Annotated in this window: 56 protein-coding genes (2 of these 56 running past the window's edge); 23 read left to right on the forward strand and 33 right to left on the reverse strand. The window is 74.4% G+C overall.

The window, feature by feature from the left end; all coding sequences use genetic code 11:
• On the reverse strand, positions 1–16 hold the 5' end (the start) of the coding sequence (locus CKY47_RS07385; RefSeq protein ID WP_306744904.1) for a cytochrome P450. 1,304 nt of this gene lie to the left of the window's left edge; 16 of the gene's 1,320 nt are visible here — the first part of the coding sequence; its start codon is at positions 14–16; its stop codon lies beyond the left edge, outside the window.
• A 302-nt stretch (positions 17–318) separates the two neighbouring features.
• Between CKY47_RS07385 and CKY47_RS07390 the strand changes: the two genes are divergently transcribed.
• Positions 319–684, forward strand: a complete 366-nt coding sequence (locus CKY47_RS07390; protein ID WP_306744905.1) for a hypothetical protein — start codon at positions 319–321, stop codon at positions 682–684.
• Between the two features lie 106 nt (positions 685–790).
• On the opposite strand, the gene CKY47_RS07395 is transcribed toward CKY47_RS07390, so the two are convergent.
• Entirely contained in the window at positions 791–1,483 is a 693-nt protein-coding gene (locus tag CKY47_RS07395) for an ArsR/SmtB family transcription factor (RefSeq protein ID WP_306744907.1), read from the reverse strand.
• A gap of 86 nt (positions 1,484–1,569) precedes the next feature.
• Here CKY47_RS07395 and CKY47_RS07400 point away from each other — a divergent pair, with 86 nt between their 5' ends.
• Complete coding sequence (locus tag CKY47_RS07400) at positions 1,570–2,793, forward strand: MFS transporter (protein WP_306744908.1); 1,224 nt, start codon at positions 1,570–1,572, stop codon at positions 2,791–2,793.
• On the opposite strand, the gene CKY47_RS07405 is transcribed toward CKY47_RS07400, so the two are convergent.
• The 7 genes from CKY47_RS07405 to CKY47_RS07435 form a co-directional block, all read right to left on the reverse strand.
• On the reverse strand, positions 2,735–3,124 hold the full coding sequence (locus tag CKY47_RS07405; protein ID WP_306744909.1) for an STAS domain-containing protein: 390 nt from the start codon (positions 3,122–3,124) through the stop codon (positions 2,735–2,737). The two genes, CKY47_RS07400 and CKY47_RS07405, sit on opposite strands and share 59 nt — an antisense overlap.
• Positions 3,125–3,160: 36 nt before the next feature.
• The gene (locus CKY47_RS07410) at positions 3,161–4,378 is read right to left on the reverse strand and encodes a DUF4032 domain-containing protein (protein WP_306744910.1); all 1,218 of its coding nucleotides are present in this window, start codon (positions 4,376–4,378) and stop codon (positions 3,161–3,163) included.
• Positions 4,379–4,455: 77 nt separating this feature from the next.
• Positions 4,456–5,553, reverse strand: coding sequence for a calcium:cation antiporter (locus CKY47_RS07415; RefSeq protein WP_306744911.1), 1,098 nt, complete (start codon positions 5,551–5,553; stop codon positions 4,456–4,458).
• Positions 5,554–5,674: 121 nt separating this feature from the next.
• Positions 5,675–6,820: a hypothetical protein gene (locus CKY47_RS07420; protein WP_306744912.1), complete on the reverse strand. Its 1,146-nt coding sequence runs from the start codon at positions 6,818–6,820 to the stop codon at positions 5,675–5,677.
• On the reverse strand, positions 6,817–7,449 hold the full coding sequence (locus CKY47_RS07425; RefSeq protein ID WP_371320631.1) for an RNA polymerase sigma factor: 633 nt from the start codon (positions 7,447–7,449) through the stop codon (positions 6,817–6,819). Before CKY47_RS07425 ends, CKY47_RS07420 begins: the two co-directional genes overlap by 4 nt.
• Before the next feature lie 108 nt (positions 7,450–7,557).
• A complete protein-coding gene (locus CKY47_RS07430) occupies positions 7,558–8,526 on the reverse strand; it encodes a sigma-70 family RNA polymerase sigma factor (RefSeq protein ID WP_306744913.1) in 969 nt (322 codons plus the stop codon).
• 180 nt (positions 8,527–8,706) lie between these two features.
• Positions 8,707–9,414, reverse strand: a complete 708-nt coding sequence (locus CKY47_RS07435) for a Clp protease N-terminal domain-containing protein (RefSeq protein WP_306744914.1) — start codon at positions 9,412–9,414, stop codon at positions 8,707–8,709.
• Positions 9,415–9,571: 157 nt separating this feature from the next.
• Here CKY47_RS07435 and CKY47_RS07440 point away from each other — a divergent pair, with 157 nt between their 5' ends.
• The 7 genes from CKY47_RS07440 to CKY47_RS07470 all read left to right on the forward strand — a co-directional run bounded on the left by CKY47_RS07440 (position 9,572) and on the right by CKY47_RS07470 (position 15,016).
• Positions 9,572–10,075 (forward strand): SigE family RNA polymerase sigma factor, encoded by a 504-nt coding sequence (locus CKY47_RS07440; RefSeq protein ID WP_306744915.1) that lies wholly within the window; start codon positions 9,572–9,574, stop codon positions 10,073–10,075.
• On the forward strand, positions 10,072–11,133 hold the full coding sequence (locus CKY47_RS07445) for an LCP family protein (RefSeq protein WP_306744916.1): 1,062 nt from the start codon (positions 10,072–10,074) through the stop codon (positions 11,131–11,133). The genes CKY47_RS07440 and CKY47_RS07445 overlap by 4 nt, the downstream gene beginning before the upstream one ends.
• 64 nt (positions 11,134–11,197) lie before the next feature.
• Entirely contained in the window at positions 11,198–12,091 is an 894-nt protein-coding gene (locus CKY47_RS07450; RefSeq protein ID WP_306744917.1) for a Gfo/Idh/MocA family protein, read from the forward strand.
• A 103-nt stretch (positions 12,092–12,194) separates the two neighbouring features.
• Positions 12,195–12,653 (forward strand): P-loop NTPase family protein, encoded by a 459-nt coding sequence (locus tag CKY47_RS07455; RefSeq protein WP_306744918.1) that lies wholly within the window; start codon positions 12,195–12,197, stop codon positions 12,651–12,653.
• Between the two features lie 88 nt (positions 12,654–12,741).
• Positions 12,742–14,433, forward strand: coding sequence for a DEAD/DEAH box helicase (locus tag CKY47_RS07460; RefSeq protein ID WP_306744919.1), 1,692 nt, complete (start codon positions 12,742–12,744; stop codon positions 14,431–14,433).
• Between the two features lie 152 nt (positions 14,434–14,585).
• Positions 14,586–14,786, forward strand: coding sequence for a hypothetical protein (locus CKY47_RS07465; RefSeq protein ID WP_306744920.1), 201 nt, complete (start codon positions 14,586–14,588; stop codon positions 14,784–14,786).
• Positions 14,726–15,016 carry a hypothetical protein gene (locus CKY47_RS07470; RefSeq protein WP_306744921.1) on the forward strand — a complete coding sequence of 97 codons (291 nt, stop codon included), beginning with the start codon at positions 14,726–14,728 and terminating at the stop codon, positions 15,014–15,016. The genes CKY47_RS07465 and CKY47_RS07470 overlap by 61 nt, the downstream gene beginning before the upstream one ends.
• Here CKY47_RS07470 and CKY47_RS07475 read toward each other — a convergent pair.
• Positions 14,976–16,277, reverse strand: a complete 1,302-nt coding sequence (locus tag CKY47_RS07475) for a carboxylesterase family protein (RefSeq protein WP_306744922.1) — start codon at positions 16,275–16,277, stop codon at positions 14,976–14,978. The genes CKY47_RS07470 and CKY47_RS07475 overlap by 41 nt on opposite strands.
• Positions 16,278–16,296: 19 nt before the next feature.
• Between CKY47_RS07475 and CKY47_RS07480 the strand changes: the two genes are divergently transcribed.
• The 3 genes from CKY47_RS07480 (at position 16,297) to CKY47_RS07490 (ending at position 19,468) form a co-directional block, all read left to right on the forward strand.
• Positions 16,297–17,724, forward strand: coding sequence for a pyridoxal phosphate-dependent decarboxylase family protein (locus CKY47_RS07480; RefSeq protein ID WP_306744923.1), 1,428 nt, complete (start codon positions 16,297–16,299; stop codon positions 17,722–17,724).
• A 182-nt stretch (positions 17,725–17,906) separates the two neighbouring features.
• Entirely contained in the window at positions 17,907–18,887 is a 981-nt protein-coding gene (locus CKY47_RS07485; RefSeq protein ID WP_306744924.1) for a P1 family peptidase, read from the forward strand.
• A gap of 14 nt (positions 18,888–18,901) precedes the next feature.
• On the forward strand, positions 18,902–19,468 hold the full coding sequence (locus CKY47_RS07490) for a DUF4865 family protein (protein WP_306744925.1): 567 nt from the start codon (positions 18,902–18,904) through the stop codon (positions 19,466–19,468).
• Here CKY47_RS07490 and CKY47_RS07495 read toward each other — a convergent pair.
• From CKY47_RS07495 to CKY47_RS07515, 5 genes are all read right to left on the reverse strand, one after another.
• Positions 19,446–22,724, reverse strand: coding sequence for a tetratricopeptide repeat protein (locus CKY47_RS07495; protein WP_306744926.1), 3,279 nt, complete (start codon positions 22,722–22,724; stop codon positions 19,446–19,448). The genes CKY47_RS07490 and CKY47_RS07495 overlap by 23 nt on opposite strands.
• 107 nt (positions 22,725–22,831) lie before the next feature.
• Positions 22,832–24,163 (reverse strand): GGDEF domain-containing protein, encoded by a 1,332-nt coding sequence (locus CKY47_RS07500; protein WP_306744927.1) that lies wholly within the window; start codon positions 24,161–24,163, stop codon positions 22,832–22,834.
• Between the two features lie 492 nt (positions 24,164–24,655).
• Positions 24,656–25,849 carry an MFS transporter gene (locus CKY47_RS07505; RefSeq protein WP_306745008.1) on the reverse strand — a complete coding sequence of 398 codons (1,194 nt, stop codon included), beginning with the start codon at positions 25,847–25,849 and terminating at the stop codon, positions 24,656–24,658.
• Positions 25,850–26,011: 162 nt separating this feature from the next.
• The gene (locus CKY47_RS07510; protein WP_306744928.1) at positions 26,012–26,638 is read right to left on the reverse strand and encodes a DJ-1/PfpI family protein; all 627 of its coding nucleotides are present in this window, start codon (positions 26,636–26,638) and stop codon (positions 26,012–26,014) included.
• 16 nt (positions 26,639–26,654) lie between these two features.
• On the reverse strand, positions 26,655–27,611 hold the full coding sequence (locus CKY47_RS07515) for a GlxA family transcriptional regulator (RefSeq protein ID WP_306744929.1): 957 nt from the start codon (positions 27,609–27,611) through the stop codon (positions 26,655–26,657).
• Positions 27,612–27,698: 87 nt separating this feature from the next.
• Here CKY47_RS07515 and CKY47_RS07520 point away from each other — a divergent pair, with 87 nt between their 5' ends.
• The gene (locus CKY47_RS07520; protein ID WP_306745009.1) at positions 27,699–28,445 is read left to right on the forward strand and encodes an aminotransferase class IV; all 747 of its coding nucleotides are present in this window, start codon (positions 27,699–27,701) and stop codon (positions 28,443–28,445) included.
• Positions 28,446–28,473: 28 nt separating this feature from the next.
• Here CKY47_RS07520 and CKY47_RS07525 read toward each other — a convergent pair whose 3' ends face one another.
• Both CKY47_RS07525 and CKY47_RS07530 read right to left on the reverse strand, forming a co-directional pair.
• On the reverse strand, positions 28,474–28,923 hold the full coding sequence (locus tag CKY47_RS07525) for an Lrp/AsnC family transcriptional regulator (RefSeq protein ID WP_306744930.1): 450 nt from the start codon (positions 28,921–28,923) through the stop codon (positions 28,474–28,476).
• The gene (locus tag CKY47_RS07530; RefSeq protein ID WP_306744931.1) at positions 28,920–30,047 is read right to left on the reverse strand and encodes a M24 family metallopeptidase; all 1,128 of its coding nucleotides are present in this window, start codon (positions 30,045–30,047) and stop codon (positions 28,920–28,922) included. The genes CKY47_RS07525 and CKY47_RS07530 overlap by 4 nt, the downstream gene beginning before the upstream one ends.
• 112 nt (positions 30,048–30,159) lie before the next feature.
• On the opposite strand from CKY47_RS07530, the gene CKY47_RS07535 reads away from it, so the two are divergent.
• Positions 30,160–31,101, forward strand: coding sequence for a 5'-3' exonuclease (locus CKY47_RS07535; protein WP_306744932.1), 942 nt, complete (start codon positions 30,160–30,162; stop codon positions 31,099–31,101).
• A 34-nt stretch (positions 31,102–31,135) separates the two neighbouring features.
• Here CKY47_RS07535 and CKY47_RS07540 read toward each other — a convergent pair whose 3' ends face one another.
• From CKY47_RS07540 to CKY47_RS07550, 3 genes are all read right to left on the reverse strand, one after another.
• The gene (locus CKY47_RS07540) at positions 31,136–32,344 is read right to left on the reverse strand and encodes a GNAT family N-acetyltransferase (protein WP_306744933.1); all 1,209 of its coding nucleotides are present in this window, start codon (positions 32,342–32,344) and stop codon (positions 31,136–31,138) included.
• A gap of 112 nt (positions 32,345–32,456) precedes the next feature.
• Entirely contained in the window at positions 32,457–33,200 is a 744-nt protein-coding gene (locus CKY47_RS07545; RefSeq protein ID WP_306744934.1) for a DUF4333 domain-containing protein, read from the reverse strand.
• Positions 33,201–33,301: 101 nt separating this feature from the next.
• Positions 33,302–36,064 (reverse strand): DEAD/DEAH box helicase, encoded by a 2,763-nt coding sequence (locus CKY47_RS07550; protein ID WP_306744935.1) that lies wholly within the window; start codon positions 36,062–36,064, stop codon positions 33,302–33,304.
• Between the two features lie 127 nt (positions 36,065–36,191).
• On the opposite strand from CKY47_RS07550, the gene CKY47_RS07555 reads away from it, so the two are divergent.
• Entirely contained in the window at positions 36,192–36,674 is a 483-nt protein-coding gene (locus CKY47_RS07555; protein WP_306744936.1) for a hypothetical protein, read from the forward strand.
• Here CKY47_RS07555 and CKY47_RS07560 read toward each other — a convergent pair.
• The 7 genes from CKY47_RS07560 to pafA form a co-directional block, all read right to left on the reverse strand.
• Complete coding sequence (locus tag CKY47_RS07560) at positions 36,658–37,554, reverse strand: diacylglycerol/lipid kinase family protein (RefSeq protein ID WP_306744937.1); 897 nt, start codon at positions 37,552–37,554, stop codon at positions 36,658–36,660. The two genes, CKY47_RS07555 and CKY47_RS07560, sit on opposite strands and share 17 nt — an antisense overlap.
• A gap of 41 nt (positions 37,555–37,595) precedes the next feature.
• A complete protein-coding gene (gene tatC / locus CKY47_RS07565; RefSeq protein ID WP_306745010.1) occupies positions 37,596–38,510 on the reverse strand; it encodes a twin-arginine translocase subunit TatC in 915 nt (304 codons plus the stop codon).
• A 123-nt stretch (positions 38,511–38,633) separates the two neighbouring features.
• Entirely contained in the window at positions 38,634–38,921 is a 288-nt protein-coding gene (locus tag CKY47_RS07570) for a twin-arginine translocase TatA/TatE family subunit (RefSeq protein ID WP_306744938.1), read from the reverse strand.
• Positions 38,922–38,955: 34 nt separating this feature from the next.
• The gene (locus CKY47_RS07575) at positions 38,956–39,222 is read right to left on the reverse strand and encodes a bacteriophage holin (protein WP_306744939.1); all 267 of its coding nucleotides are present in this window, start codon (positions 39,220–39,222) and stop codon (positions 38,956–38,958) included.
• 18 nt (positions 39,223–39,240) lie between these two features.
• Positions 39,241–40,212: a helix-turn-helix transcriptional regulator gene (locus tag CKY47_RS07580; protein WP_306744940.1), complete on the reverse strand. Its 972-nt coding sequence runs from the start codon at positions 40,210–40,212 to the stop codon at positions 39,241–39,243.
• A complete protein-coding gene (locus CKY47_RS07585) occupies positions 40,209–41,198 on the reverse strand; it encodes a helix-turn-helix transcriptional regulator (RefSeq protein WP_306744941.1) in 990 nt (329 codons plus the stop codon). Before CKY47_RS07585 ends, CKY47_RS07580 begins: the two co-directional genes overlap by 4 nt.
• A gap of 530 nt (positions 41,199–41,728) precedes the next feature.
• Positions 41,729–43,087, reverse strand: coding sequence for a Pup--protein ligase (gene pafA, locus CKY47_RS07590; protein WP_306744942.1), 1,359 nt, complete (start codon positions 43,085–43,087; stop codon positions 41,729–41,731).
• A gap of 79 nt (positions 43,088–43,166) precedes the next feature.
• Here pafA and CKY47_RS07595 point away from each other — a divergent pair, with 79 nt between their 5' ends.
• The 6 genes from CKY47_RS07595 (at position 43,167) to CKY47_RS07620 (ending at position 49,690) form a co-directional block, all read left to right on the forward strand.
• Complete coding sequence (locus tag CKY47_RS07595) at positions 43,167–44,612, forward strand: bifunctional phosphatase PAP2/diacylglycerol kinase family protein (RefSeq protein WP_306744943.1); 1,446 nt, start codon at positions 43,167–43,169, stop codon at positions 44,610–44,612.
• Positions 44,613–44,667: 55 nt separating this feature from the next.
• The gene (locus tag CKY47_RS07600; protein WP_306744944.1) at positions 44,668–45,429 is read left to right on the forward strand and encodes an IclR family transcriptional regulator; all 762 of its coding nucleotides are present in this window, start codon (positions 44,668–44,670) and stop codon (positions 45,427–45,429) included.
• A 108-nt stretch (positions 45,430–45,537) separates the two neighbouring features.
• Positions 45,538–46,248: an MIP/aquaporin family protein gene (locus CKY47_RS07605; protein WP_306744945.1), complete on the forward strand. Its 711-nt coding sequence runs from the start codon at positions 45,538–45,540 to the stop codon at positions 46,246–46,248.
• 11 nt (positions 46,249–46,259) lie between these two features.
• A complete protein-coding gene (gene glpK / locus CKY47_RS07610) occupies positions 46,260–47,765 on the forward strand; it encodes a glycerol kinase GlpK (protein WP_306744946.1) in 1,506 nt (501 codons plus the stop codon).
• The gene (locus tag CKY47_RS07615) at positions 47,758–49,314 is read left to right on the forward strand and encodes a glycerol-3-phosphate dehydrogenase/oxidase (protein ID WP_306744947.1); all 1,557 of its coding nucleotides are present in this window, start codon (positions 47,758–47,760) and stop codon (positions 49,312–49,314) included. The genes glpK and CKY47_RS07615 overlap by 8 nt, the downstream gene beginning before the upstream one ends.
• Positions 49,315–49,525: 211 nt before the next feature.
• Complete coding sequence (locus CKY47_RS07620) at positions 49,526–49,690, forward strand: hypothetical protein (RefSeq protein ID WP_306744948.1); 165 nt, start codon at positions 49,526–49,528, stop codon at positions 49,688–49,690.
• Positions 49,691–49,744: 54 nt separating this feature from the next.
• Here CKY47_RS07620 and prcA read toward each other — a convergent pair whose 3' ends face one another.
• From prcA to CKY47_RS07645, 5 genes are all read right to left on the reverse strand, one after another.
• Positions 49,745–50,554: a proteasome subunit alpha gene (gene prcA / locus CKY47_RS07625; RefSeq protein ID WP_306744949.1), complete on the reverse strand. Its 810-nt coding sequence runs from the start codon at positions 50,552–50,554 to the stop codon at positions 49,745–49,747.
• Positions 50,555–50,610: 56 nt separating this feature from the next.
• Positions 50,611–51,456, reverse strand: a complete 846-nt coding sequence (prcB, locus tag CKY47_RS07630; RefSeq protein WP_306744950.1) for a proteasome subunit beta — start codon at positions 51,454–51,456, stop codon at positions 50,611–50,613.
• Between the two features lie 31 nt (positions 51,457–51,487).
• Positions 51,488–51,682 carry a ubiquitin-like protein Pup gene (locus CKY47_RS07635; protein WP_306744951.1) on the reverse strand — a complete coding sequence of 65 codons (195 nt, stop codon included), beginning with the start codon at positions 51,680–51,682 and terminating at the stop codon, positions 51,488–51,490.
• An 85-nt stretch (positions 51,683–51,767) separates the two neighbouring features.
• Complete coding sequence (gene dop / locus CKY47_RS07640; protein WP_306744952.1) at positions 51,768–53,261, reverse strand: depupylase/deamidase Dop; 1,494 nt, start codon at positions 53,259–53,261, stop codon at positions 51,768–51,770.
• Between the two features lie 53 nt (positions 53,262–53,314).
• The gene (locus CKY47_RS07645; protein WP_306744953.1) at positions 53,315–55,786 is read right to left on the reverse strand and encodes an FtsX-like permease family protein; all 2,472 of its coding nucleotides are present in this window, start codon (positions 55,784–55,786) and stop codon (positions 53,315–53,317) included.
• 104 nt (positions 55,787–55,890) lie between these two features.
• On the opposite strand from CKY47_RS07645, the gene CKY47_RS07650 reads away from it, so the two are divergent.
• Together CKY47_RS07650 and CKY47_RS07655 are read left to right on the forward strand one after the other, a co-directional pair.
• Positions 55,891–56,391: an NUDIX hydrolase gene (locus tag CKY47_RS07650; RefSeq protein ID WP_306744954.1), complete on the forward strand. Its 501-nt coding sequence runs from the start codon at positions 55,891–55,893 to the stop codon at positions 56,389–56,391.
• 8 nt (positions 56,392–56,399) lie between these two features.
• Positions 56,400–56,678, forward strand: a complete 279-nt coding sequence (locus CKY47_RS07655; protein WP_306744955.1) for a DUF6191 domain-containing protein — start codon at positions 56,400–56,402, stop codon at positions 56,676–56,678.
• On the opposite strand, the gene CKY47_RS07660 is transcribed toward CKY47_RS07655, so the two are convergent.
• Positions 56,650–57,406, reverse strand: partial view of an aldo/keto reductase gene (locus CKY47_RS07660; protein WP_306744956.1) — the 3' portion only. It continues 164 nt past the right edge of the window; the window shows 757 of its 921 coding nt (coding positions 165–921); the start codon falls outside the window, past its right edge; it ends in the stop codon at positions 56,650–56,652. The two genes, CKY47_RS07655 and CKY47_RS07660, sit on opposite strands and share 29 nt — an antisense overlap.

The following is a 57,406-nucleotide window of genomic DNA, read 5'->3' on the forward strand; positions in this document are numbered from 1 at the left end:
AGAGCTTCACGACCACCCCGCCACCTCATTTCTGGCACCGGTCAGTACCCGAACCTTAACGGGCAACGCGTCCGGCACGCGCCCCTCGGGCGGCGCGTGCCGGACGCGTCTTCCGCCCGTACCGGGCCTCGGCTGCGCAGTCAAACGCGACACGGTCACCCACCAGCTCACTCTTTCTCTTACGCATAGCGATAACCGCAGGTCAGGGCCCTGCGATGGTCCGGTGACACCATCACACGATGGGCCATCCGGCCGGTGGGGCCGGCCCGCCTGGGTGACGATCGGACCGCATGGCGTCAACACACCAGGAGGTCCTCCATGCGCAACACGATCCGGCTCATCGCCGCGTTCGCCCTGTCCATCCCCGTTCTGCTGGGTGCGGCCGGCCTCGCCTCGGCCGACGAAGCGTCGTACGAGCACCACGTGTCGGTGGCGACACCCGAGGGCGCCGGGTTCCACAGCGTCTGGTCGGGCACCGACGGCGAGACGGCGTACTTCTTCGAAGTCGAGGGGTGGGCCGGCGAGAACGGTGCGTACAGCAGCCAGACCGGTGCCGTGGCCGGCGGGCACGACCACGACGACGGCCACGGTTGGGGCGGTGGCGACGCCCACTACTGGGACCACTTCTCCTACGCGGGCGAGGAGGGCGCGTACCAGGAGAGCACCCACAGCAGCACGGGGTGACGCCCGCGCGTTGAGGTAGCGACCTCACAGGGCGGGCCGCCGCGCTCCCACGGGCGCGGCGGCCCACCCGTCCGCCGACCCGGTCGCGGAGCGCGGCTCCGGCGGGTCAGAAACCCGGCAGCAGGGCCGCGAGCCGGTCCGGCGCCGTGACCGCGAGGACGCGACTGCCGTCGGTGCGCGCGACGAGACCGCCGGCGACGAAGGCGTCGAGCACGGCCGCGCCCAGCGCGCCGCCCAGGTGGGGCAGCCGGTGGGTGCGGTCGAGGCAGGCGGTGGCGAGCTTGCGGCGGCCCGGGTCGAGGACGGCCAGGTCGACACCCAGCTCGGCGAACGCGGTGCGGTCGGGCCCGAGCGACAGCTCGTCGCCGCGCCCGTCCGGCGCGGTCAGCGCGCCGCGGTCCACGAGGGTCGCGAACACCGTCACGCCCAGCCGGCCGGCGGCGTGGTCGTAGCAGGTGTGGGCGACGTCGGCGGGTGACGGGGCGCGACCGGGCGCCGGGGTCGCGTGGGCGTAGCGGGCCAGGACGACCAGGACGTCGCCCAGGCCGGGCGCGGCCCGGTAGACGGCGTGCCGGCCGGTGTGCTCGACGGTGACCAGGTCGCGGGCCCGCAGCCGGGCCAGGTGGTTGCCCAGGCGGGGCGCGGTGACGCCGATCGCGTCGGCGAGCTGGCTCATCGTGTGCGGACCCTCGGCGGCGAGCAGCTGGAGCGCGGTCAGGCGCACCGGGTCGGCCAGTTCGGCGGCCAGGCCGGTGACCGCCGCGACCACGCCGTTCCCCCGGTCCACCCATCCCGCCACACCGCGCACGTTATCACTCTTCAGGTGGACGTGAACGATGACTGCGACCTACAGTCACCCTTCACGAACTGATGAAGGGTGGGGTCGTGGAGGTCGAGCTCTGGTTGCGCCGCCTGATGTGGGCCCGCGGCGTGTCGGCCGCGGGCGACGGGCTGTGGTTCACCACGTGGGCGCTGTACTTCACCCGCGTGGAGGGCCTGTCCCCCGTGCTGGTGGGCGTGGCGATGACCGCGGCGGGTGCGGGCGGCCTGGCCTCTGCGGTGCCGCTGGGCGCGCTGGCCGACCGGTTCGACGCGCGGCACGTGCTGGCCGCCACCACCGTCGTGCGCGGCCTGGCCATGGCGAGCTACCCGTTCGCCACCGACACGTGGGCGTTCGTGCTGGTCACCGTGGTGTTCGTGGCGCCGGCGAACGGCGGCGCCGCGGCCCGCACCGCCCTGGTCGCGGGGCTGGTGCCCGACGGCGACCGGCGGGTCGCCGCACTGGCCCGGCAACGGGTCGCGCAGCACGTCGGCTACGCGGTGGGCGCGGGTGCGGGCGCGCTCGTGCTGACCGTCGACGACCCGTCCGCCTACCGGGCGGCGATCCTGCTGAACGCGCTGACCTTCGCCGTGCCGACCGCCGTCGCCCTGGCCGCGCCGAAGCCCGCCCGCCCCGGCCGGCCCGGGGCACGGGAGCGCTCGCCGCTGCGCGACGGCCCCTACCTCGCCGTCACCGCCGCGACCGCCGTGCTGTCGCTGTGCTGGGCGATGCTCTCGACCGGGCTGCCGCTGTGGACGGCCCGATCCCTGCCGCTGTGGCTGAGCGGCGTGGTGGTCGTGATCGGCTCCGTCGGCATCGCCGCGCTCCAGGTGCCCGCGACCCGGCTGGCCACCACCACGTCCCGCGCGGCCCGCACCGCCGCCGCCTCGGGCGCGGTCCTGGCCGCCGCGTGCGTGCTGCTGGCGACGACCGACCTCGTCCCGAGGACGGCGGGCGTCGCGGTGGTGGTGCTCGCGGGCCTGCTGCACCTGGCCGGCGAGCTGGGGTACGTGGCGGCGGGGTGGCAGCTGTCGCTGTCGCTGATGCGCGAGGAGGCGCGGGGCGCCTACCAGGGGGTGACCGAGGCGGCGACCGCCACCGCGCAGATGGTCGGCCCGGCGTTCTTCACGCTGGGCCTGACCGCGCTCGGCGCCGGTGGGTGGCTGCTCGCCGCCGCGGTGTTCCTCACCGCGGGCGCGGCCGTCCCGCCGCTGGCCCGGCGCGCCGCGGCTACGCGGGGTTGCGCGGCGCCTTCGTCAGCGCTTCCTCCAGCGAGCTCACCACGGTGAGCACGCGGCTCAGGGCGGTCAGCCAGAGCAGGCGTGCCAGGCGGTGCTCCTCGGGCAGCACGACCACGAGTTCGAGACCTTCGTCACGGGCGCGGTTGTGCGCCTTGATCAGCGAGGACAAGCCTGCCGAGGCGACGAAACCGACCTCCTGGAGGTCCACCACGACCAGCAGGGCACCGCTCTCCTTCGCCTTGGCCACGCCCTCGTCCAGGGCCTTGTCCAGCGCTTCCGAGGTGCTCTGGTCGACGTCGCCGACGATCCCGACGACCACCGCCTGGTCCTCGGCCTGTGTTTCGACCCGCGTGCGCAGGCCCGCTTCCGGGGTTGTCACGACTCCACTCAACCACGTCCGCGCGGCGTCGGCGCGTCAGTCGTCCGGCTCGGCCGGCACCTCGACGTCCTGGTCGGGCAGCACGGTGGCCAGGTAGGACCGCAGCGCCGCGGTCGTGCCGACGTCGCGCCCGGCGTGCTCGGAGAGGTACCAGCGGTGCACGAGGACCTCGTGGAACAGCTCCGCCGGCGACAGCACGCCGAGCAGGTCGGGCGGCACCGCGGCGACGACCGGGTCGTAGACCTCGTTGCGCCACAGGTGGCCCGCGGTGGCGTCGGGCACCGGGTGGCCGTCGCGCTGCTCCAGGTAGGCGCGGAACGAGCGCAGGTCGTTGAGCAGCCGCAGGGCCTGGTTCTCCTGCGCCTCCAGGCCGGTGAGGCGGAACAGCTCGCGGCGGTGCTGGCCGATCTCGGCGACCCGGATGTCCACCCGCAGCCGCGCGCCCTTGTCCGACGTGGTCAGCTCGACCTCGTCGACGTCGAAGCCCAGGTCGTTGAGGCGGCGCAGGCGTTCGGCGACCCGGTAGCGCTGCTCGTCGAGGCGGAAGAACTCCTCGCGGGTCACCTCGTCCCACAGGGCCGCGTACCGCTCGGGCACGCTGTCGGCCACCCGGATCGGGTCGATGTCGGGGTGCAGCACGCCACCCGCCTGGAGGTCGAGCAGTTCGCCGCCGATGCGCTCGCGGGCCAGGTCCACGTCGTAGGCGCGCTGGCCGTTCGACAGGGCCGGGTGCCGTTCCGCGGTCTCGGCGTCGACGAGGTAGGCGGCGAGCTTGCCCGCGTCCAACCGGAACAGGGTGTTCGACAGCGAGCAGTCGCCCCAGAAGATGCCCGCCAGGTGCAGCCGCACCAGCAGTTCCACCAGCGTGCCGACCAACCGGTCGGCCGAGTGGTCGCCGCGCGGGCTGGAGAACAGGTACCGGTAGGACATCGAGTGCTCGAGGTAGCGCGTGACGAGGATCGCCTGCTGGTCCTCGGGCCGGTCGACGCACAGCCCGAGCACCGACACGGTCGGCAGCCCCTCCTGCTCGAACTCGCCCAGCAGCGCGTACTCGTGGCGCGCCAGCGGTTCGGCGATCTCCTTGAGCGCGTAGACCCGCCCCTCGCTGGCGACGAACCGCACGACGTGCCGCGAGATGCCCCGCTGCGGCACGGTCAGCAGCAGCTTCTCGTCCCACTCCTCCAGCGGTCGCGCCCAGGGCAGCGCCAACAACCCGCCCGCCTCGGTGGCGGGCGGGCGGAACAGGAATCGCATGGGACCTCCGCGGTCGTGCGCCGACGCCCGGACGGTACCCAAGGGGGTTCCGCCGGGACGCGTCGCCCGTGCGGTGGCTACGGCGTCACGGTCAGGAACAGGAAGGCGCTGAACACCACCAGGTGCACCGCTCCCTGGAGGACCGTGGCGCGGCCGGACACGACGGTGAGCGTGCCGACCGCGGCGGTGAGGGCGAGCAGCACCAGTTCCTTGCCGCCCAGGCCCAGGACCAGGGGGCCGCTCATCCAGATCGAGGCGATCGCGATGGCCGGGATGGTCAGCCCGATGCTGGCCATCGCGGAGCCCAGGGCGAGGTTCATGCTGACCTGGAGCCGGTCGCGCAGGGCGGCCCGCACGGCCGCCACCGTCTCCGGCATCAGCACCAGCAGCGCGATCAGCACGCCGACCAGGGACAGCGGCGCGCCGACCGCCTCCACGGCGGACTCCAGCGCCGGTGACGCGGCCTTCGCGAGGCCCACCACGGCGACCAGGCACAGCAGCAGCAGCCCCAGCGAGGTCAGCGTGGTGCGGCCGGACGGCGCGGCGGCGTGGTCGTCGTGGGCGGCGGTCTCCTCGTCGGGCAGGAAGTAGTCGCGGTGCCGCACGGTCTGCACGAACACGAACACCCCGTACAGCACCAGCGACATCACACCCGCGAACGCCAGCTGCGAACCGGAGAACGTCGGCCCGGCGGAGCTGGTGGTGAAGCCCGGCAGCACGAGGCTGAGCGTGATCAGCGCCAGCGTCACGGCGAACGCGCCACCGGAGGCGTAGGAGCGGAAGCGCTGCACCCGGTGCCGCAGCGAGCCCACCAGCAGCGCCAGGCCGACGATGCCGTTGCAGGTGATCATGACGGCGGCGAACACCGTGTCGCGGGCCAGGGTGGCCGCCTTGTCCCCGCCGGAGGACATGAGCGTGACGATCAGCGCGACCTCGATCACGGTGACCGCGACGGCGAGGATGAGCGTGCCGAACGGTTCACCGACGCGGTGCGCCACCACCTCGGCGTGGTGCACCGCGGCGACCACGCCGCCGCCCAGCCCCACGCACACCAGGACGAGCAGGACCGCGTTGAGGTCCCGCCCCCACGACGCGACCAGCGCGACGAGCCCGACGGCGGGCAGCACGATGCTCCACCCGGGCAGGGTGACGGTCCCCGCGTCCCCCGCGCTCACGCATCCGCCCCCGAGGTCGTCCCGTCACGTCCGCACACCGTCGGCCTCAAGCCGCGCCTCCGTCGTCTCCGCCGGTCAGGGTCACGATCAACCCTATGCCGGCGGAGTCGCGACGGCGTGCTCACGGAGAGTGGAGGACCTCACCGTCGAGGATCACGGCGCCCCGCCCGTCGAGGACCTCGACGCGCAGCCGGGTGACCCCCGGCACGAGGGCGACCTCCGGGCCCAGGCGGAGCACGAACGTGCCGTCCGCCACCACCGCCCGCACCGGTGCGCCGCCGTCGACCGACACGGTCATCCCGGCGGCGTCGACGGGCACCTGGCCGGCCAGGGTGTGCGGCCCGTCGAAGGTGTGGCCGTCGTAGTGGAAGCGGACCGGGAAGCCCAGCGCCTCCAGGGTGCGGGTCCGCGCGTGCGACACGCGTTCCACAGGCCAAGCGCGGCAGACGACCAGTCGGGTGGCGCTGCGCCCGAGGACGAGGCCGTCGACGTGCGCCCCGGGCCGGTAGGAGTCCGGGTCGACGACCGGGTCCGACGCGGTGGCCAGGCAGTCGCCCAGCAGGCGGCCCGCCTCGGACTCCCGGTCGGGCTCGGGACCGTCCGCCCGGTCGCGGACCACGGCGGCGGGGGCGCCGGCGCCGGGCAGCGGCACGCCGTCGACCGTGATCGCCGTGCCGGTCGGGTTGGTGTGCGTCATCGCGACGTAGAGGTGGTCGGCGACGTCGGCCTCGACGTCGTAGGAACCGTGCACCCCCGTGCCGGCGACCACCGGGGACGCGGCGTCGGTGGTGCCCGCGACGACGCCCTCCCGCGTGACCAGCAGGCCGTTCAGGTCGGACACGGTGGCCGTGGTGGCCGTGGTCTGGCAGAACAGGGGCTCACCCGCCGCGCGGGCCGCCACCACGTCGATCTCGGGGCGGTCCTCCCCCCACACCGGGGTCCAGCGCGAGCGGTCGGGGTAGGCGTCGGCCAGGTCTTCCGCCCGGAGCGCGGACCAGCAGCGGTCCAGTGCCGCCTCGACCCCCACCGCGCCGAGCGAGCCGCCGGGTGGTGGCGGCGGGGCCGCGGGTCGGAGGTCGGGCACGTCGCGCAGCACGACCACGGCGCCCACGACGAGCGCGGTCACGGCGGCGGCCGCGACGGCGGTCAGCGCGGACGGCGCGGTCCGGTGGCGGGGGCGGTCGATGCCGTCCTCGAAGTCCGCGCGCAGCCGCGCCCGCACCTCGGGCGGCAGCGGGCGGTGCTCGGGCAGGCCGGGGATGGTCACGGCTGGTCCTCCGTCATGTCCGGGCCGGGTGGTGGGGCACCGAGAGGTGGGGCGAGGTCCCGCAGCCGGGCGCGGGCGCGGGAGAGGTGGGCGCGCACGCTGACCTCGGCCAGGCCGAGCTGCGCGGCGGCGTCGGCGACCGGAAGGCCGCCGAGCAGGCACAGCTCCGCGGCCTTCCGCTGGGCGCGGGGCAGCCTCCGGACGGCCGCGACGACGCGGCGCAGCCGGTCCTGCTCGTCGACCCGGTGGGCGACGGCGTCGGCGTGGTCGGGTTCGTCGACGGGCGCGGAGACCCGCCGCAGCAGCCGCGTGCGGCGGGCCGACCCGCGGTGCGCGGTGCGCGCGACGTTGCCCGCCATGGTGAAGAGGAGTGGCCGCGCGCTCTCGCGCACCAGCTCGACCTGGGCGCGGGTGCGCCACGCGGTGAGGAACGTCGCCGACGTCACGTCCTGGGCCTGCTCCCACGACCCGGTCAGCCGGTAGGCGTGGTTCCAGACGGCCTCGACGTGCCGTTCGAACAGCACGCCGAACGACGCGCGGTCGCCGCGCCGCCACAGCTCGACGTCGTCGGGCTGCGGCGGCGGGTGGTCCGGTGGCGGGTGCGGCGGGTCAGTCGCGTCGGCGGTCACGACGGCGCCCGGGTCGGCATGGGTGCTCACGTGGATGAGGTGCCGGCACCCCGCCGATTGTTGCAGTGCCGGTCGTGCCGGTCGTGCCGGTCGTGCCGGCGGCCCCGATCAGCCCGCGAGGGCGAGCACGGCGCCGCTGCGCTGCGGGTCGCGCAGCAGCCGCAGCGACTCCTTCTCCAGCTGGCGGATGCGCTCCTTGGTCAGGCCCAGCTCGCGCGCCACCTCCTGGAGGGTGCACGGGCGGCCGTCGAGCAGGCCGTAGCGGCGGCTGATGATGCGCGCCTGCCGCTCGGGCAGGGTGCCCACCAGGGTGCGCAGCTCGGCGGTCAGCTCGGCCTGCTCGACGACGTCGTGCGCCTGCACGCCGTCGGCGTCCTCGATGAGGTCGGCCACGGACGTGGTGCCGTCCTCGCCCACCGGGGTCTCCAGGCTGATCGCGTCGCGGCTGGCGCGGCGCAGCTCCACCAGGCGGGTCACGGCGATGCCGGCGGCCTCGGCGACCTCCTCGACGCTCGGGTCGCGGTCGAGCTCGCCGCGCAGCCGGCGCTCGACCTTGGCCGCCTTGTTCAGCTCCTCGACCACGTGGACGGGCAGCCGCACGGTGCGCGTCTGCTCGGCCAGGCCGCGCTCGATGGCCTGCCTGATCCACCACACGGCGTAGGTGGAGAACTTGAAGCCCTTGGTGTAGTCGAACTTCTCGACCGCGCGGATGAGGCCGATGTTGCCCTCCTGCACGACGTCGAGGAACGGCAGGCCGCGCCGGGAGTGCTTCTTGGCGACCGCGACGACCAGGCGCAGGTTGGCCCGGACCATGAGGTCCTTGGCGCGCCGGCCCTCGTGGACGACGGTGCGCAGCAGGCGGCGGCGCTCGGGGTCGGGCTGCGCGGCCTCGCCGGCGTCGGCCGCGCGCAGCAGCTCGGCGGCGTACAGGCCGGCCTCGATGCCGCGGGAGAGCCGGACCTCCTCCTCGGCGGTCAGCAGGGCGGTCGCGCCGACCTCGCGCAGGTAGTGGCCCACCAGGTCCTCGTCCTGGGTCCACTCACGTCGGGACGGGGCGGTCTTGGTGGTCGACGGCACTGCGGTCTCCTTCACCTGGTCGCGCGAAGAGGGCGTGGACGGACGACCTGCGCAAGGAAGTGGAGGTTCGCCCTTGTGCCCCCGACGGGGCTACACCCTGTTCAACGAGACTCAAACGGTCAGTATTCCGACCGCCCGGTGGGGGTGGTCACGTTTCGTGACCACCCCCGGCCGCCTCGGTCAGCCGCGTTCGAGCCGTTCCAGGCGCTCGACCAGCGGCCGCAGCTCGCGCTGGACCACGGCGGTGACGACGGCGGTCGGGTCCGGCGCGGCGGCCGCGTTCGCGTGCAGGTGCGCGTAACCCGCCAGCGCGGCGGCCACGGCGTTGCGCGCGGCGCGCGGCTCGACGCCGAGGCCGCGCAGCACCTCCCCGCCCGCCCCGTCCGGCTCGGCCAGCACGCCCAGCAGCAGGTGCTCGCAGCCCACGTAGTTGTGACCGAGGGTGACCGCCTCGACGACGCTCAACTCCAGCGCCGCCGCAGCGTCGGCGCCGAACGAGGTCGGGACCGCCCCGCCGCCGGTCCCCGCGGGCAGCGCCGCCGCCACGCGGCCGGGTTCGACCTCCAGCACCTGGAGCACGCGCACCGCCAGGTTGCCGCCCTCGTCCAGCACACCGCCCAGCAGGTGCCCGGTGCCGACCTCCGCCGCACCCGCCGCGCGGGCGCGCTCGGTCGCCAGCCGCAGCACGGCGCGCACCCGGTCGGTGACGCGCGACGTGCGGGCGGCCAGTTCCAGCGAGTCCGGGTCGTCGAGGCGGACGGCCCGGACCGCCGCGATCCGCTTCACGGCCTGCTCCAGCGCGCGCTGGCAGACCGCCGACACCGGCACGCCCACGTCCTTGACCTGCTCGGCCAGCTCGTCCGGCAGGTACACGTTGATCTTCGGCACGACGCCTCCCCGTTGCGACACATTGATAACCCCATATGTACCCCCATATAGGGTTATAGGCAAGTGGTGACCGGTGTCACAGCCACGTCGTTCAACGCGGCGCGTCCTCCCGGGGGTTTCCCGACCGCAATCGACAACAGCGGCAGAAGGGGGCGACGTGCGGGACGACTACGACCGGTTCGTCACCGATCGTCTCGATCGGCTCTTGCGCTACGCCACGGCACTGACGTGCGACAAGTACCTGGCGCAGGACATCGTCCAGGACGTGCTGCTGCGGGCGCGGCAGAAGTGGGACCGGATCGGCGGGCTCGACGCCCCCTACCCGTACGTGAAGAGGATGGTGACCAACGACTACCTGTCGTGGCGCCGCCGCCGGGCCGCCCGCGAGGTGTCCGCGACCCACGCCGGCCTCGACGCGCTGGCCCCGGTGGTCGCCGACCCGGCGGACCGGCACGCCGAGCGGGACGCGATGCGCGCCCGCATCGCCGTGCTGCCGCGCAAGCAGCGCGCGGCGATCGTGCTGCGCTACTACGAGGACAGCTCCGACGCGGAGATCGCCAGGGTGCTCGGCTGCTCGGAGGGCACGGTGCGCAGCCACATCTCCCGCGCGCTGCGGAAGCTGAGGATCAACGGGACCACGCGCGCGGAGGTGCTGCGATGACCGACCAGGAATCCCTCATCCGCGAGGCCGTCGCGGCCGAGGCGGAGCAGCGGGTGGACCACCGCGAGGTGCTCGCCCGGCTGCACGCCGCACCCCGGCGGCGCCGCCCGTTCGCGCTGGTCGCGGTCGGCGCGCTCACCGCGGCGGCCGCCGTCGCCGCCGTCGCGATCCCGCTCGCCGTGGACCGCGCCGCCGCGCCGGTCGACCAGGGGCGGGTCACGCCGCCCACCGGGCAGACCGTCCTGCTGCTGGGCCTGGACGACGGCCCGGACGAGACCGCGCCGAGACCGGACGCCCTGGTGCTGGTCCGGCTCTCCCCGGACGGCTCGGTCAGCGCCGTGTCACTGCCGCGCGACACCCGGGTGTCCCTCCCCGGTGCCGCGCCGGCCCGGATCAACTCCCTCTACGGCGCGGCCCACGAGCGGGCGCGCCGGGAGGGGCGCGACCCCGACCTGGCGGGCACGGAGGCCACGGTCGCCGCCGTCGAGGAGCTGACCGGCGCCCGGGTCGACCACTGGGCGGCCCTCGGCATGGGGCGGTTCGCCGAGCTGAGCACCGCGGTCGGCGGGGTGGAGGTCTGCCTCGCCGCCGACACCCACGACGTCGAGACCGGCTTCGCGCTGCCCGCCGGCCGGCACGTCCTGGCGGGCGAGCAGGCCGCGCTGTACCTGCGCCAGCGGAAGGGGCAGTCGCTCACCGCGGGCGACCTGGACCGCGTGCAGCGGCACCAGGTGTTCCTGCGCGGCCTGCTGGACCGGGTGGGCGGCCCGGAGGTCGCCGGCGACCCGGCGGCGCTGGCCAGGGTGATGGCGGTGGCGCACGACGCCGTCCGCACGGACGAGGGCTGGGACGCGGTGGGCGCCGTGAAGCAGCTCGCCGCCGGTGGGACGCGGCGCTTCGCGACCCTCCCGGTCGACGCGGGCAGCCCCACCTCCGACGGCCTGCCCGCCGACCCGGCCAGGGTGCGCCCGTTCGTCGCGGACGCGTTGCGCGACCCGGTCGCGTCGGACGCCCCGGCCCTCCCCGGATCGACCGCGGCGCCCGCCTGCGTTCCCTAGGCGGTCCTCAGTGGACGGGTGGAGCGCCCCGAAAGGGGTTGCTCCCCCGTGCATACTCGGGGACGTGGAACGGACGCGGGTGGGGCTCGTCGGCGTCGGCACGATCGCGCGCACGCACCTGGCGGTGCTCGCCGAGCGGTCCGATGTGGACCTGCTGTTCACCGTGGACCCGGTGGCGGCCGCCCCCGGTCCCCGACCCCACTACCCGGACCTGCCGACCGCGCTGGCGTCGCACCGGCCCGACCTGGTCGTGATCGCCACCCCCGCGGACTCGCACGCCGACCTGGCCGCGCTGGTGCTGGCCGACACCGACGCCCGCGTGCTGGTGGAGAAGCCGCTGGTGCTCGACCCGGCGTCGCTGGACCGGTTGCGCGGCCGGGACTCGTCCCGGCTGTTCACCGCGCACCACTTCGCGTTCTCCCCCGAGGTGCGGTGGGCGGCGTCCCTGTCGTTCGGCCCGGTCACCGCGGTCACCTCGGCGTTCTGCGACCCGTACGTGCTCAAGGGCGAGCAGGCGTTCACCTCCTACGTCTCGCCGTGGGCGGACTCGGGCATCAACCAGCTGACCGTGCTGGCGCGGCTGGTCGAACCGGTCGCCGTGACGTCGCTGGCGCAGGAGGGGCTGCACGCGTGGGCCACGGTCGCCTACCGCTCCGGGGGCACGTCGGGCGAGGCGCGGCTGCGCGTCGACTGGCGCACCGGCGCGAGCAGCAAGTCCACCGCCCTGTCGTGCGGCGAGGTGGAGGTGTGGCTCGACCACACCGCGATGACCGGCTTCGCGTTCCGCGGCGGCGACCTGCTGGCGTCGTTCGGCACGGACGGCCGCACGCCGCGCAAGATCGCCCACTACCGGCCGCTGTACGACAGCCTGCTGTCCGCCACCCCGGACCCGGTGCTCGGCTTCGACGTCGCCGCCGCCCTGACCGGCCTGCACGCCTCGGCGCGGACGCCGTCGTGACGCCGCGGCGCATCGTCGTGCCCGGCGTGAGCGGCGCGGGCAAGAGCACGCTGTCGCGCCCCCCTGGTCGCGCCCCCTGGCCGCGCTCGTGGGCGGACCGCACGTGGAGCTGGACGCCACCGCGCACGGTCCCGGGTGGACGACACCGCCAGTCGAGGAGTTCCGGGCCCGGCTCGCCGCCGCCACCGCCGGACCCGCGTGGGTCGTCGACGGCAACCACGTCGACCGCACCGCCGAGGTGCTGTGGCACCGCGCCGACCTGCTGGTGTGGCTGGACCAACCGCTGCGCGTCGTCGTGCCGCGCCTGCTGCGCCGCAGCCTCGGCCGGATCGTGCGCCGCGCCGGGCTGTGGAACGGCAACCGCGAGGGCCTGAACGCCCTGGTGGGCCGCGATTCGGTGATCGCCTGGGCGATCAAGCAGCACCGGGGCCACCTGACCGCGCACCCGGCCCGGCCGGCCGGGCTGCCGCACCCGCGGCTGCGCTCGACCGCCGAGGCGGACCGCTGGCTGACCGCGTTCGGCGGGGCGGTCCGGCGCGGCCCCGGGCCGACTCCCCCGTGACGGCGCCGACCCGCCTAGCACCGCCGGAACGCCTGGCAGGCGGACCCCTCGCCGAGCGGTTCGCGGGCGATCAGCGAGACTTGACCCCATGAACGACGAACCCGACGACCGGATCAGCTTCACCGACCTCGGGTTGCGCCCCGAACTGCTCCGCGCCCTGTCGGGCCTGGGTTACGAGGAGCCGACCCCGATCCAGCGCGAGGCGATCCCTCCGCTCTCCGAGGGCCGCGACCTGCTCGGCCAGGCCGCGACCGGCACCGGCAAGACGGCGGCCTTCGCGCTGCCCGTGCTGGAGCGGATGGCCGCCGCCGGCGAGCGCACCGAACGCGCGCCGTTCGCGCTGGTGCTGGTGCCGACGCGCGAGCTGGCCGTACAGGTGTCGGAGGCGGTGCACCGGTACGGGCGCGACCTGGGGGCGCGCGTGCTGCCGATCTACGGCGGTCAGCCGATCGGGCGGCAGCTGCGGGTGCTGGAGCAGGGCGTGGACGTCGTGGTCGCCACGCCGGGCCGCGCCGTGGACCACCTCCAGCGCGGCACGCTGAAGTTGGAGAACCTGAAGGTCGTCGTGCTCGACGAGGCCGACGAGATGCTCGACATGGGCTTCGCCGAGGACCTGGACTCGATCCTGTCCGAGGCTCCGGCCGAGCGGCAGACCGTGCTGTTCTCCGCCACGATGCCCTCGCGCATCGACCGCCTGGCGCGCCAGCACCTCAAGGACCCGGTGCGCATCACGATCAGCCGCGAGCAGCCGGAGCCGGGCGAGGCGCCGAAGGTCCGGCAGAGCGCCTACGTCGTGCCGCGCGCGCACAAGCCCGCGGCCCTGGGCCGCATCCTCGACGTGGAGTCCCCGACCGCGGCGATCGTGTTCTGCCGCACCCGCGACGAGGTCGACCAGCTCACCGAGACCCTCAACGGCCGCGGCTACCGGGCGGAGTCGCTGCACGGCGGCATCAGCCAGGAGCAGCGCGACCGGGTGATGGCGCGGCTGCGCAACGGCACCGCGGACCTGCTGGTGGCCACCGACGTCGCCGCGCGCGGCCTGGACGTGGAGCAGCTCACGCACGTCGTGAACTACAACGTGCCCTCCGCGCCGGAGTCCTACGTGCACCGCATCGGCCGGGTCGGCCGGGCGGGCCGCGAGGGCGTGGCGATCACGCTGGCCGAGCCGCGCGAGCACGGCATGCTCAAGACCATCGAGCGCGTCACCAAGCAGCGCATCCAGGTCGAGAAGGTGCCGACGGTCGCGGACCTGCGCACCCGCCGGCTGGAGCTGACCCGCGCCGCGCTGCACGAGAGCCTGCTGGAGGACGACCTGGAGGGCTTCCGGGTCGTGGTCGAGACGCTGGCCGACGAGTTCGACGTGATGGAGGTGGCGCTCGCGGCGGTGAAGCTGGCGCACGAGGCCAGCGGCGCGGCGGCCGACGAGGAGGAGATCCCGGAGTACGTGCCGCGCAGCGGTGGCGACCGGCGCGGTCGCGACGGCGCGCCGGCCGGCGAGCGGCGCGACCGCAGGCCCCCGCGCCGGCCGACGGCGGGCATGACGCGCCTGTTCGTCGGCGCGGGGCGCAGCTCGGGCATCCGGCCGCAGGACCTGGTGGGCGCCATCGCGGGCGAGGCGAAGCTCAACGGCCGCGAGATCGGCGCGATCGAGATCGCCGACCGGTTCTCCCTGGTGGAGGTGCCGGAGACGGCGGCGCAGCAGGTCATCGCGTCACTGCGGGGCGCCACCATCAAGGGCCGCAAGGTCACCGTGCGCCGGGAGCGCGACGACCCCAGGTGATCGCCCCGGACCTGGGCGGCGCCCGCCGACCTGGGCGCCGCGTCGGTGGCGGTCACCGCGCACCGCGGCGCCCCGGGGAGGACGTGCGGGCGGCCTCGGACCGCTGCCCGCGTCCTACCGGTGGCGGCTGCGCGCGGTGGTCGGGTGGCCGGGTGGCCGGGCTCGACGTGGCCTCGGCCGCGTGGCGGCGCGACGGCGACCGGCTGTGCTTCGCCGACGGCCCGGACGGCGAGCGGCGCTGGCTGCTGCTCGACCGGTTCCGGCACGACGAGTGCCCGGTGGTGGCGGCGCTGTGGCGGCGCACGCCGGCGTGCTGCTGGACAACGGCGTGCACGCCTACGGCCCGCACGTGATCGCCGAGCGCAACGCGACGTTCGAGGTGGCCGGGTACGCGCCCGGCGGTGACGGGGCGGCCGACGGCGACCTCGTCACCACCGACCTGGCCGGCTGGCCGGCGTCCGGCGCCCCCTGCCCCGAACCCCTGCCCCGAGCCCTCCCGTCCCCGGCCCGCCGCCACGCGAAGCCGTTGCCGCGCAACGGGGTCACGGTGCACGTCGCGGCGGGCGGGCGCCGGTCCCGGTGACGGCGTGGTCGATCGGCCGGTCGAGGTCGACACCGCGCCACGGCGCGCGCAGCGGCTCGACCGGCTCGCCCCACCACCGCACGCCGCGCCAACCGGGGTCGCCGGTGGCGCAGAAGTCGACCCAGGCCCGCAGCATGCGCCGGGACAGCGCGCGCTCGTCGTCGCCCGGCGGTCCACCGATGAGGAAGTCGGCGCCGTCGAGGTTGCCGAAGCAGAACGGCACGTCGGCGGTGTGCCCGCCGGGTGACCGGGTGAACCGCGCCAGGTGCGCGCGGCCGTGCGCCTCGGCGAGGCGGGTGGTGGGTTCGGCGAACACGAAGTCGCCCGCCAGTCGCACGGCCGCCTCGTCGGGGTGGCGCTCCCGGTAGGCCGCGACGACGTGCGCGGGGACGCCCCAGTCACGGCCGAGGGTGTCGACGTCCGGTGGGCGGAACGCGCCGACCGCCTCGAACAGCCGGTACTCGGCGGAGGTGTGGCAGAACAGGGCGTCCACGCGCGGGTCGAGCGGGGGCAGGCGGTCGGCGACCGGCCCGAACAGGACGGGGTCGTGGCCGAGCGCGCCGGTCTGCACGCGGGCCAGCGCGTCGGCGGAGGTCACGGCGCTCTCCGGGGTGGTGGGGTCGATCCACTCGGCGACACGCCGCGCGAAGTCCTCGGTGCACACGCGGTTGGGCACGCTGTGCGCGATGACGCGCCGCACGGGTTCGGCGGCGGCGAGGAACAGCGCGGAGGCCGCGCCCGCGGACTGGCCGGCGACGGTGATGGCGTCCGGGTCCCCGCCGAACACGGCGATGGTGTCGCGGACCCGGCGCAGCGCGGCCCGCTGGTCGAGCAGGCCGCGGTTGGCCGGCGCGCCGGGCACGTGGCCGAAGCCCTCGAACCCGAGCCGGTAGTTGCAGGTCACCACGACCAGGCCGGCGCGGGCCAGCGCCGCGCCGTCGTAGTCGGGTTGGGCGGACGACCCGAACGCGTAAGCCCCGCCGTGCAGGTAGAACAGCACCGGGGCGCCCTCGGCGTCCCGCCGCGCCCACACGTTGAAGCTGAGCACGGCCTCGTCGCCGGGTCGCCACACCGGCGCGCCCGGCAGTTCGGCCGACTGCGGCGCGACCGGCCCGTACCGCACGCAGTCGCCGCGGTGCTCGACCGGCACGGGCGCACCGAACCGCCGCGCCCCGAAGGGCGGTTCCGCGTACTGGATGCCGAGGAACGCGTCCACTTCCGCATCGATCTCGATACCGCGGAACCGCCCACGCCGTGTCATCGGCGACTAGCCTGCCACGATGGGCGATCCGCTGAACGCCGGGGACGACGCGGCCGAGGCGCTGGGCATGGTGGCGCGCGCCGCCCGCCCCTACCTCGACGCGCTCCCCCACCTGCCGGTGCGCGACGCGGCGCACGCCCACCTGCTCGAAGAACTCGACGGCCCGTTGCCCGAGTCCGGCGACGGCACCATGACCGCGGTCGCCGACCTGCTGCGCATCGGCACCCGGGCGGCCACGCACTCGTCCGGCCCCCGGTACTTCCACTTCGTCGTGGGCGGTTCCACCCCGGCCGCCCAGGCGGCGGACTGGGTGACGTCCCTCCTGGACCAGGCCGCCGGCCTGTGGCCCAACTCGCCGTTCGCCGCCCGGGCCGAGGCCGTCGTGCTGCGCTGGCTCAAGGAGCTGCTCGGCCTGCCGCCCACCCACGGCGGGGTGCTCACGCCCAGCGCGACGTTCGCCAACCTCACCGGCCTGGCGTGCGCCCGGTTCTGGTGGGCGCGGCGGCACGGCGTGGACGTCACCGCCGAGGGGCTCGTCGGCCTGCCGGGGATGCCGGTGTTCTCCAGCGGCTACGTGCACGCGAGCAGCCGCAAGGCGTTGCAGGTGCTGGGCCTGGGTCGGGACACCGTGCGCACGTTCACCCGCGACGACGCGGGCCGGCTGGACGTGGACGCCTTGGACCGCGAGCTGGCCGCATCGGGACCGGCGGTGCTGATCGGCAACGCGGGCGAGGTCAACGGCGGCGACTTCGACCCGATCGACGAGATGGCGGACCTGGCCGAGCGGCACGGCGCGTGGCTGCACGTGGACGGTGCGTTCGGCCTGTTCGCCGCCGTGTCCCCGCTCACCGCGCCCCTGGTGCGCGGCGTGGAGCGCGCCGACTCGGTGGCGGCGGACGGCCACAAGTGGCTCAACGTCCCCTACGAGAGCGGGTTCGCGTTCGTGCGCGACCCCTTGCTGCTCGGGCACGCCTTCGGCACCTGGAACGCCCCCTACCTGCCCGAGCCGGACGAGGAGCGCGTCAACTACAACAACCTCGGTCCCGAGTCGTCCCGGCGGGCCCGTGCCCTGCCCATCTGGGCCACGCTGCGCGCCTACGGCCGCGAGGGCCACCGGGTGATGGTCGAACGGCACCGCTCCCTGGCCCTGCGGCTGGGCCGCCGCATCGCCGAGTCCCCGGACCTGGAGCTCCTGGCCCCGGTCACCCTGTTCGTCGTCTGCTTCCGCTACCGCCCGGCCGGTGTCGCGCCGGACACCCTCGACGACCTCAACCGCCGCCTCGGCGAGGAGATCGTCGAGGACGCGCGCGTCTACGCGGGCACCACCGTCTACCGGGGCGTGGTGGCGCTGCGCCCGGCCATCGTGAACTGGCGGACCACCGAGGAGGACGTGGACCTGCTGGCCTCGGTGGTCCGCGAACTGGGCGCCCGCCTCCACACCCCCTGACCGAGCCCCCCAACCCCGAGAGTCCAACCCCAGGCCCCGAGAGTCCAACGCTCGGGACCTGTGAGTTCTACGTTCGGGACCGCGTGGCCCGCACCCACGAAACCCTGGACGTAGAACTCGATGAACCTGGACGTCGGACTCTCGGCACCCGGGGGTTGGACTCTCGGGATTAGGGTTGGGGGGTGCGGAATGCGATCACCGACGTGCCGGGGGTGTTGGTCGGGCACGTCACGCTGGTCGGGGGCGGGGCGCTGACCGGGACCACGGTGGTGGCCTTCCCGCGCGGCGCGCTGGTGTCGGTGGACGTGCGCGGCGGCGCGCCGGCCACGCGGGACACCGCCGCGCTCGACCCGCGGCACGGCGGGCGCCGCGTGCGCGGGGTCGTGCTGACCGGCGGCAGCGCCTACGGGTTGGCCGCGGCCGACGGGGCGGCGGGCGTGCTCGGCGGGTTCGTGCCCGCCGCCGCGCTGTTCGACCTGGGCCGGGGCGGGGACTTCACCGCACGGCCGGGCGCCGCCGAGGGGGCCGAGGCCGCCCGGATCGCCGGCCCGGACGTGCCGCAGGGCAACGTCGGCGCGGGCACCGGGGCGCTCAACGCGGCGCTCAAGGGCGGCCTGGGCACCGCGTCGGTGTCCCTGGGCGGCGGGATCGTGGTGGGCGCGGTGGCGGCGTTGAACGCGGTCGGCCCGTCGGTGGACCCGACCACCGGTCTGCCGTTCGCGCACGCGCTCGGCCTGCCCGGCGAGTTCCCCGCCCCCGGCGGCGACGACCCGGCCGCCGTCACCCGGGTCGAGGACCGCGCGGCGCCGTTCAACACGGTGATCGGGGTGGTGGCCACCAACGCCCGGTTCCCGCACCCCTACGCGCTGGCGTCGGCGGCGCAGGACGGCCTGGCGCTGGCGGTGCGGCCCTCGCACGGCCTGACCGACGGCGACACCGTGTTCGCCGCCCGCACCGGCGACGACGGCACCCGGGACGACGGCACCGGGGAAGTCGAGCCGCGCCGGGTGCTCGACGCCGCACGCGAGGTGTTCGCCCGCGCCCTCGTGCACGGCCTGCTCAACGCCGAATCCGTGACCACCGCGTGGGGCGCGCTGCCCGCCTACCGGGAGCTGTACCCGCGCACCGCCGCCCGCTACCGGGCCGGACACCGGGGGAACTGACACCAGTGCACGCCATGCAGTACGAGATCACCCTGCCCGCCGACTACGACATGGGCGTCATCCGCCACCGCGTCGCCACGCGCGGTTCGGCGCTGGACGACTTCCCGGGCCTGGGGCTGAAGGCGTACTGCGTGCGCGAGCGCGGCGTGGACGGCTCGCCGGTCAACCAGTACGCGCCGTTCTACCTGTGGCGCACCGCCGAGGGCATGAACAGCTTCCTGTGGGGTCCGGGCTTCGCGGGCATCCGCGCCGACTTCGGCCGCCCCGTGGTGCGCAACTGGGTGGGCCTGGCGTTCCACCGGGGCCCGGCCGGCGACGTCGCGCACCTCACCCGCCGCACCGTCGGCATGCCCCCGGACGCCACCCCGGACGACCTGGTGGACGAGGCGCTGGCCGAGTCGGCGGCACTCGCCGGCCACCCCGGCGTGCACGCGAGCGCGGTCGCGGTCAACCCGGACCGGTGGGAGCTGCTGCACGTCGTGCTGTGGAGCGGCGAACCCGACGCGGAGGGCACGCGCTACCGCGTGCACCACCTGTCCAGCCCCGAGGTCGACGGGCTCAGCGCGGGCCGCCACTGGTAGGCCGGGGCGCGCGGACGCGCTCGGCGAACGGCACCGACACGTAGGCGACCAGGTCGAGCACCCCACCGCTGCTGCGGTCCAGCTCCCGCGCCAGGCGCAGCACATCGCGCTCCACCCGGCCCATCAGCCACGCCAGCAGCACGACGACGACGTCGGCGAGCAGGCCGACCTGGAACGGCATGTCCTCGCGCCGGCCCGCGGTGACGGCGCTGGCGAAGTCGGTCATGCCGCGCTCGGTCAGCTCGAACGGCCCGGTCTCGATCGCCCGCTTCATCGAGTCGACGACCAGCGGCACGAGCGAGGCCCACACCTCGCGGGGCGCGACCTCGCAGACCAGGCCGCCGCACAGCGCGGTCGTCCACAGCGCCTCCGGGTCGCCCGCGCGCACCGCGCCCACGGCCAGGTGGGGCAGCAGCTCGGCGCCGCGCTCCCACGCGCCGGTGGCCACGAGTTTCTCCACGGCGTGCCGGTAGTGCTCCAGGGCCTTGGCGTGCTCGCCGCGCGCGGTGAGCAGCCCGCCGAGGTCGTCGTGGAAGGACGCCACCTCGGCCGCCGCGCCGAGCTGCTCGGCCCGCGCCAGGCCCACGGCGGCGTAGTGCTGCGCGGTCTCCAGCTCGCCCCGGTCGCGGTGGCAGCCGCCGAGCAGCCGCAGCGCCACCAGCTCCTGCCGGCCGTCCTGCCCGGCGCGGAACAGCTCCAGCGCCCGCACACCCGCCTCGACGGCGGCGTCCGCGGACCCGGCGGCGCGGTGCCGCGCGCACTCGTCGAGCGCGAACGCGGCCTGCCGCGCCCGGTCGCCCAGCTCCGCGGCGAGGTCGTGCCCCTCCACGGCGTAGCGCATGCCGGTGTCGGGGTCGTGGCCGCCGATGCCGGCCAGCACGGTGACCGACTCCAGCAGGCCGGCGCGGTCGCCGTGCACGCGGTGCTCGTCGTGCGCGGTCACCGCGGCCTCCCTCGCCTCGTCGGTTCTGCCTTCGAGCATCAGCAGCCTCGCCATCCGCAGCAGGACGTCCGCTCGGTCGCGGCACGCGTCGCCCAACGCCACACAGTGTTCGAAATCCTCGACCGCCGCCGCGTATTCCCCGCGCGCCTCGGCGCGGGACCCGGTCACCCGGTACCGGGTGGCCCAGCGGGCCTCGACCTCGTCCTCGGGCAGGTCGAGGGCGGGCAGCACGGCGTCGACGCGCTCCAGCAGCGCCTCGGCCCGCGCGTCGTCCTCCTCCAGCGCCAACTCGGCGAGCAGCACGTCGGCGTAGGACGGGGTGCCGGTGGCGCCGCCCGCCTCGGCGACCTCGCGCAGCGCGCGGATCTCGCGGCACAGCAGGCGCGCGAGGTCCGCGGGGGTCTGCTCGGCCGCGAGGGCGGCGAGCAGCTCGCAGCCGGTGAGGGCGGCCTCGGCGTCGGTGGTGGACCGGTCGCGCCACACGTCGAGCCGCCCGTTGACGGTGCCCGCGTACAGGTAGGACCGCTCGATGCCGCCGGGCGTGCCGGTGTTGACGATGGCGTGGGCGGCGGGCGACTCCTCGGCGGTCAGCCGCCGCACCACGGTGCGGGCGAAGCCGGCGGCCAGCCCGGCCGGGATGGTCCACAGGGTGCCGATGTAGCCGCGCGCGCCGGCGCGGGTGAACTCGCGGGCCAGGTCGGTCCAGGGGCGGCACGAGTTGTTGAACACGATCGGCCGGTGCCGCAGGGTCAGCGGGACGTCCCGCTCGGGCAGCTCCCGCCCGCCCAGCACGACCACGTCGTCGGCGTCGTGGCTGTTGAAGAACAGCAGCTCCACGGGCAGCCGGTCGACCAGGACGCGCAGCAGGTCGAGCGGCACGTCCTCACCGGACCGCACGATCGGGTGCGTGTGGTGGCCCGCCGACGCGGTGGTCCCGGGCAGTTCGGCGAACGCGCCGGGGTCGAGCACGACGCCGAACGCGGCGGGTTCGCGCGCCACGCCCGCCCGGTGCAGCTCGGTGAGCACGACCAGCGCCGGGTCCGCGACGACGTGCCCGACGGCCTTGCGCGCCCAGTTCACGTCGGCGGTGCGCACGAACGGGTAGGGCAGGCCGGTGGTGAACGCGGTCAGCCGCCGCTCCCCCACCGCCTCGACGGCCTCCCCGGGCACCTGCGCGGTGACCGCGGCCTCGACCGCCGCGTACGGGTCGTGCCCGCCGGTGGACAGGTAGCGCCACAGTGCCTCGACGAACCCGATGCCCTTCACGGCGTCGCCGATGGCGCCCGCGGCGGCGGTGACCCGCTCCTGCTCCTCGGCGACGACGCGGCGCACGGCGTCCAGGTCGGGCGCCGGCACGACGACCAGTCGTGCGCCCCGGTGCCGCGCGTACAGGGCGGCGACGAGGTCGGCGGCCGTGCCGGTGCGCTCGACCAGGACGGCTTCGCCGGTGTCGGCCGGGACGGTGTCGACGGGGTCGTGCTCGTCGAACGGCACGGGTGGCGCGTCGGCGTCCTCCGGCCCGCCGGTGACCCGCAGCGCGGCGCCGGTGCGCAGCGCCGCGGCCAGGGCGGTGATCGGGTCGGCGTCGGGCGCGACGTCGAGCGTGCGCTCCGGCTCGCCGCCGCGCAGCAGCTCCCACGCCTTCGCGGTGAGCCCGACGGGGCCGTCGCACGGCAGGTGCACGCGCTCGGGCACGCCGGGCAGCAGCGCGGGGTCCGGGTCGTCGAGGAACACCGCGCGCCGCACGCCCACCGCCGCGAGCAGCTCGTCGACCAGCGCGTCGTGGCGGTGCGCCGACTCGCCGCCCGCCGGGGTGAGCAGGGGCGTGAACCGGTCGGCGGGCAGGCAGGACAGCACCACGGCGGCCTCGCGCACCTGGTCCGCCCGGCACACCACGACGGTGTCGCCGACGTCGAACACGGGCTCGCTGGTCACGGTGAGGTCCAGTTCGGACGACCCGGCGGGCAGCTCGACGACCGCACCGCCGTCCCTCGCGGAGCACGGCGCGGACCCGGACACCCGCAGCGACACGGCGCCGGGCAGCGCGAACCCGACGCCGTCGGGGCGCTCGACGGCGGGCGCGTCGACGGTGAGCCGCCAGCGCGCGGGCGCGGGCAGGTCGAACACCTGCCGCAGCACCGCGCGCACGTGCCCGTCGCGGGTCTCCTCGACCGCCAGGTCGCGCGCACCCGCCTCGGCGGTGAGGTGCTCGGCGACGTCCACCGGCGGTTTGCCGTGCACGTCGAGCAGGACGGCGCGCAGCACGCCCGCCTCGAAGCGGAACCGGATTCCGTGCGGGGCACCGAGGTCCACTGGCTCACGCCCCTTGCGACGACCGACGACCGGAGTTGGTGGTGACGGCAGGAAACTACGCCACCGGAGCGCCGCGTCGTAGCGGATCAGGCGCGTACGCGCTGTTGTTACACACCCGGGACGGGGCGTTGGACCCGCACGGCGGGCGGCCGGTGCGGCGGGCGGCGCTCCCCGGCGGCCCGGACCTGGTCGCGGCCGAGGCGCTTGGCCTCGTACAGGGCGGAGTCGGCGGCGGCCAGCAGCCCCTCCAGGGTGTCCTCGGCCACCTCGGGCCACACCGCGACGCCGATGCTGACGGTGAGGCCGCCGACGGTGCCGCCCGCGCCGTCGTCCACCAGCACCCGGTGGACCTCGGCGCGCATCCGCTCGGCGACGGCCCGCGCCTCGTCGGGGCGCACGTCGGGCAGCAGCACGGCGAACTCCTCGCCGCCGAAGCGGCCGACGGAGTCGCCCCGGCGCACGGCGCGCTCCAGGGCCTCGGCCATCCGGCGCAGCACGACGTCACCGGTCTGGTGGCCGTGGGTGTCGTTGATGTCCTTGAAGTGGTCCACGTCGATCATGAACACCCCGACGGCGGCGCCCGGCGGCCGGCGGCGGGTGCGCTGGAGCTCCAGGCGGGCCTGGAGGTGCCAGGCCTCGGCGTTGAGCAGGCCGGTCTTGGTGTCGGTGCGGGCGGCCAGCTCCAGCTGGTGGATCAGCACGGTGCGGTGCAGGGCGACGGCGGCGACGACCATGGGCAGCGCGAACAGCGGCGACCAGGCCACGGCGAGCGCGACGAACCCGCCCAGCGCCAGCTGACCGGCTTCCAGCAGGTTGTCGCCCGCGCTGCCGATGGAGTCCTTCACCGAGCGGGGCCGCACGGTCAGCAGGATCACCGCGGCCACCAGGGCGGTGTTGACGAGCCACTGGGCGGTGCCCGCGCCGACGAGGCCGACGAGGTCGAGCACGCTGCCGGGCTCGCCCGCGCGCAGCCGGTCGCGCAGCCCGGTGACACCGGCGACGGCGCTCGCGGCCAGCGTGGCCAGCACCATCATCGAGGTGGTGAACACGCACCGGTGCGGCGGGCGGGAGGTGTCCCAGCGGCCGACGACCCACCAGCGGTGCAGGTAGATCAGCGCGGTGTGGGCCACCGCGAGCACGGGCGGCAGCACGAGGGCGCCGGCCACGATCCAGATGCTGCACAGGTCGACGTGCGGCAGATGGCTGTGGTCGCGGCGGACGCGCTCGATCCAGCGCGAGCAGTGCAGGTGCAGCGCCGCGCAGCCCGCCAGGACGGCGAAGGCGGTCCACGAGCCGTCGGGCACCGGCCACGCGGTGGTGGCGACCACGGCGACGGCGGCCAGCAGTTCCACCGACAGCACGTACACCAGGGCGCGCCGGGGCAGGGACCATAGCTTCCAGCGTCGTTCGCCCGACGACGCGGGACGGGTTCTGCCCATGGTTCCTCACGACCGTCTACCCCGGACTGCCGACGTGTCCGGACGGACCGTCACAGTAACGGTGACCTGCGCGGATGTCAGCCGCTACCGGGGTGACCCGGGGCACGGGAGGTGATCGCGGTGCGCGACAAGATCTGGTGAGGCACGGGTTTCCGCAGTCAGGGCGGGACGGCCGCGGGTGCCGTCGCGCGCGACGGGACCGAGGGGAGGTGCGCCGCCATGCGCGACAAGATCTGGTGATGTCAGGCAGCAGTCGCAACGATCCGGGACCCTCCCGGAGACGGGGCGCGGGCCGCGGCGCGATCCCTCAGCGCTCCGCGGCCGGCGCGGCGGACGTGCGCTCGTGGCGCACCGGCACCGGGGATGTCGTAGACCCGGGGGCCGGACCACCTCAGGGCCACCGCGCCGGTCACAGGTCCGTCCACCGGGACCAGCGCCTGTCCGCCACCCGCACCGGCGGACAGCGTCGCGCCGCGGGAGGGACCGGCACGGTCAGCCGGCCGCCGCGGCGGACACGCGCGACCACGCGGCGGTCAGGGCCAGCGCCAGGACCGCGCCCGCCAGGCCGGCCAAGGCGACGGCGGTCCCGGCCGAGCCGGTCGCGGTGGCCAGCAGGCCGCCCGCGGCCACGCCGAGGCCCTGCGTGGCGACCAGGCCGCTGCGCGCGAAGCCCAGCGCCTGGCCGCGCTGCCCGTCGGGCACCAGGCGGACGAACGTGGCCCCCGCCGTGACCTGGTAGGCGCTGAACACCCCGCTCGCCGCCAGCAGCGCCAGCGCGCCCACCAGCCCGGGCGCGAAGAAGTACCCCACCAGCGGCACGGCGGTGGCCACCGCCAGCAGGCCCAGCAGCCGCACCCGCAGCGACGCGGGCAGGAACCGCAGCAGCACGGTGCCCAGCACCATCCCGGCGGGGTCGGCGGCCAGCAGCAGGCCCACGCCCGCCGCGCCCGCGCCGACCTCGTCGGAGAACGGCACGGCCAGCCCTTCGGGCACCACCGTGAACAGGGCCAGCCAGCCGATCGCCACCAGCAGCCGCAGCCGCCGGTCGCGCCACACCAGCAGCGCGCCCGCCCGGATCTGGAGGTGCGGCGCGGGCACGGACCCCGGTGCGGGCCGGGCCGCCAGGCCGAGGCGCAGCACCAGCGCCGACAGGGCGAACGTGACGGCGTCGGCGAGCAGCGCGCCCGACGTGCCCAACCACGCCACGACCAGGCCGCCGCCGACGAACCCGAGCAGCAGCCCCACCTGGTGCGTGATCAGGTGCACCGACTGCCCGGCCTCGTAGTGCTCGCCCAGCACGGTCGGCAGCAGCGCGCCCTGCGCGGCGGCGAACGGCGGCTCGGCCAGCTGCGCCACCACCAGCAGCGCGGCCACCAGCGGCAGCGGCACGCCCGGCACCGCCATCAGGGCCAGCAGCGCGGCGCGCACCACGTCGGCCACGACCATCACGGTGCGCCGCGGGAACCGGTCGGCCAGCCCGGTGAGCAGCACGCCCGACACGAACGCGGGCAGCATGGTCGACGCGTAGGTCAACGCCGTCCAGGCGGCCGACCCGGTGCGCTGGAACACCAGCACCGACAGCGCGACCCGGGCGAGCTGGTCGCCGATCGTGGACAGCACGGCCGCCGCCCACAGCACCCGGAACTCCGGCACCGCGAACGCCGCGCGCACCCCCGTACCCCCGATCACCGCTGAGCCCCCACGAGTCCGACGAGCCTTCCGACGAGGTCCGGTCCCCTCGGTCGTGCGGCGGGCGACCGGCAGCCACCGTACAAGCCCGGGGGACGCCGTGGACCGGCTGCCGGAGATCGGGGTCGACGTCGCACGACGTCGAGCGCCACCACCGGGTCAGCTCCCCGTCAGGACCCCGCGGGCGAGGGCGACGAGCGCGGGGGACGCCGTGTCGGGCGACCCGGAGTCGTAGGGCGGGCGCGGGTCGTACTCGATGACCAGCTGGGTCAACTCGGCCCGCTCGTCGCCCCAGATCCGCCCGGCGAGGGTGAGGGCCATGTCGATGCCGGCGGACACCCCGGCGGCGGTGACGACGGACCCGTCGACCACGACCCGCTCGGTGCTGACGACCGCGCCGAGCTTCGCCAGCTCGTCGCGCAGCGCCCAGTGCGTGGTCGCGGGCCGGCCGTCGAGGATGCCCGCCTGCGCGAGCAGCGTCGACCCGGTGCACACCGACGCCGTCCACGTCGCCGTCGGGTGCACCCCCGCCAGCCACGCGGCGACCACGCCGTCCGCCAGCGCCCGCGCCCAGCCGCTCCCGCCGGGCACCACGACCAGGTCGGCCCGGCCCAGCGCGTCGAACGTCGTCGTCGGCACGATCGTCAGGCCCGAGTCGCAGCGCACCGGGTCGGGCGTCGCGGCCACGAAGTGCGCGGTCACGTCCGGCTGCGCGGCCAGCACCTCGTACGGGCCGACCAGGTCCAGCGCGGTCATGTCCGGGTAGAGCACGAGAGCCAGGTCCATCACGTTCCCCCTCGGTCTAGGCCGCACCGGTGGTGCGGAACCTGTGGCGGTAGCCGCCCGGCGTCACGCCGAGCACCCGCTGGAAGGCCCGGCGCATCGTCTCCGCCGAACCGAAACCGCACCTGCGGGCGACGACGTCCAGCCCCTCGTCGCCCGACTCCAGCACCCCCGCCGCCGCCTCGACCCGCACCTGTTCCACGTACCGGGCGGGCGGGACGCCGACGCGGCGCGGGAACACCCGCGCGAAGTGCCGCGGGCTCATCGCCGCCCGCCGCGCCATCCCCTCGACGGTCCAGCTCGCGGCCGGGTCGTCGGCGATGGCGTCCAGCAGGTCGCGCAGCCCCCGCTCCCGCACCGGCGGCACCCGGGAGCGGACGCTGAACTGCGACTGGCCACCCGGCCGCTGGAGGAACACCACCATCCAGCGCGCCACCAGCCGGGCGAGCCGCGCGCCGTGGTCCTGCTCGACGAGCGCCAGCGCCAGGTCGATGCCCGCGGTGACCCCGGCGGACGTGACCACCCTGCCGTCACGCACGTGGATCGCGTCCGGCACCACCTCCACCGACGGGTTCTCGGCGGCCAGCCGGTCGCAGAACGCCCAGTGCGTGGTGACCCGCGCGCCGTCCAGCAGACCGGCCCCGGCCAGGACGAACGCGCCCGTGCACACGCTGCCGACCCGCCGCGCGCCGTCCGCGACCCGCCGCAGGTGGCGCCGCAGCTCCGGGTCGGCCGCCGCCGCCTCGAACGCCGTGCCACCGGCCACCAGCACCGTGTCCACGCCGGCCGCGACGTCCCGCAGGTCCTCCGCCTCCATCCGCAGGCCGCCCGAGACGGCGAACCCGCCGCCCACCGCGGCCAACCGCACCCGGTAGCCGCCGCACACCTTCCCCGCGCCGTCGAACACGTCCACCGGACCGGCGATGTCGGTCAACACCGCGCCGTCGTAGCCGACGACCAGCACCTCGCGTTGCACACCACCACCCTCACCGACCCGCACCGGCGGCGGCAACGACCGGCGACCCTCGATTCCCGCCACGCTACGGTCGCCCCCGTGCTGAGGATGGAGATCGACGGCGGACCCGCCACCGCGGAGCAGCTCGCGCCCGCGCTGCTGGGCAACTACGGCCACTTCACCGCCCCGCAGGTGCGCGACCGCCGCACCAAGGGCCTGGACCTGCACCTGCGCCGCCTCGACGCGGCCAACCGCGAGCTGTACGGGGAGGGCCTGGACGGCGAACGGGTGCGCGGCCTCGTCTCCCACGCCCTCGGCGACGACGTGCGCGACGCCGCCGTGCGGGTCGTGGTGTTCGGCACCGACGTGCCGCGGGTCCTGGTGGCGGTGCGACCGCCGACCACGCCGCCGGACGGCCCCCGGCGGCTGCTGCCCGTGGACTACACCCGGCCGCTGCCGCACGTGAAGCACGTCGGCGGGTTCGGCCAGCGCCACCACGGCAACGTCGCCGAGCGCGCCGGGTTCGACGACGCCCTCCTCACCACCCCCGACGGCGTCGTCGTCGAGGGTGCCATCGCCAACATCGCGTTCCTCGACGACGACGGCGGCATCGTGTGGCCGCGGGCCGACTGGCTGCACGGCATCACCATGCAGCTGCTCGAACGCGCCCTGCCCTCGCGACGCGAGGTCGTGCGGCTGACCGACGTGCCCCGCTACCGGGGCGCGTTCCTCGCCAACTCCATCGGCGTCGTCGCCGTGTCGCACATCGGCGACACCGCGCTGGCCGTGGACGACGAGGCGGTGGCCCGCGTCCGGGCCGCCTACGACGCCGTGCCCGCCGACCCGTTCGACTAGCCGACGCCCCCGCCCGACACCCCCTCGCCTAGACCGCCGGCGGGCGGTCCTCGTACGGCGTGGACAGCACGACCGTGGTGCGGGTGGACACGTTGGCGACCTCCCGGACCTGCCGCAGCAGCTCCTCCAGCGCCGTCGGCGACGCCACCCGCACCCGCAGCAGGTAGGAGGCGTCGCCGGCCACGGAGTAGCACGCCTCGATCTGCGGCAGGTGCTCCAGGCGCTTCGGGTAGTCGTCCGGGGCAGCCGGGTCGATCGGGGTGAGCGAGATGAACGCCGTCAGCGGCAGCCCCACCTCGTCGCCGCTCAGCCGCGCGGCGTACCCGCGCACCACGCCACGCTGCTCCAGCCGCCGCACGCGCTGGTGCACGGCCGACACGCTCAGCCCGACCCGCTCGGCGAGGTCGGTGAAGCTGCACCGGCCGTCCGCGGCCAGTTCACGCAGGATCGCGCGGTCGATCGGCTCCAGGTTCGTCACGCGGGCAGCACCACCAGTTCGCGGGGACGGGTGTTGACGCTCTCCACGCCGTCGGCGGTGACGACCACGATGTCCTCGATCCGCGCGCCCCACCGGCCCGGCAGGTAGATGCCCGGTTCGACGCTGAACGCCATGCCCGGCTCCAGCGGCAGGTCGTTGCCGCCCACCACGTACGGCTCCTCGTGCACGTCCAACCCGATGCCGTGGCCGGTGCGGTGGATGAAGAACTCGCCGAACCCGGCGTCCGCGATGACGTCGCGCGCCGCCGCGTCGACCGCCTCGCACGCCACGCCCGGCCGCACCGCCCCGACGGCCGCCGCCTGCGCGGCCTGGAGCACGGCGTAGGTGCGCCACACGTCGTCGTGGCGCGGCTCGCCCAGCACGTAGGTGCGGGTGGAGTCGGAGCAGTAGCCCTCCGGCAGCGGCCCGCCGATGTCGACGACGACCACGTCACCCGCCTCGATCACCCGGTCGGACAGGTCGTGGTGCGGCGAGGCGCCGTTCGGGCCGGAACCGACGATGACGAACTCCGCCACCGCGTGCCCCTCGGCCACGATCGCCTCGGCGATGTCCACCCCCACCTCGCGCTCCGTGCGACCGACCGCCAGCCACTCGGCCATCCGCGCGTGCACCCGGTCGATCGCCGCGCCCGCCGTGCGCAGCGCCGCCACCTCGGCCGCGTCCTTGCGCATCCGCAGCTCCCGCAGGACCGGCCCGGCCAGCACCTGCTCGCCGCCGACGACGTCCCGCAGCCGCAGGGCGTGCAGCGCGGGCGTCATGTCCGACACGGCGTGCCGCGTGCCCTTGAGGGCCCGCGCGACCAGCGCGTACGGGTCCTCCCCGTCCACCCAGGTGGCGACCTCGACGCCGAGTTCGTCCGTCGGCACCCCCGCGTACCCGGGGTGCTCCAGCTTCGGCACCACCAGCAGCGGCGTGCCGCCGACCGGCACCACCAGGCACGTCAAGCGCTCGAACGACGACCCGCCCGCGCCGATCAGGTAGCGCAGGTCCGAACCCGGTGTGACGAGCAGCCCGTCCAGGCCGGCGATGGAGGCCGCGGTGGTGGCCCGGTCGAGTCGCGCGCGCAGCGCGTCCACGTCGACGGGCCCGATGTGGGTCGACATGCGGATGAGCCTAGTGGGAACGGGCCGGTGGGGCCTCACCCCGACCGGCGGGTCCCGACCCGGCCGGGGTGAGGCCCCCGCACTGTCGGTGCTCTCTGGCAAGCTCTGCGTGGTGAGCACTCCGCTGGTCCTGATGGACGCCGCCAGCCTCTACTTCCGGGCGTTCTACGCGCTGCCCGAGTCGATGACCGCACCCGACGGCACGCCGGTGAACGCGGTGCGCGGCTTCGTCGACACCATCACCAGGCTCGTCACCGACCGGAAGGCCGGCCGCCTGGTCGCGTGCCTGGACGCGGACTGGCGCCCCGCGTTCCGGGTCGACGCCCTGCCGTCGTACAAGGCCCACCGCGTCGCCGAGGCCGGGACCGACGGCGAGGAGGAGGTGCCCGACACCCTCACCCCGCAGGTCCCGATCATCCTCGACGTGCTCGACGCGGTCGGCATCGCCACCGCCGAGGCCGCCGGCTACGAGGCCGACGACGTGATCGGCACCCTCGCCGCCCGCGAGGCGGCCGACCCGGTCGAGGTGATCACCGGCGACCGCGACCTGTTCCAGGTCGTGCGCGACACCCCCACCCCGGTGCGCGTGCTCTACCTGGGCCGGGGCTGGGCCAAGGCCGAACTGGTCGGACCGGAGGAGCTGGCCGCCAAGTACGCCCTGCCGGTGCGCGACGCCGGCCCCGCCTACGCCGGGATGTCCGTGCTGCGCGGCGACCCGTCCGACGGCCTGCCCGGCGTGGCCGGCATCGGCGAGAAGACCGCCGCGAAGCTGATCACCGAGTTCGGCAGCCTCCAGGCCGTCCTCGACGCCGTCCACGACGGCCGCGACCGCAAGCTCACCACCCGCGCCCGCACCGCCCTGCTCAACGCCCAGGACTACCTCGCGGTGGCGCCGACCGTCGTCAACGTGGCCACCGACGCGCCCGTCGTCGTCGACCGCGACGACGCCGTGCCCGCCGCGCCGGCCGACCCCGACCGGGTGGCGGAGCTGACCAGGCGCTGGGGCCTCGGCAGCTCCGTGCCCCGCCTGGTCAACGCCCTCGAACGCCGCTGACAGCGTCCGGAGGACCGGCCCCACGAGGACGGGCTCAGAAGAACGTGCCGCTCCACGGCACCTCGTCCACCGCGAACAGCGCGTCCGCGCGCGCCGCCGCACCGGGGGTCGCCACCTCCAGGCGGCGCGTGCCCGCCAACGCCCCGAACGACACGTCGCCCAGGTAGACCGAGGCCAGAGCGTCGACGTCCAGAACCAGGTCCGCGGCCTCCCCCGTCCGGACCGCGCCCTCCGCCGAGATCCGGTACGAGCCCGCGTTCTCCGGCAGGTACGCGTCGCGCACCGCGACCACCACCGACGGCGCCGAGCGGTACGCGCGCGCCGCCAGCGCGGCCGGCACGTCCAGCAGGCGCAACCAGCTCTCGTCCTCCAGGTCGGCCAGCCGGCACGCCCGCCGGTCGCCCAGCAGCCACTCCACCGGCTCGTCGACCGGACGCCCGGGCGCCTCCACCCGGTCCACCAGGTCCACGCCCAGCACGAACAGCCACAGGTCGGCCCAGGCCTCCGCCGACCGCGCCCACAGGTCCATCACGGTGAGCGTCGAGGGCTTCTCGTCCGACGCGTCGTGCACGCCCGGCGTGACCTTGTAGATCGCGTAACCGTCGTCGACGCCACCCGCCGACCGCACCGCGACCCTCAGGTTCTCCTCACCCACGACCCGCCGCACGCTGATCCCCCACCACGCCGGCCACCGGGAGATCGTCCCCGCGCGCACCGGCGACAGCTCGTCGAACAGCCCCCGCGCGATCCGCTCGCCCTCCTCGCCCCCGACCAGCCGCACCCGCCCCGCGACGCGCGAGCGCGGCGCGGCACGACGGCGGTCGATCCTCAGGTGCTTGTACCGCGACGCCACCCCGTACCCGAACCGCCCGTAGATCGCCGTCTCCGACGCCCGCAGGCTCGCCACCACGTCACCCGCCGCCCGCATCGCCGACAGCTGCGCCCGCTGGAGGGCGCTGAGCACCCCGCGACGCGTCCAGTCCGCCCGCACGCCCACCCGCGACACCGCCGCGTGCCGCACCACGGCGCCACCCGGCACGGCCATCGCCGACGGGAACGACTGCACCGTCCCGATCATCCCGCCGTCCGCGAACGCCCCGAGCACCCGACCCGCGTCGTACGTCTCCTGCGCGTACTTCCACTGGTCGTCCGGTGCCGGCGGGTAGTGCAGCGTTCCCCGGAACAACGTGTGCGCGGCCCGGTACTCGGCGTCGTCGAGGACGCGGATGTCGTGGTCAGTCACCCCCGCATGATCCCCCGGGATCGCAAGCGACGCTAACGACTTTCCCCGCGGACGACTGTGGCCACCCCCGGCGAGGAGGTGGCCACAGAGCGTCGGGGCGAGGAGTCCGGGATCAGCCCGCGGGCTGGCCCACCTCGTACTCGCCGTCCTCGGTCTTCACCGTGATCTTGACCGTCTTGTCCTTGCCGCCGACCTTCACGGTGCACTCGAAGGTGGTGTTCGGCTTGACCTCGCGGTCGGCCGGGCAGGTCGCGCTCTCCGCGTCGGAGATCTTGTAGTCCTCCTTGAGGATGCGCACCACCCCCGACTCCACGGACGCGTTGTCGAAGACCTTCTTCTTGAAGAAGCCCGGCGTGACGAAACCGGTGATGCCCACGGCCGCCACCACCAGCACGACCAGCGCCACCACGACCCACAGCACGGCGCCCGACTTCTTCGGCGGCTGCTGGCCGTACTGACCCGGCTGGCCGTACCCCGGCTGACCCGGCTGCTGCCCGTAACCGGGCTGCTGCCCGTACTGGCCGGGCTGGCCGTAGGGGTCCGGCTGGCCGTACTGGCCGGGCTGCTGCCCGTACTGCGGCTGCTGCCCCTGCTGCGGCTGGCCGTAGGGGTTCGACTGCGGGTTCGGGTCGTACCCGCCCGGGTACTGCTGCTGCTGCGGGTACGGCTGCTGCTGGGGCTGCTGCCCCCACTGCTGCTGTTGCTGCTGCGACGGGTCCGGCTGCCCGTAGGGGTTGGGCTGCTGAGCGGGGAAACCACCCGACGGCGTGCCGGGGTACCCACCACCGTAGGGCTGCTGCTGCTGGCCCCACTGCTGCGGGTCGTTCCCTCCGGACGGTCCGTACGGACTGGTCATGCTCGGCCTCCGACGGTCGGTCTGGAAAAAGTGTTCAAGTCTTGCGGGCGCGATCAAACCACAGGAGCGCAGGCGAGACCCACGCACCCCGCAAAGCTTTGTCAAACGGTGGCCATCGCCACCACCCCGCGACGCAGCGCGTCCACCGCCTTCCGGGCCGCGGCGCCCACCGGGTCACCCCCGCCGACCACGTCGCGGATCTGGTCCAGGAAGTCGATCACCTGCCGGCACCAGCGCACGAAATCACCCGCGCCCAGCTCGTTGCCGTTCTCCTCGGCCGACGACAGCACCTTCTCCAACGACTCGCCCCGCGCCCACCGGTACACCGGCCACGCGAACCCCGGATCGGGCTGACGCGTCCGGTCCAACCGGTGACGCCGCTCGTCGTCCTCCAGCTCCGCCCACAACCGCGCCGTCGCCATCATCGCGTCCGACACCTTGCCCGGCGGCAGCCGCATCTCCATCGGACCGTCCCGACGCGCCTCGTACACCAGCGCCGACACCACCGCCGCCAGCTCCGCCGGCTCCAACCCGCGCCACACCCCGTGCCGCAGGCACTCCGCCGCCAGCAGGTCCGACTCGCTGTACAGGCGCGTCAACCGCATCCCGTGCTCGGTGACCTCCTCACCCGGCCCGCTCTCCTCCGCGTGCAGGTAGCCCCGCTCGCGCAGCAGCGCCCGGATGCGGTCGAACTCCCGAGCCAACGAGTGCGTCGTCGCCGCGACCTTCCGCTCCAGCTGCTCCGTCTCCGCCAGCAACCGGTGGTACCGCTCGCCCCACCGGGCGTGCTCCTCGCGCTTCTCGCACCCGTGGCACGGGTGCGCCCGCAACGCCCGGCGCAACGTCGCCAACTCCGCGTCGTCGTCCGCGTTCGACCGCCGCTTGCGCATCGCCGGCGCCACGATCCCCGTGCTCCGCAACGACGACGCCAGGTCGCGGCGCGACCGCGGCGACCGCGTGTCCACCTGCTTGGGCAGCTTCAACCGCCCCAGCACCTCCACCGGCACCGGGAAGTCCGCCGACGACAGCCGACCCGCCCAGCGGTCCTCCGTCACCACGAACGGCCGCGCCTCGCCCAGCGGCTCCAGCCCCGGGTCGATCACCACCGCCAGACCCGACCGGCGCCCCGACGGCACCGCGATCACGTCACCCTTGCGCAACCGCTCCAGCGACGACGCCGCCTCCGCCCGGTTCGCCGACGAGTTCTGCCGCGCCAGCGCCTTCTCCCGCTCCGCCACCCGCCGCCGCAGCGACGCGTACTCCGCGAAGTCGCCCAGGTGGCACGTCATCGCCTCGGCGTACCCGCCCAGCGCCTCCCGGTTGCGCTCGATGCGCCGCGCCGACCCCACCACCGACCGGTCCGCCTGGAACTGGGCGAACGACTGCTCCAGCAGGTCCCGCGCCGCCGCCGCGCCCAACTGGTGCACCAGGTTGACCGCCATGTTGTAGCCCGGCCGGAACGACGAGCGCAGCGGGTACGTGCGCGTCGACGCCAGACCCGCCACCGCCTTCGGGTCCACCCCCGGCTGCCACACCACGACCGCGTGGCCCTCCACGTCGATGCCCCGCCGCCCGGCACGCCCCGTGAGCTGCGTGTACTCACCCGGCGTCAGGTCGACGTGCGCCTCGCCGTTGTACTTGACCAGCTTCTCCAGCACCACGGTCCGCGCCGGCATGTTGATGCCCAGCGCCAGCGTCTCGGTCGCGAACACCACCTTCACCAGACCGCGGACGAACAGCTCCTCCACGGTCTCCTTGAACGCCGGCAGCAACCCCGCGTGGTGGCTCGCGATGCCCCGCTCCAGCGCCTCCCGCCACTCCCAGTAACCCAGCACCATCAGGTCGCCCTGCGGCAGGTCCCGCGTCTTCGAGTCGATGACCTCGCGGATCTCCTCGACCTCGTCGGCGGAGTTCAACCGCAGGCCCGCCCGCACGCACTGCTGCACCGCCGCGTCGCAGCCCGCCCGGCTGAACACGAAGTCGATCGCCGGCAGCAGCCCCGCGCCGTCCAGGCGCTGCACGACGTCCACCCGCGACGGCGGCTTGAAGCCCGTCGACCGCGGCCGGCCGCCCCGGTCCTTGTTCGCCCGCCCCCGGCTCCACGGCACGTGGTAGCGCTGGAGGTCGTCGGTGTGCCGCAGCAGCTGCGGGTTGATCCGGTTGTGCCCCTCCGGGTCCTCCCCCGCGAACAGGTCCAGCATCCGGCCGCCCGCCAGCATGTGCTGCCACAGCGGCACGGGCCGGTGCTCGTCCACCACCACGGTCGTGTCGCCGCGCACCTCGACCAGCCACTCGCCGAACTCCTCGGCGTTGCTGACCGTGGCGGACAGGCCCACCAGGCGCACCGACTCCGGCAGGTGGAGGATGACCTCCTCCCACACCGGGCCGCGGAACCGGTCGGCCAGGTAGTGGATCTCGTCCATCACCACGTAGGCGAGGCTGTTCAGCGTCGACGAGCCCGCGTACAGCATGTTGCGCAGCACCTCGGTGGTCATGACCACGACCGGCGCGTCGCCGTTGACCGAGGTGTCGCCGGTGAGCAGGCCGACCTTGCCCGGCCCGTAGCGGGCGACCAGGTCGGCGTACTTCTGGTTCGACAGCGCCTTGATGGGCGTCGTGTAGAAGCACTTGCGCCCCTCGGCGAGGGCCAGGTGCACGGCGAACTCGCCGACGACGGTCTTGCCGGCGCCGGTGGGGGCGCACACCAGCACGCCGTGGCCGTCCTCCAGCGCCTCGCAGGCGCGCTCCTGGAACGGGTCGAGCTCGAAGGAGATCACCGAGAGGAAGTCGGTCAGCTTGGGCCGGGAACTGCGACGGCGGAAGTCCGCGTAGGAGTCGGCCGGGGACCGCGGAGCGCTTGACACCTCTCCAGGCTGTCACATCGGACCGACAAAATCGCTCTGGATGCGCCCCGCGCCGTCGAGCGTTGCTTTTGAGCAACACTGAAGCGATAGGGACCACTGGTCCCGATCTTGCGGCACACTCGGACGCGTGGCGGTGATTCCTCTGGCGGAGGGCGACCTCCGGTGGGTGTTCCCCCACCTGGCGGACGTCGGCCCGGTCCTGGACGTGCTCATCGGCGCGGCGACGCTGGTGGAGCGGCTGGGCACCCACCTGGGCAGACCGGCCCCGCTCGCGTTCGACCACCTGCCGGGTGCCCCCTACGCGGGCCTGTCGGGCGTGGCGCGCACCGACGAGCTGACCTTCGAGGTCCACCTGCTGGTGCCGCGCGACCCGCACGACCTGGTGCTGCGCGCACCCCCTCCGTGGCAGGTCACGGGCGAGGTGGCGGTGCGCTGCGACTCGGTGCGCGACTGCGGTCGGCACGAGATCGAGACGCTGGAGGTGGAGTGCGCCACCCCGGTGGAGGCGGCCGAGGGGGTGCGGTCCGTCGCCGGCTGGCTGCTGGAGCGCAGCACGGCCGTGCCGGCCGGGGCGTGGCGGGAGCGGGACGTGCTCAGCAGGCACCGCTGAGGGGTCCGCACACGGCGGTCAGCGCCCCCGGCACGCACTCGACGTCCAGCGGCACCTCGCGGAGGCGTTCGCCGTCGGCGTACGCGACCCACGACGGCCCGCTCAGCCGCACCGACCGGGCCCGGAACGTGCGCACCCCGGGGTGGTCGACGTGCCGCCCGGTGCGCAGCGTGGGCAGCATCCGCAGCAGGGTGCGCCGCGGCGCCGCCCCCACCACGGTCAGGTCGAACAGGCCGTCGCTCGTCGAGGCGCCCGGGCACACCGGGATGCCGCCGCCGTAACTGGTGGTGTTGCCGACCGCGACCAGCAGGGCGTCCAGCTCCACGACCCCGTCCTCGGTCTCCACGACCAGGTGCTCGGCGCGCAGCGCCGCCAGCTCGGCCAGGATCGCCAGGTCGTAGCGGCGCGGACCGGCGGGCCAGCGCATCGCGTTCGCCCGCTCGTTGACCGCCGAGTCGAAGCCCGCGCACAGCACGGTCGCGAACCACGGCCCGCCGCGCACCCGCCCCAGGTCCAGCGACCTGAGGGAACCGGCGCGCAGCGCGTCCACCACGTCGTCCGCGGACGCGGTGCCGAGCGCGGTGGCCAGGTCGTTGCCGGTGCCCGCGGGCACCACGGCCAGCGCCGTCGACGTCCCCGCGCACGCCTGCACGGCCAGGTGCGCGCCGCCGTCACCGCCGAGCACGACGAGCACGTCCGCCCCGTCCGCCACGGCCCGCCGCGCCGCCTCGGCCGTGCCCTCGGCGGAGGACGCCACGTGCAGGTCGAGGTGGTCGACGGCGGTGCGCAGCCGGGCCGCGACGGTGCCCGCCACGCGCGCGGCCCGTCCTCTGCCCGAAGCCGGGCACACCAGCAGGGCCGCCCGCGTCGACGTCGTCATGGTCGGCAAGCGTACGGAGTGGTGATCGGCCGGCACACCCGTCAGGTGGCGTCGTCGTACCGGACCCGGTCGGGCTCCTTGACCGGGGTGGTCGCGGTGGCGGTGGTCGCGGTCACCGGTGCGGGGTCCTCGATGGAGGACGGCGCGTAGTCGAACGGCGCCGCCTCGTCGTCCGACAGGTCGTCCAGGCCCTCGGCCTTGCGCTTGCGCGCGGCCCGCTTGTCGTGGACGCGGGCGACCTGGATGGCCAGTTCGAACAGGATCGCCAGCGCGATGGCCAGCGCGACCATCGAGATCGGGTCCGTGCCCGGCGTCGCGACGGCGGCGAAGATGAACAGGGCGAACACGATCCCGCGCCGCCACTTGCTCAGCTTCTCGTAGGTCAGGATGCCGACCTGGTTGAGCATGATCACGACCAGCGGCAGCTCGAAGCTCACGCCGAAGATCAGCAGCAGCGTCAGCACGAAGTCGATGTACTCGCCGCCGGACAGCGCCGTGAGGAACTGGTTGTCGCCGAACCCGACCAGCACGGACAGGCCCTGCGGGACCACGTAGAACGCCAGTGCCGCGCCGGCCGCGAACAGCACCGAGGCGACGCCGACGAACGTGAGGGCGAAGCGCCGCTCCTTGGCGTACAGGCCCGGCGCGATGAAGCGCCAGACCTGGTAGAGCCACAGGGGCGCGGTGAGGGCCATGCCCGCCGCCGCGCCGACCTTCAACTGGATCATGAAGGCCTCGAACGGCTTGGTCTGGAGCAGCTGGCACTTGCCGTCCTGGCTGAACCGGTCCGCGGCCGGGATGGCGCAGTACGGCGCGGTGACGATCTCGCCGAGGCTGTGCCAGCCGAAGAGGTGCCAGCCCCACCAGAAGAAACCGAAGATCGCGCCGATCGCGATGAACAGCAGCCCCAGGCCCAGCCGGTGCCGGAGGTCGTAGAGGTGGTCCTTCAACGACATGGTGCCGTCGGGGTTGCCCCGACGGCTGTGCAGCTTGCGGCGTTCCCGGCGCTGGGCCCACCACCGGACCGGACTTGCCCCCACCGTGCGGACCGTCCTTCGGCTAGTCGGTGTTGCTCGTGGCTAGTTCTGCTTGTTCTGCGAGGTCTGCTCGATGGGCGGCGCCACCTGCGGCTGCGGCTGCACGGGCGGCTGGACCACCTGCGGCTGCGGCTGCACGGGCTGCTGGACGACCGGCTGGGCCGGCGGCAGCTGCTGCTGGACCGGGGCGACGGGCGGCGGCACGTCCTGCTTCGACTGGTCGTCGTCGTCCCGCAGGCCCTTGGTCTCGGCCTTCAGGATCTTGGCCGAGCGGCCGAGCGAGCGCGCCATGTCGGGCAGCTTCTTCGCCCCGAACAGCAAGATGATCACCACGGCGATGATGATCAGCTCAGTAGCTCCGAGGTTACCCACGGTGATCCTCCTGTCTCCCCCGGTCCACCGATGGTACGCGGGGCTCGCCCTGCCGGGCCCGTTCCGGACGCCGTTCGGCGACGGCCACCCCGAGCGCGGCCAGACGCGCTCGCAGCAGTCCGGCGCCGTCGCCGACCCTGTCTCCCACCAGAGTGCTTGCCGCGCGGAAGCGGCGCAACGATCCGATGACTCGGAATCCGACCACGACGAGGACGATCACCCCGAACGCGACCAGGAGCAGGGTCGGCAAGTACGGCACGGCACCACCGTATCGGGCCTAGGTTGCCGGGAGGTGATCCGCCCGGCGCAACGCCGCCTCCGCCTGCCGGGCGACCTCGGCCACCAGGTCGGGCGGTTGCTCGACGTGGACCTCGCCCCCCATGCCGAGCAGCAGCCGCACCATCCAGGCGGTGTCGGCGTACCTCATGAGCACGCGCGCCCGGCCGTCCGGCAGTTCGACCAGGCCGTCGGTCGGGTAGTACTCGGCGACCCACCGGGCGTCCGGTTCGAGCACGAGCACGGCCGTCTGCTGGGACGGGTCGGGCTGGAACAACCCCTCCGAGGTGTCCGTGGGCGTGGCGTGCGGCGGCGGGCTCGCGGGCTCGTCGAGCACGTCCACCGCGTCGATCCGGTCGAGCCGGAACAGCCGCACGCCGTCGGCGGCGCGGCACCACGCCTCCAGGTAGCTGCGGCCCTCGACCAGCAGCAGGCGCATCGGGTCGACCACGCGGTCGGTGATCTCGTCCCGTGACGGCGTGTAGTAGCGCATGCGCAGGGCGCGCCTGCGCCGCACGCCGTCGGACACCGCGTCGCGCACGCGCGCCGTCTGCGGCCCCTCGCGCACGGCCAGGCCGACGGCGACGCCCGCGGGCCGCGCCTGGCCGACCGCCGCCTCGATCTTGGCCACGGCCCGCTGCACGGCCGCCTGGTCCGCCACGCCCGGCGTCTCGGCCAGCGCGCGCAGCGCGACCAGCAGCGACGTGGCCTCGGCGGCGGTCAGCCGCAGCGGTCGGCTCATGCCCGCGTCGAAGGTGACGGTGACCGTCTCGCCCTCGAAGGACAGGTCGATCAGGTCACCGGGCCCGTAGCCGGGCAGGCCGCACATCCACAGCAGTTCGAGGTCCTTGCGGATCTGCTTGGGCGTGACCTCGAAGTCCTCGGCGACCTCGTCGATCGGGATGCCGGGCCGGGCCAGCAGGTACGGCACGAGGGCCAGCAGGCGGGGCAGCCGGTCGGTGGCGCCGCTCACGCGCGCACCCCCGCACCGCGCAGCGCGCCGACGAGCTTCTCGCGGACCGTCTTGGCCAGCACCTCGGGTTCGAGCACGACCACGTCGGAGCCGAACCCGGCGATCCAGGTGGCGGCCGAGTCGGGGAAGCGCAGGTTGACCTCCAGCAGGTCGCCGGGCTCGCCGTCGAACTCCCGGCCGCCGACGACGCGGGCGCGGCGGCGCAGGCCCTGCGCCCGGTCCCGCGCGACCCACAGCGTGGCGGTGGCGACGGGCTGGTCGGACGCGGGCCGGTTGTTGCGGGCGACGAACGACAGCAGGTCGACGTCGTCCGGCCGCTGCACGGCGCCGGGCTTGCCGGGCGAGCGGACGTCGCCGACGATCCGCGACAGCCGGAAGCAGCGGGGTGCGCCCCGGTCGCGGTCGTGGCCGACGAGGTACCAGCGCCCGCGCCAGGCGACCACGCCCCACGGCTCGACCACGCGGGTGCGGACCTCGACGGGCGCCGGGCGGCGGTAGTCGAACTCCACGACGCGCCCCTCCTGCACCGCGGCGAGCAGCGGCGGGAACGCGGGTTCGCTGGTGCGCACCTTCGGTTCGACCGGCACGTGCACGTCCTGGTCGACGTCGACGCCGGCCGCGCGGAGCTTGATCAGGGCGCCGTGGGCGGCACCGGTGAACTGCGGCGAGTCCCACAGCCGGGCGGCCAGCGCCACGGCGGCGGCCTCGTCCGGTTCCAGGTCGATGTCGCCGAGTTCGTAGTCGCGACGGGCGATGCGGTACCCGTCGATCGCGTCGAAGCCCGCGCTGCGCCCGGTCTCCAGCGGCACGCCGAGGTCGCGCAGTTCGGTCTTGTCGCGTTCGAACATGCGGAAGAACGCCTCGTCCGTCGGGGCGTCGGAATAACCCGGGACGATGGCGCGGATGCGCTCGGCGGTCAGGTACTGGCGGGTCGAGAGCAGGCACAGCACCAGGTTGACGAGCCGTTCGGCACGTGCGATGGCCACCTCAGAACCCTAACCCCGTCCGGGCGCCCGGTGACGCCCATCCCCTGGTCGGGATCGGGTGAACGGTCCGTTCACCCGGGTTCCGGCCCCCGGCCTGCGCCGATGCCGCCCGGCGCGGGCCGGGGGCCGGCGGACGGGGGCCGGCGGACGGGGGCCGGTGCGGCTCGGCACCGGTCCAGCACACGCCCGCGCAGTCCACGGTGTCGAAGCTGCCCCGTCGAACCCCACCCGGGTGCGCCCGCCGTCCCGGCTGAGATCGCTGCCGGTCGGCCCCGCGGCGACCACCGACGCCCCGTGCCACGCCGCGCCCGGCCGGTGGCCGACCGGCGAGGACCCCGGCGCGCGCCACGTCCGGCCGCCGTCGGAGGCGGGCGCCGGGTTCGCCACCGCCCCGCCGGGCGCCGGGTGGCGTCGTGGCCGGACGCCACCGCGCCGGCGGGACCACCAGCGGGGACGCCACCGCGGCCACGACGAGGAGAAGGCTCACCACGAGGTGCGAGCCCCGTGGAGAGCCTTCCCCGGCGACACCGCTAGAGGGACGAGATCAGCCGCTCCACGCGCTCGTCCACGGCGCGGAACGGGTCCTTGCACAGCACGGTGCGCTGCGCCTGGTCGTTGAGCTTGAGGTGCACCCAGTCGACGGTGAAGTCGCGGCCCGCGGCCTGGGCGGCGGCGATGAAGTCGCCGCGCAGCTTGGCCCGCGTCGTCTGCGGCGGGGTGTCCTTGGCGGCCTCGATCTCGCCGTCGTCGGTCACCCGGTCGACCTGGCCCTTGCGCTGGAGCAGGTCGAAGATGCCCCGACCGCGCCGGATGTCGTGGTAGGCGAGGTCGAGCTGGGCGATGCGCGGGTTGGACAGGTCCATGTCGTGCTTGGCCTGGTAGCGCTGCATGAGCCGGTACTTGATGGCCCAGTCGATCTCCCGGTCGATCTTGGACAGGTCCTCGGCCTCGATCGCGTCGAGCGTGCGGCCCCACAGCTCCAGGACGCGCTCGGCCATCGGGTCGGGCGCGCGCTTGGCCACGTGCTCCACGGCGCGCTCGTAGTACTCGCGCTGGATGTCCAGCGCGGAGGCCTCCTTGCCGCCCGCCAGGCGCACGGTCCGGCGGCCGGTCAGGTCGTGGCTGATCTCGCGGATCGCCCGGATCGGGTTGTCCAGGCTGAAGTCGCGGAACTGCACACCCTGCTCGATCATCTCCAGCACGAGGTTCGCGCTGCCCACCTTGAGCAGGGTCGTCACCTCGGACATGTTCGAGTCGCCGACGATGACGTGGAGCCTGCGGTAGCGCTCGGCGTCGGCGTGGGGCTCGTCGCGGGTGTTGATGATGGGGCGCGATCGGGTGGTGGCGCTGGACACGCCCTCCCAGATGTGCTCGGCCCGCTGCGACAGGCAGTAGACCGCTCCGCGCGGCGTCTGGAGCACCTTGCCCGCGCCGCAGATGAGCTGCCTGGTCACCAGGAACGGCAGCAGGACGTCGGCGATGCGGGAGAACTCCCCCGCCCGCGCGACCAGGTAGTTCTCGTGGCAACCGTAGGAGTTGCCCGCGGAGTCCGTGTTGTTCTTGAACAGGAAGATGTCCCCGCCGATGCCCTCGTCGGCGAGCCTGCGCTCGGCGTCGACGAGCAGGTCTTCGAGGATGCGCTCGCCGGCCTTGTCGTGCGTGACGAGCTGCGCGAGGTCGTCGCATTCCGCGGTCGCGTACTCGGGGTGCGACCCGACGTCGAGGTAGAGCCGAGAGCCGTTGCGCAGGAAGACGTTCGACGAGCGTCCCCACGAGACGACCCGGCGGAACAGATAACGCGCGACCTCATCCGGGGACAGCCTGCGCTGCCCGTGGAAGGTGCAGGTCACCCCGAACTCAGTCTCAATGCCGAAGATCCGCCGCTGCATCCCTCAACAGTAGGCGCATTCGGCACTTTCCTCAGTGATCCAATCGGGCGTCGCGTCGTTTCGCCGATAACGTTCTCGTGTGCTCCGACGTGTGAACAGCCTGGACCAGGCACTGATGCGACGTTCCGGCGCACTGCGCGCCGCGCCCGCGGACGGTGGTCTCAAACTCCTGTCGCGGGCCGCGAACCACAGTGCGCTGTGGCTCGTGCTGGCCGGCGCGCTGGCCGCCCGCAAGGGCGTGACCAGGCGCGCGGCGCTGCGCGGGGTGGTGTCGATCGCCGGGGCGAGCTTCAGCGCGAGCCTCGTGGCCAAGCGCCTGTTCCCGCGCCGCAGACCCGCCGCGGAGCTGGTGCGCGAGGACCGGCGGCTGGCCCGGCGGCCCACGTCGTCGTCGTTCCCGTCCGGTCACGCGGCGTCCGCCGCGGCGTTCACCACGGCCGTGGCGATGGAGTCGCCGGGGCTCGCGGCGGCGGTCGCGCCGCTCGCGGCGGCGGTGGCGTACTCGCGGGTGCACACGGGCGTGCACTGGCCCTCGGACGTGGCCGCGGGCGCCGCCATCGGCGCGGGCGCGGCCCTGCTCACCCAGCGCTGGTGGCCCCGGCACCGGACGGACGCGGCCACGGCCCGCGGCCACGCCGCCTTGGAGCCGCTGGTCGACGGCGAGGGGCTGGTCGTGGTGGTCAACCCGGGCGCGGGCGTGGGCGCCGGGCTGGGCGGGGCCGATCCGACCGACGCCATCGCGGCGGAGTGGCCGAAGGCGACCGTGGTCGGCATCGAGGACCTGGGCACGGTGATCGCCGACCACGCGCCGCGCGCCCTGGGCGTCGCGGGCGGTGACGGCTCGGTGGCCGCCGTCGCGTCGCTGGCCGCGGCCAACCGGCTGCCGCTCGTGCTGATCCCGGCGGGGACGCTGAACCACTTCGCGCGCGACGTCGGCGTGGCGGGGCTGGACGACACGGCGCGCGCGGTCGCGGACGGCTCGGGCGTGCTGGTGGACCTGGCCGCCGTGACCGTCGACGGCGAGGGGCCGCGCTGGTTCGTCAACACGGCGAGCCTCGGCGGCTACCCCGACATGGTGCGGCTGCGCGAGCAGCTCCAGGACCGGTGGGGCAAGTGGCCGGCCGCCGCGATCGCCATGTTCCGGGTGCTGCGCACGTCGCAGCCCCTGCCGGTGGAGATCAACGGCGAGCGGCACCTGATCTGGATGCTGTTCGTCGGCAACGGCCCGTACCGGCCGAAGGGCTTCGCGCCGACGATGCGCCCCGCGCTGGACGCCGGCCTGATGGACGTGCGCTACATCCGCGCCGACCGCCGCTGGTCGCGCACCCGCTTCTTCGCCGGCGCCCTCCTCGGGTCGCTGCACCGCAGCCGCACGTACCGGCACCAGGAGACCCGCTGGCTCGACGTGAAGGTGCTGCGCGGCTCGGTGGCCATCGCGACGGACGGCGAGGTCGGCCCGACCGGCTCGACCTTCGAGTTCCGCACCCGACCGGCCGCGCTGGGCATCTACCGCACCCAGGACTGACTGCGCCGACAGCGTCGTTCGACATGGTCGAACGTTCGTGCGGTAGCCTGACCTCGTGCCCGGACCGATCCAGTCCATCGAACGGGCAGCCGCGGTGTTGCGGCTGCTGGCCAGCGGCGCGCGCCGGATGGGGGTCGCCGAACTCGCCCGGGCCCTGGAGCTGCCCAAACCCACCGTGCACGGCATCCTGCGGACGTTGCAGCTGGTCGGGTTCGTCGAGCAGTCGCCGGACACCGGCAAGTACCAGCTCGGCCCGGCGCTGTTCCACATCGGCAGCAGCTACCTCGACGGCAACGAGCTGCGCACCAGGGCGCTGAACTGGTCGGACTCGCTGGCCGCGCGCAGCATGGAGTCGGTGCGCATCGGCACGCTGCACGAGAACCAGGTGCTGGTCGTGCACCACGTGTTCCGCCCGGACAACTCCCGCCAGGTGATGGAGGTCGGCGCCCTGCTGCCGGCCCACGCGTGCGCGCTGGGCAAGGTGCTGCTCGCCGACGACCCGGTCGGCCGGTCCGACGACGAGCCGCTGAAGGGGTACACCACCTGCACGATCACCGACCCGGACGTGCTCGGCGAGGCGTTGGACCAGGTCCGGGAGCGCGGCTGGGCGGCGGACGTCGAGGAGCTGGTCGAGGGCGAGGTGTCGCTCGCGGCGCCGATCCGGGACCGGCGGGCGGTGACGGTCGGCGCGGTGGGGATCTCCGGGCCGGTCGAGCGGCTGTGCGACGGTGACAAGCAGCCCCGCACCGAGCTGGTGTCCTACGTCCGCGAGGCCGCGAGGTCCATCTCGCGCGAACTCGGCGCCATCCCCTGGTAAGAGCCCGGAGGGTTGACATCTCGTGAGACCGGGCACAGGATGCGCTCGAACCGTACGACATTGTCGAACGGCATTCAGAACGGCATCGGAGCCGGAGAGGGTGCGCGGATGACCAACCAGTCGATCTTCATCGGGGAGTTCCTGGGCACGGCCCTGCTGCTGCTGCTCGGCAACGGCGTGGTGGCGGGCGTCGTGCTGGCGAAGTCCAAGTCGAACGGCGCGGGCTGGGCGGTGATCACGTTCGGCTGGGGCTTCGCCGTCCTCGCCGGGGCCTACGCCGTGGCCCCGCTGTCCGGCGCGCACCTCAACCCCGCCGTCACGGTCGGCCTCGCCATCCACAACGGCGACTGGTCCACCATCCCCGTCTACCTCGCCGCGCAGCTGCTGGGCGCGTTCACCGGCGCGGTGCTGTGCTGGCTCGCCTACTACGGCCAGTTCCGCGAGGGCAACGGCGACGTGCTCGGCGTGTTCGCCACCGGCCCCGAGGTCCGCAACCCCGTGCAGAACCTCACCACCGAGATCATTGCCACGTTCGTGCTGGTGTTCGTCATCCTCGCGACCGGCCAGACCAAGGGCCTGGAGACCTCCGGCACCGGCGCGCTCATCGTCGCGCTGCTGGTCGTCGGCATCGGCATGTCGCTGGGCGGCCCCACCGGCTACGCCATCAACCCCGCGCGGGACCTCGGCCCCCGCATCGCGCACGCCGTCCTGCCGATCCCAGGGAAGGGTGGATCGGACTGGGGCTACGCCTGGATCCCCGTCGCCGGTCCGCTGCTCGGTGGAGCATCGGCCGGTCTGGTCGACATCGCCGTCTACTGAGGAGAACCCCCGTGACCACCAACTCCACCCGTCCGTACGTGGCAGCGATCGACCAGGGCACGACCTCCTCGCGGTGCATCGTCTTCGACCACGGCGGCGCGATCGTGTCCGTCGCGCAGAAGGAGCACCGGCAGATCTTCCCGCGGCCCGGCTGGGTCGAGCACGACGCCGAGGAGATCTGGGCCAACGTGCTGGACGTCGTGCACGGCGCCCTCCGGAAGGCGTCGCTGAGCACGCACGACCTCGCCGCCGTGGGCATCACCAACCAGCGCGAGACGACGCTGGTGTGGGACCGGGCCACCGGCAAGCCGGTGCACAACGCCATCGTCTGGCAGGACACCCGCACCGACCAGCTGGTCAAGGAGCTGGGCGACCAGGACCGGTTCCGCGAGAAGTGCGGCCTGCCGCTGGCCACCTACTTCGCCGGCCCCAAGGTGCGCTGGCTGCTCGACCACGTCGACGGCCTGCGCGAGCGCGGCGAGCGCGGCGAGGTGCTGTTCGGCACCATGGACACCTGGTTGATCTGGAAGCTCACCGGCCGGCACGTCACCGACGTGACCAACGCGAGCCGCACCATGCTGATGGACCTGGAAACCCTCGACTGGGACGACGAGCTGGTCGAGGCGATCGGCGTGCCGCGCGCGATGCTGCCGGAGATCCGCTCCTCCGCCGAGGTCTACGGCACCGCGACCGGCACCCTGGAGGGCGTGCCCGTGGCGTCCGCGCTGGGCGACCAGCAGGCGGCGCTGTTCGGCCAGACCTGCTACTCGCCCGGCGAGGGCAAGTGCACCTACGGCACCGGCAGCTTCCTGCTGGTCAACACCGGCGACAAGCCCGTGCGGTCGGACAACGGCCTGCTCACCACCGTGGGCTACAAGATCGGCGACCAGCCCGCGTCGTACGCGCTGGAGGGCGCGATCGCGGTGACCGGCGCGCTGGTGCAGTGGTTCCGCGACAAGATGGGCCTGATCGGGAGCGCCCCCGAGATCGAGACGCTCGCCCGGTCGGTGGAGGACAACGGCGGCGCGTACTTCGTGCCCGCGTTCTCCGGCCTGTTCGCGCCGCACTGGCGGTCCGACGCGCGCGGCGTCATCGCGGGCCTGACCGCCTACACCGGCAAGGGGCACATCGCGCGGGCCGTGCTGGAGGCGACCGCGTGGCAGACGCGCGAGGTCGTGGACGCGATGAACGCCGACTCGGGCGTGGAGCTGACCACGCTGAAGGTCGACGGCGGCATGACCGCGAACAACCTGCTCATGGGATTCCTGTCGGACGTGCTGGACGTGCCGGTGGTGCGGCCGATCGTCGCCGAGACGACGTGCCTGGGCGCCGCCTACGCGGCGGGGCTCGCGGTGGGCTACTGGTCGGACACCGACACCCTGCGCGAGAAGTGGCACAAGGCGGCCGAGTGGCTGCCGACGATGGACGCGCGGACGCGCGACAAGGGCTACCGCAAGTGGAAGAAGGCGGTCGAGCGGACCGTCGGCTGGATTGACGAGGACGACAACGATGAGTGAGCAACGGACGCGCGCCCGCGAAGCCCTGGACCACGGAGCCTTCGACCTGGTGGTGATCGGCGGCGGCGCCCTCGGCATCGCCACGACGTGGGCCGCGGCCAGGTCGGGCCTGCGGGTGGCGCTGGTGGAGGCGGGCGACTTCGCGGGCGCGACGTCGAGCGCGTCGTCGAAGCTGGTGCACGGCGGCCTGCGGTACCTGGCGATGGGGCCGGGCGCGGTGCCGATGGTGCGGGAGAACCACGCCGAGCGGCGTGCGCTGGGCGACCACCTCGCGCCGCACCTGGTCCGACCCCTGCCGTTCCTGGTGCCCGTCTACCGGGGCGGGCCGCACTCGCGGCCCGTGCTCGGCGCGGGCGTGGTGCTGTACTCGGCGCTGTCCGGGTTCGGCGACGGGCTGGGCAAGGTGCTGTCGGCGCGGCGCGCGGTCGAGTACGTGCCGCACCTGCGCACCGAGGGCCTGCGCGGCGCGGCGCTGTACCACGACCACCAGATGAACGACTCGCGCGTGGCGATCACGGCGGCGCGCGCGGCGGCGGAGGCCGGGGCCGTGCTGCTCAACCACGTCGAGGTGGTGGGCATGCGCAGGACCGGGTCGCGGATCAGCGGCGTCGAGCTGCGCGACCGGGTGGACGGGGCGTCGTTCGGCGTGGACGCGACCGTCGTGGTCAACGCGACCGGCCCGTGGCTGGACGCGCTGCGGCGGATGGAGGACCCGTCGGCCGCGCCGAGCGTCCGGCTGTCCAAGGGCGCGCACCTCGTGCTGCGGACCGACACGCCGTGGCGCGCCGCGATGACGATCCCGGTGGACGACGTGCGGGTGTCGTTCGCGATCCCCTGGGAGGGGCAGCTGCTCCTGGGGACGACGGACGAGGCGTACGAGGGCGACCCGGCCGACGTGCGGTGCTCCGAGGCCGACGTCGCGCAGATCCTCGGCGAGGCCTCGACCGGCATCACCGCGGACGCCCTGGACCGCTCGCGGATCGCGTACACGTTCGCGGGCCTGCGCGTCCTGCCCCTGTCGTCGGGCGAGGGCGGTTCGGGCGACACCAGCCACGCGAAGCGCGAAACGGTGATCACCGCGGGCCGCGGCGGCATGATCAGCGTGGCGGGCGGCAAGTGGACGACGTTCCGCCGCATCGGGGCCCAGGTGCTGGCCCGCGTCGGCGAGTCCCTCGGTCGCGACCTGACCGGCGCGTTCTCCGACGGCGTGCCCGCCGCCCTGCCGGGCGCGGCTCTACCCGATCGTGTGACGGCCCAGCTGGGTCGGGAACTGCCCTCGCTGCCGGACGACGTGCTGGCGCACCTGGCGACGCACTACGGCACGGTGAGCCACGAGGTGCTGGCCCTGGCCCTGGACGACCCGTCGTTGCTGGACCGCGTGCACCCGGACGGGCCGGACATCTGGGCGCAGGTGGCGCACGCCGGGCGCTTCGAGTGGGCGACCGAGGTGGACGACGTGCTGCGGCGCCGGACGACGGTCGTCGTGCGCGGGTTGGACACGCCGTCGGTGCGGGAGCGGACCAGCGAACTGCTGGCGCTGAGCGCCTGACGGCGCGGGACGAGGGCCCTCCCCTGGTGAGCGCCCTCGTCCCTCGGCGTCATCGCCCCCTGTGCCCCCGCGCCCGGGATGCACGCAGTCCGACCAAGCCCAGCAGGCCGGACTGCCCGAGGATGACGCTCACCGTCGCCCACACCGGGAAGTCCGCGGAGACCCCCTCAGCGTGAGCACCGGGCCGAGAACCGCTCCGACCAACACCCCCATGAGCACGATCACCTGGAGCAGCGGTACCCACCTGAAGAAGGTCGACCTGGTCAACCGGGCGCTGCTGGTCTACGAGTTCGTCGACGGGGAACTGCGCGCGGGCAACCAGGTGGTGCGGCGGGACGCCGAGGGGCGCGAACAACTGGTCAAGATCTTCCTCTGAAGGCGCGGAAAGCCCCCGGTCACGCGACCGGGGGCCTTCGACGTGCGGGAAGGATCAGGACTTGTCGTCGTTCGGCGGCAGGTCGACGTCCGTGACCGCCTTCTTCTTCGCCGCGCCCGTCTTGCCCGCCGGGGCCTCCGGCTCGGGGGCCGGTTCCGCCTCCGCGGGCAGCAGGTCGGTCAGGGCGGCGCCCGTGATGCGGCGGAACGCCCGGCGCGGGCGGTCGCGTTCCAGGACGGCCACCTCCAGCTTGGCGCCGTCCAGCAGGTCCGGCTTGCCGTTGCCCGTGCTGGTGGACCCCGCGCTCAGCGCCTTCACCGCGACCCGCACGGCCTCGGCCAGCTCCAGGCCCGTGGCGTAGGCGTCCTTCAGGGCGTTGCCCGTGGCCTCGGCCTGGCCGCCCATCACGGTGTACTGCGGCTCCTCGACGATCGAGCCGTCGTAGGTGAGGCGGTACAGCGTGTCCTGCTCCGGCGTGGCGCCGACCTCGGCCACGCAGATCTCGACCTCCAGCGGCTTGATCTGCTCGGTGAAGATCGAGCCCAGGGTCTGCGCGTACACGTTGGCCAGTGACCGGCCGGTCACGTCGCGCGGGTCGTTCTGGTAGCCGCGGATGTCGGCGAACCGGATGCCCGCCTGCCGCAGGTTCTCGAACTCGCTGTACCGGCCGACCGCGGCGAACCCGATGCGGTCGTAGATCTCCGACACCTTGTGCAGCGTGCTGGAGGGGTTCTCGGCCACGAACAGCACACCGTCGGCGTACCGGAGCACGACGACGCTGCGACCGCGGGCGATGCCCTTGCGGGCGTACTCCGAGCGGTCGCGGAGCACCTGCTCGGGTGAGGCGTACAACGGCATCGTCACTGGTGCGGCTCCCGGGCTCGGCGGATGCGGGTGGTGGGGTCGGGGTCGGTCACGGCTCAGCCCGCCGGGCGGGTGCGCCGACCCTCGACGACGGCCTCGGCCTGCGCCGCGGTCTGCTCGTCGGGCAGGTGCGCGGCGCCGTCGGCGGTGATCGTGACGACCACGGGGTAGATCTTGCGGATCACGTCCGGGCCGCCGGTGCCCGAGTCGTCGTCCGCCGCGTCGTACAGCGCCTCGATGGCCGCCCGCACGGCGCCCTCGGCGTCCGCGTCCGGGTTGTAGAGCTTCTTCAGCGCCGACTTCGCGAACAGCGAACCGGACCCCACGGCCTGGTAGCCCTGGGACTCCTCGTAGCGACCGCCGGTCACGTCGTAGGAGATGATGCGGCCCGCGCGTTCCGGATCGGCCGCCTCCACGTCGAAGCCCGCGAACAGGGGCACGACGGCGAGGCCCGCGAGCGCCGCGTCGAGGTTGCCCTTGATCATCGCCGAGAGCCGGTTCGCCTTGCCGTCCAGGGACAGCGAGACGCCCTCGATCTTCTCGTAGTGCCGCAGCTCGACGGCGTAGAGCCGCACGATCTCGACCGCGATGCCCGCCGTGCCCGCGATGCCCACCGCCGAGTAGTCGTCGGTGATGAACACCTTCTTCATGTCGCGCTGGGCGATCACGTTGCCCATCGTCGCGCGCCGGTCGCCCGCGATCACGACACCGCCGCGGAACGTGAGCGCCACGATCGTGGTGCCGTGCGGGGCCTGGATGGTGCCTTCGGGGAACCTGCCTGCCGTGGGCAGCAGTTCGGGCGCCTGGGCGCGGAGGAAATCGGTGAACGACGACGACCCCGGCCTGAGGTAGGCCGGGGGCAGCGACGCGGCCGGGTAGCGCCCGGTCGAGCTGTGGTCCATGTGTGCGTTCTTCTCCTGTCCCGCCGGCGGCCTACTCGCCGCCCTTTTGCACGTACGCGCGGACGAAGTCCTCGGCGTTCTCTTCCAGCACGTCGTCGATCTCGTCCAGGATGGCGTCGACGTCCTCGCCGAGCTTCTCCCGGCGCTCCTGGCCGGCGGCCGCGGCGCCGTCGCCACCGCCGTCGCCGTCACCGCCGCCTTGCTTCTGGACCTGTTCCTGGGACATGACGACCCTCCCGCCTTCTCGGTCCTAGGGGTTCAACACTACCCACCAGGCACGACGATGTGTGTCTGCCACTCGGGTCTGTCGATCAGCCCCGGGTGAGCGCCTCGACGAGCTGCTCGGCCGTGTCCGACGCCTCCAGCAAGGCTCCGACGTGCGCTTTCGTGCCGCGCAGCGGTTCCAGGGTGGGGATGCGGACGAGCGATTCCCGACCGAGGTCGAAGATCACCGAATCCCACGACGCCGCGGCCACGGACGTCGGGTAGCGCTCCAGGCAGCGGCCCCGGAAGTAGGCGCGGGTGTCCTCCGGTGGGGCGAGCACGGCCGCGCGCACCTCCTCCTCGCTGACCAGGCGCTTCATCGAGCCGCGGGCCACGAGCCGGTTGTAGAGGCCCTTGTCGAGGCGCACGTCGGAGTACTGGAGGTCGACCAGCGACAGGCGCGGCGACCCCCAGGCCAGGCCGTCCCGGGCCCGGTAGCCCTCCAGCAGCCGCAGCTTGGCCACCCAGTCGAGGCGGTCGGCGCACTCCTGCGGGTCGCGGGCCAGCGCGTCGAGCACCTCGCCCCACACGCGCAGCACGTCGCGGTCGCCGTAGCCCTCCTTCTCGACGAACTCCGAAGCCCGCTCGTAGTAGGCGAACTGGATGTCCAGGCCGGTGAACTTGCGCCCGCCGGCCAGCTCGACGCGGGTCTTGAGGGTCGGGTCGTGGCTGATCCGGTGCACCGCGCGGACCGGGTCGAGCAGCCGCAGGTCGTCGAACCGGCGGCCAGCCTCGATCATGTCGAGCACCAGCGAGGTCGTGCCGCACTTGAGGTAGGTGGAGTACTCGGCGAGGTTGGCGTCGCCGATGATGACGTGCAGCCGGCGGTACTTGTCGGCGTCGGCGTGCGGCTCGTCGCGGGTGTTGATGATGCCCCGCTTGAGGGTGGTCTCCAGGCCGACCTCGACCTCGATGTAGTCCGAGCGCTGCGACAGCTGGTAACCGGCCTCCTCGCCCGCCGGGCCGAGGCCGACGCGGCCGGAGCCGACCACGACCTGCCGGGACGCGAAGAACGGCGTGAGGCCCGCGATCACGGCCGTGAACGGCGTGCTGCGCTGCATCAGGTAGTTCTCGTGGGTGCCGTAGCTGGCGCCCTTGCCGTCGACGTTGTTCTTGTAGAGCTGGAGACGGGGCTGACCGGGGACGGTGGCCGCCTTCATGGCCGCCTCCTCCATCACCCGCTCCCCCGCCTTGTCCCAGATCACGGCGTCCCGCGCGTTGGTGACCTCCGGCGCGGAGTACTCCGGGTGGGCGTGGTCGACGTAGAGGCGCGCGCCGTTGGTGAGGATGACGTTGGCCGCGCCGAGGTCCTCGACGTCGTTGTCGCCGGGGTGGTGGCCGGGCGCGCCGAGGTCGAAGCCGCGCGCGTCGCGCAGCGGCGATTCGACCTCGTAGTCCCAGCGCGCCCGCCGGGCCCGCGGTATGTCGGCGGCGGCCGCGTAGGCCAGCACCACCTGTGTCGAGGTGAGCACCGGGTTCGCCGTCGCGTCCCCCGGCACCGAGATGCCGTACTCCACTTCGGTCCCCATGATCCGCCGCATACCTCGCAGCCTACGACCTACCACCGACATCACGCCGGGACCCGGGTCACGTTTCAGCCGGCGGCGAGTCCGGCGGCCGGTCGGATGCGCGCCGCGCCGCGGGCGGGTCCGAAGGCCGCCAGGACCGCCAGGAGCACCACGCCGGCGCCCCCGAGGAGCAGCGGGAGCAGGGCCGCGGTGGGCCACACGAACAGTCCCGCGGCGGCCAGCGTCAGCTCGGCGTAGACGAGGCCGAACACCCCCCCGCCCAGCACTCCCACCAGCGACAGCAGCACCGCTTCGGCCAGCACGCCGCCTTGCAGGCCGCCCTTGGTGACCCCCAGCGCGCGGCGCAGCGCGAGCTCCTTGCGGCGCTCCTGCACGGAGATCGTCAGGGCGGTGCCGATACCGGTCACGGCGACCGCGACGGACAGTCCCAGCAGCACCATCAGGAACACGATCCCCAGGTCGAGGTAACGCTGGTTCTGCGCGCTCTCGGCCGCCCGCGTGTTCACCAGGACGGTGGGCGAGTCGGGCAGCGCCGCCTCCACCGCGGTCTGGTACGCGACCGGGTCGGCGCCCGCCTCGAAGGTGACGAGGACCTTCGAGGCGGGTCCGAGGTCCGGGTCCGGCAGCACGACGTCCGCGTCGTCCAGCAGCGACGAGGTGTAGGTGCCGACCACGGTCGCGGTGCGCGCGCCGCCGGGCAGGCCCTCCACGGTGAACGGCTCGCCCACCCGCGCGCCGAAGTGCTCCGCGTACCAGTCCCCCAGCAGCACGGTGCCCGGCCCGAAGCCGTCGGCGTCGACGCCGCGCGCGGTCAGCCAGTCCCGCGCGTCCGCCGGGTCGGCGCCCACGACCTCCGTCGGGAACGCGTACCCCTCGGGATCGCGCTGGTCCGCGTCGACCCCGTGCAGCACGAGGGTGCGCGCGGCCTGCGGCTGGTCGGCCGCCGCGCCGACGCCGTCGCGCAGCGGGCGCTCGGCCGAGTCCACGACCACGGCGTCGGGCCGGGGCTCCCGGTCGAGCTCCTCCTCCACGCGCTGCGCGGACCCGACCGTGACGGCGAAGAACGTCACCATCGAGGCGGCCAGCAGCAGCGGCATCGCCACGGACGCCGACCGCTGCGGCACGCGCCGCACCTCGGCCGCCGCGAGCTTCCACTGCGCGCCCCCGAAGCGGCTCGCGACCGAACCGAAGATCCGCCCGAGAGCGGGCACCACGACCGGCCCGAGCACCCCGAACAGGCCGAACACACCGGTGATGCCGGAGAACAGCACGAGGAAGATCGCCGCGATCGAGCCCTTGGCGAGCACGCCCAGCACGCCCAGCACGACGGCCAGGACCACGAGCACGACGCCGAACACGTACCGGCGGCGGACGACGGCCGCGTCCGGGGTCTGCCCTTCGGAGGTCCGCAGCGCGGCCAGCGGCGAGACCCTGGACGCGGTGAGCGCGGGCCGCACGGCGGCGAACGCGCTGAGCGCGGACGCGGTGACCACGCCGATCAGCAGCTGGGTCCCGTTCGGCAGCAGAGCCGGGCTCAGCTCGACCGCGCCCATGATCGTGGACAGGCCGATGGCGTCGAACAGCCTGGCCAGCAGCCACGCCACCGAACCGCCGAGGACCGCACCCAGCGCGCCCGCGACGGCGCCCGTCAGCAGGGCTTCGAACAGGTTCGCCCGGACGAGTGGTCCGCGGTGGGAGCCGAGGCAGCGCAGCAGGGCGGTGTGCCGCTGCCGCTGGAGGTAGACGGCGCGGTAGGTCGCCGAGGCGACGAAGACCGAGGTGGCCAGGGCCAGGATGCTGAACGGCAGGAGCATCAGGGCGAGTTCCCCGCCGGGCTCCTCGGCGGAGACCGCGGCGGCGCTGTCCACCCGGAAAGCCTGCCCCGCCGCGGCGGCCACGGCGGTCGCGTCACCGCCGGTGACGTGCAGGGACAGCACCGTCGGCGTCGGGTCGATCCTGGCCGCGAGGTCCTCGCCGACCACGATCACGGGTTCCTCGCCGAGCGAGCCGCGCTTGGTGACACCGCGGACGACGACGTCCAGCGCCCGCCCCTCCGCGTCGGCGACCCGCACCGCCGAACCGGGCCCGAGCCCGTGCTCGTGGGCGGTGACCCGGTCGACCGCGATCTCCCCGTCACGCCCCGGCGCGCGCCCCTCCAGCATCGGCACGCGCCGCAGGCCCTCCCGGTCGACCTCCACGTCGGCGTCGCTGCGGCGCGGCCCCGCGCGGCCGTCCAGGAGCAGGTCCGCGCGCACCCGCCGCACCTGCTCCACCGAGGTCACCCCGGCGACGCCCGCGACCCGGTCGGCGACGGCCCCGTCGAGCACGGCGTCCTCGTACGGCACCTCGCGGACCACCAGGTCCACCCCCGCCGGCACGACCGGCGCGCCCTCGGCGGTCGCGCGGACCATGGCGTCGCTGAGCATCAGCGCGGCCAGCAGGCACGCGACGCCGACGACCAGGGCGACACCGGGCAGCACGGCACGGCCGGGTCGGTTGCGGAACTCGGCGACCGCGAGCCGCAGGGATGTGGGCACAGCTCCTCCTCGTGACGCGAACGGCACGACCGTAGGAACAGGGGGTGTCGGCGGGCGTCGGCCCGGAGTAGCACTCGCCGGTACTACCCCGGGAGGATCACCGCGTGGAACAGGTGCAGATCGTCGACCCCGACGGCACCCCGGTCGGCTCCGCGTCGCGGGCGCGGATGCGGGCCGAGGGGCTGTGGCACGCGTGCGCGGTGATCGTGGTGCGGTCCGTGGACGGCGAACGGGTGTACGTGCACCGGCGGACCGACACCAAGGACGTCTACCCGGGCCTCTACGACCCGACGTGCGGCGGCGTGGTGGCGGCGGGCGAGACGCCCGACGAGTGCGCGGCGCGCGAACTGGCCGAGGAGCTGGGTGTGCGGGCCGTCCCGGAGTTCCGGTTCCGGACCACGTTCACCGATGGAACCATCCGGTACGTCGCGCACGTTTACGACGTGCGCAGCGACGGCCCGTTCAGCCACCAGCCCGAGGAGGTCGCCTGGGGCGGGTGGATGGCGCTGGAGGAGGTGCGCGCGAGGGCGGACGACCCGGACTGGCCGGTGGTGCCGGACGGCCGGGTCCTGGTCAAGGGGTGGTTCACGTGGGTGTCGGGATGATGTTCGCGATGTCGATCCCCGGGCTGGCCGTGCTGCTCGTCGTGCTGGCGGCGGTCGAGCGCGCCGTGCGGTGGGCACGGCGGCGCAAGGGGCACCCGGTGGCGGTCGCGGCGGGCGTGGACCAGTTCACCACCCTGTTCGCCGGCGGCAAGCAGGTCGAGCTGGACCAGCGGCAGACCGAGCTGATGCTGCGCGACGACGAGGAGGACGGCGCCCCGCCGCGCGGCCCGATCGACCTGGCGTCCGGCTCGGTGCGGCTCACCCCCAGGCCAGCGACGCCCGAGTAGCCCAGTACCGGTCGGCGGGTTCGGCCAGGTCGGCCAGCTCGTCCGGGTCCAGCTCCACGTCGCCCGCCCGCAGGTTGGCGTGCAACTGGTCGACGCTCGCCGCGCCGGACAGCACCACGTCGACCCACGGCTGGGCGCGCACGGCGGCCAGCGCGACGGCGTCCGGACCGACCCCGTGCCGCTCGGCCAGCTCGCGGACCCGGGCGGGCGGGTCGACGGCGAGGCGGCCGTTGGCCATGCCCTCCTTGACGAACACCTCGGCACCGGCGTCCCCCGCCGCCGCCAACGCCTCGCCCGCCGACGTCTCCAGGACGTTCCAGGTGGACTGCACGGAGTCGAACAGCCGCCGTCCCTCGACCTGGATGTCCAGGGCGCGGCGCACGGTGTCGGCCTGTCGCGGTCCCGAGGTGGAGAAGCCCAGCCGCACGCCGGAGTCCCGCAGTCCACCCAGCGCCACGAGCAGGTCCACGTCGCCGAACAGCGGGCTGTCCGGTGTCAACGAGTGCACTTTGTACAGTCCGACGTGCGCGCCGAGCAGGTCCCGCGTCTCCTTCCACTGCCGGGTGAAGCGGTCCAGGGAGTGTTCCTTGACCTCGTGCACGTCGGCGTCACGCCGCCAGTCCGCGACGTAGGCGTACCCCCACTTGCTGGACACGCGCACGTCCCGGTGGCCGCGTTCGACCAACCACCCCGCCAGGAACTCCTCCGCGCGGCCGTACGAGCGCGCC

This window comes from Saccharothrix longispora (assembly GCF_030852425.1).
Taxonomy (GTDB): Bacteria; Actinomycetota; Actinomycetes; order Mycobacteriales; family Pseudonocardiaceae; genus Actinosynnema; species Actinosynnema longispora.

Excerpts from the sequence above, each read along its gene's own strand:
- CKY47_RS07390 (WP_306744905.1), top strand. The coding sequence starts at position 319 with ATGCGCAACACGATCCGGCTCATCGCCGCGTTCGCCCTGTCCATCCCC.
- CKY47_RS07410 (WP_306744910.1), bottom strand. The coding sequence starts at position 4,378 with ATGCGATTCCTGTTCCGCCCGCCCGCCACCGAGGCGGGCGGGTTGTTG.
- CKY47_RS07445 (WP_306744916.1), top strand. The coding sequence starts at position 10,072 with ATGACCGACCAGGAATCCCTCATCCGCGAGGCCGTCGCGGCCGAGGCG.
- CKY47_RS07460 (WP_306744919.1), top strand. The coding sequence starts at position 12,742 with ATGAACGACGAACCCGACGACCGGATCAGCTTCACCGACCTCGGGTTG.
- CKY47_RS07475 (WP_306744922.1), bottom strand. The coding sequence starts at position 16,277 with ATGACACGGCGTGGGCGGTTCCGCGGTATCGAGATCGATGCGGAAGTG.
- CKY47_RS07480 (WP_306744923.1), top strand. The coding sequence starts at position 16,297 with ATGGGCGATCCGCTGAACGCCGGGGACGACGCGGCCGAGGCGCTGGGC.
- CKY47_RS07490 (WP_306744925.1), top strand. The coding sequence starts at position 18,902 with ATGCAGTACGAGATCACCCTGCCCGCCGACTACGACATGGGCGTCATC.
- CKY47_RS07500 (WP_306744927.1), bottom strand. The coding sequence starts at position 24,163 with ATGGGCAGAACCCGTCCCGCGTCGTCGGGCGAACGACGCTGGAAGCTA.
- CKY47_RS07510 (WP_306744928.1), bottom strand. The coding sequence starts at position 26,638 with ATGGACCTGGCTCTCGTGCTCTACCCGGACATGACCGCGCTGGACCTG.
- CKY47_RS07520 (WP_306745009.1), top strand. The coding sequence starts at position 27,699 with ATGGAGATCGACGGCGGACCCGCCACCGCGGAGCAGCTCGCGCCCGCG.
- CKY47_RS07530 (WP_306744931.1), bottom strand. The coding sequence starts at position 30,047 with ATGTCGACCCACATCGGGCCCGTCGACGTGGACGCGCTGCGCGCGCGA.
- CKY47_RS07545 (WP_306744934.1), bottom strand. The coding sequence starts at position 33,200 with ATGACCAGTCCGTACGGACCGTCCGGAGGGAACGACCCGCAGCAGTGG.
- CKY47_RS07560 (WP_306744937.1), bottom strand. The coding sequence starts at position 37,554 with ATGACGACGTCGACGCGGGCGGCCCTGCTGGTGTGCCCGGCTTCGGGC.
- tatC (WP_306745010.1), bottom strand. The coding sequence starts at position 38,510 with ATGTCGTTGAAGGACCACCTCTACGACCTCCGGCACCGGCTGGGCCTG.
- pafA (WP_306744942.1), bottom strand. The coding sequence starts at position 43,087 with ATGCAGCGGCGGATCTTCGGCATTGAGACTGAGTTCGGGGTGACCTGC.
- CKY47_RS07605 (WP_306744945.1), top strand. The coding sequence starts at position 45,538 with ATGACCAACCAGTCGATCTTCATCGGGGAGTTCCTGGGCACGGCCCTG.
- CKY47_RS07615 (WP_306744947.1), top strand. The coding sequence starts at position 47,758 with ATGAGTGAGCAACGGACGCGCGCCCGCGAAGCCCTGGACCACGGAGCC.
- CKY47_RS07620 (WP_306744948.1), top strand. The coding sequence starts at position 49,526 with ATGAGCACGATCACCTGGAGCAGCGGTACCCACCTGAAGAAGGTCGAC.
- prcB (WP_306744950.1), bottom strand. The coding sequence starts at position 51,456 with ATGGACCACAGCTCGACCGGGCGCTACCCGGCCGCGTCGCTGCCCCCG.
- CKY47_RS07635 (WP_306744951.1), bottom strand. The coding sequence starts at position 51,682 with ATGTCCCAGGAACAGGTCCAGAAGCAAGGCGGCGGTGACGGCGACGGC.
- dop (WP_306744952.1), bottom strand. The coding sequence starts at position 53,261 with ATGCGGCGGATCATGGGGACCGAAGTGGAGTACGGCATCTCGGTGCCG.
- CKY47_RS07655 (WP_306744955.1), top strand. The coding sequence starts at position 56,400 with ATGTCGATCCCCGGGCTGGCCGTGCTGCTCGTCGTGCTGGCGGCGGTC.